The sequence below is a fragment of the Marinobacter santoriniensis NKSG1 genome (assembly GCF_000347775.1).
Classification (GTDB): Bacteria; Pseudomonadota; Gammaproteobacteria; order Pseudomonadales; family Oleiphilaceae; genus Marinobacter; species Marinobacter santoriniensis.
Genome location: NZ_APAT01000022.1, coordinates 230,686 through 286,803, shown reverse-complemented (window position 1 = coordinate 286,803; position 56,118 = coordinate 230,686). Strand labels below are relative to the sequence as shown.

Genomic DNA, 56,118 nt, shown 5'->3' with positions numbered 1-56,118 from the left:
TCGTTTGCCACCGATACGCCACCAGCCGGTCCAGGGACAGAGCCCCACCACCCCAAATGAGGTTGATCAGGAGCATCAGACCCCAGAGCTGGTGATCGTAAAACCCACCTTCCCAGAGTGTGGGATAGGAGATAACCGCCATGGCGTTGTACACGAACATGAACAACGCCGTCGGCCGGGACATCAGCCCCAACGCCAGGATCACCGGAGCCACCAGTTCAACGACGGTACCAACGTAGGCGGCCGTCACGGGCGGCAGCACCGGCACCTGATATTCGTATTCAAACAGGTACAGCGTGCTGGACCAACTGTCGATCTTCACCAGCCCGGCCCGAAAAAACACGTCGGCCACCCATAGCCGGGTGGCCAACAGCAGCAGGGGTATCGCGTACGTCGTCAGACGCTGCCCCCAGCGATCAATCGCAACCATCCACGCCATCATAATACGGACTCCTCCAGAAAAACGTCGCCCGCCTGAATGAGGGCGACCAAAGTAAGGCCAGGATCACTCACACCCCTGGCCTTACGCCCGGTAACGTCTCAGCCTTTGCTGCCGGGTGTCGTGCTGCCTCCGGCCAGCTTCTGACAAACCCCCTCGGGGACAGCCACGAACGCGTTCGGATCGTTATCGACTTTGCTGGTACCGGCGCAGGAACTGACCTTGGTGGCGCAGTCGTTCTTGCCGGCTTTGGCAACGCCGTAGCACTTCTCCATCCCGCCGTCCGCATACGCCGGCGCCGAGAGACCTACCGCCCCCATGGCAACCAATCCGGAAAACGCGCTGGCCAGCATGACTCGTCTTTTCATGATGACTTCTCCTTTCAATTCACTGTGTGGGATTCCTGAAACGGACAGCAGAACTGCACCGTCCTTTCTGAAGACACTGTGGTCCCGGGGTTGTTACAGCGGCAGAAGGTCTTCTTTAAATGGCGGCACGAAAGACTTTCAGATATGGCCATCCAGGTGCAGCCATTGGGACAATCGGGAGTGGGGACGTCGACGGAGGTAGAGTGGCAGGGTACTCATGACTATCAGGATGGTTACTGCGGCAACCACCGTAAGTACAGGGCTGAGTTCGAAACTCTGGCCCAGTCCGGCAAACACAAACGTCATTGGCAGCATGCCCACAGCGGTCGCCAGCGCATAACGCCAGCCCCTTATAGCCGTGACGCCCGCTGCATAACTGATCAGAGCGAAGGAGAACAGAGGAATCAGCCGGGTTAAAAGCACAGCAACAAATAAAAAGCGCTGGGAGCCCCGGGCTGAAAATACCGGGTTGTGGGCCAGCTTGCGCTGCACGGCCTCGCGTCCAAGAATGCGGGCCAGGTAAAAGGCAATAAGGGCCCCGGCGAGGGCGCCGACTACGGCAATAGCAGTACCGGTGAACATCCCATAGACCAGGCCGGCGGCGGCACTGATAGGCAGCGTGGGAATCGGCCCGACGACAACAGCAAGGATCATCATCAACATCAGGAGCAGAGGCCCAAGCATACCTTGACGTATCAGCCACTCTGACAGGGCGGTCGGTGCAAGGCTGGCTGGCATGCCCAGCTGTCGAAGGAGCAACCAGATAGCGACCATCAGTAACGCGACGATCGCCAGGAAGAAAAGACGGAAAAGCCACTGTGAACGGGTCATCAGGGTATTTTACCCGTCACCTGGGTATGGGGAAGGTACAGGCTTGCAGGCAGGCCATCTGGAATGAACCACATGGCCTGTATCTGCATTTTACCGATTCTTACTCCAGGCAAACTTCTTGAACGGCTCATCAACCGGTGTTTCGGCGATATGGTTGATATAGTTACTTATGGTTTTTTGTGACAGTGTCATGATGACTTCCAAAACCTGCCGATGCTCATAGCCCGCCTTGAAGAATGCATCCAGATCCTCCTGGCTCACGTTGCCCCGTTTGCGCATCACCGCCAGGGTAAAGTCGCGCAGCGCTTCAAGCTTTTCGTTTGGCAGTGGTGTTTCGTTGCGCAACGGCTCAATAATGTCGTCGGACACCTTCATCGCCTTGGCGATACCGGTATGTGCCGGCACACAGTAATGACAGGCATTCTCGACATTGATGGTCTGCCAGACCACAGTCTTCTCTTCATTATCGAAACTACTGTCCAGAACCAGCTGGTGCAGCTTCTGATAGGCCTCCAGTACCTGAGGCGATTCGGCCATCACCGCATGCAGACTCGGAATCATGCCAAAATTCTTCTGCGAATTCTCCAGAAAAGGCTTCGCGCCTTCCGGAGCAGAGTCAATATCGTGCAACCTGAAATCGGCCATAATCACTCTCCATTCATGAATGTTTGCTCAACAACGAAACCCTATCTGTTTTTGAATGGTCATTCAAGTTATAATTGAACAAATATTCAAGACAAGATGGATGGTGAAACGATGCCCAGACGCCCAGCCTATGATCGGGAGTCCGCCCTTTCTCGCGCCATCAGCCTGTTTTGGGAAAAGGGCTACCATGGCAGTTCAATGAAGCAGATCGAAGAGGCCCTGGATATGCGGCCTGGCAGTATCTACGCAACCTTTGGCAGCAAAGATGGCCTATACCTGGAGGCACTGACTCGCTACGCCGCAGCCGGCGGATCGGAACTGGCAGAACATATGGCCGATTACGATTCCATCGTCGACGGCCTCCAGGACTATCTTCGCAATATCGCCGTAAGCTGCACCCAAAAGGGCGTCGCCCCTTCTCGTGCCTGTCTCATCGTCAAAACCCTGCTTGAGTCCAGCAACATTCACGCGGGATTATCGGAACAGGCGCAGGCAATTCTCAAAGCAATCGAACAGTCCTTCGAAGAGTTGCTTGAGCAAGCGAAGGAACGGGGGGAACTGAAGGAGCGCACCAAGCCCGACCGCCTAGCCCGACTCCTGCAGAGCCAGATCATGGGGCTGCGCTCAATCGCAGAACGAAATCTTCCTGACGAGGAGCTCGTAGGCCTGGGCGAGGATATGGCGCAAATTCTGGATGCCTATCGCGCCTGAGCAGTATCCCGTTTCGCTATTTCGCTGACCTACTGCGTAGGTTGATCAGATCACCGGACACTAGGGTGCAACCGTGAACTGGACGAGGTCGTTTAAAGCACTGGCCAGCTTCTCCGCCACCGGACAGTCCGGAACGCTGTGCCGTTTTGCCAGCCAGATGGGATTGTTGTAGCCGAGCCATACCTGACCGGCATCGTCTTCCCACGCCAGGGCCTTCAAGGGCAGGTCGATCCCGACCGTCTGGGCACACTGCATGAACGGGGTTCCTCCCTTGGGATTGCCAAAGATCAGCAACTGCGTCGGACGCAGCGATTGATCAATGCTGCGTGCACCGGCGGCATGATCGATCCTGGCGAAGACTTTAAGCCCCCGATCCTTCACAAGGGCCTCCAACCGGTCCATGGTTACAGACACCGTATGCGGGCTCTTTACGGAAACCAGCCCATCTGAGGCACTGGCAGAAAGGCCAATCACCATGAGCAGCACTGTCAGAAAAATTCGCACGATCATGGAGAGCTCCTCGAGTTTTCGTAATGTCCTGAATTCAGACTAGTTGATCCATTCCCGAGATTCCACCGCGTAACCCGATACATCAGCCAGTCAACTGATTCACCTGCTCCACAAAGCGGGAGGGCAAAACATCAACGGCGGGCCGATCCTCACCACAGACATCCGGATGTGGCCCGGCAGGCTCGGCGGCCAGCACGCTCGGGCACTCCGACCAGTGCAGTAACTCCAGCCGGCCGTCCTCCCGCTCAGTGAGGGCGGTGCAATGCTCCACCCAATCGCCATCGTTACAGTAGAGCGCGTCGTCGCTGCGCAGAAAGCCCGCCGAATGGATGTGGCCGCAAATGAAGCCGTCGTAGTGGCCCCGCTCGGCCACGGTCAGGGCCGCCAGTTCGAAGCGCCGGATAAAGGTACGGGCGCGTCCGATCCGGCTTTTCACCCAGGCCGCCAGGGACCAGTAGGGCTTGCCCTGTAACCGACGCAGGGCGTTGAACCACCGGTTAACCCGCAGCAACAGGCCATGGGCCCGATCGCCCACGAGCAGCATCAGCGGACTGCAGCGGACCACCTGGTCAAACTGGTCACCGTGACATACCAGGAACTGGCGACCGTCGGCGGTGGTGTGCACCGCTTTTTCCCGTATCTCGATGCCGGACAGGGTCTGGCCGCAGAAACGGCGGAAGAATTCGTCATGGTTGCCGGGAATGTACACCACCCGGGTACCCGAGGCCGCCAGATCCACCAGCCGATGGATGACCTTGCGGTGGGTTTCGGGGAAATGGGCGCGACGCTGCATGGCGATCAGGTCGACAATGTCGCCCACCAGATACAGGGTGTCGCACCGGACCTTGTGGAGGAAATCCAGCAGGTAGTCGGCCTGGCAATCGGCCGTTCCCAGATGGACATCGGAAATGAATACGCTCCGGTAGTTACGCATGTCGCCTCCCGCCACTCAACCAATCCGGACAAAGCCACCATGGCAAAGACGGGTGACCGGGAGGTGACAGGCGGGCGACAGTTTGATGACCGGTTCAGGCTTCCTGGGGTTCGGCCAGGCGTTTGACGGCAAGCCGGGAGACCGCCGACAACTCGATGCCATCGGACTCAGCGTAATCGATGATCTGCTGTTTCATGCTCCGGGCCCAGAATTTCCGGATGTGGGTGGCGACGACATCCGCGGCCTTGTCCTCATCGCCATGATGGAGGTTATTGATACTGATCTGGTTGATCATCTTGATCAGGTTCTGGAGTTGCTGGTCACTCATCAATGCTCTCCTCGACAGGAAACTCGTCGCCGCGGTTGTAGCGCACGTGCCGACCCGGGCGGGCAAAGCCGATCAGGGTCATCCCCGCCTTGTCGGCTTCCCGGATCGCCAGGGCGGTGGCTGCGGATACCGCCACCAGTGTCCGCACGCCGACACTGGCACTCTTGTGCACCATTTCGAAGCTGGCGCGGCTGGACACCAGGACAAAACCGTTGTCGAACGCCGTGGGGCCGTGGTCCCGGATACGCGCCCCGATCAGCTTATCCAGGGCGTTGTGCCGCCCTACATCTTCCCGGGCCTGGTGTATCCGGCCCTCGTTGTCGCACCAGGCGGCACCATGGGTGGCACCGGTCTGCTCCTGCAGGGGCTGATAACAACGCAGATTTTTCAAAGCCCGCTGGACAGCCGCGTCGTCCGGAGCCGGTCCCGCGGGCACCCTCCCGATGGGACGGATCGCGTGCGCCAGGGATTCGGTACCGCAAAGACCGCAACCGGTGCGACCGGTCATGTTGCGTCGCTGTTCCCGCAGTCGTGCGAAACAGTCACCGGCAATGTGCATCTCAACGGAAATACCATCCTCACGGGCGTACATGTCCAGGCCGAACAGCTGGTCCGGCCGGTCCAGAATGCCCTCGGTCAGGCTGAAACCCAGGGCGAAATCTTCCAGGTCACAGGGCGAGGCCATCATCACCGCGTGGGAAATACCGTTGTAGACCATCGCCACGGGCACTTCCTCGGCCACCCGGTCCAGGCCCGACGCCGGCCGGATACCACCGTACACGTTTACCGGAACCTCACAGCTCGCCGGCGGACGATGATCCGGGCCGGAGGCCAGGGTCACCGTTGCGGCAGCCGCCGGACTACTTGATGGCCGTGGCATCGGATGTCTCCGTTCCGGCCTCTGCCGGCGTCAGCAGTTCCTGCTGACGTTGGTCGAACTGTTGGAAGTGGCGCTGCCACTCCGACGGCTGGGTCACTTTCTCCACCTGTACCGCCGTCACCTTGTATTCCGGGCAGTTGGTGGCCCAGTCGGAGCTGTCGGTGGTAATCACGTTGGCACCGCTGCCGGGATGGTGGAAGGTGGTGTAGACCACGCCCGGCAGCATCCGGTCACTGACTTTCGCCCGCAGTACGGTCCGGCCCACCCGGCTGGAAATCCCCAGCCAGTCGCCGTCGTGGATACCGCGAAGCTCGGCATCGCTGGGGTGGATCTCCAGTACGTCCTCTTCGTGCCAGCGGCTGTTCTCCGTCCGGCGGGTCTGGGCGCCAACGTTGTACTGGCTCAGGATGCGGCCGGTGGTCAGCAGCAGCGGGAACTTCCGGTTGGTCTTCTCCTCACTGGCCACGTACTCGGTGACGGCAAACTTGCCCCGGCCAATGGGGAAATCGAGCACATGCATGGTCGGGGTACCGTCCGGGTGCTCCTCGTTGCAGGGCCACTGGATGCTGCCCAAACGGTCGAGCTTGTCGTAGCTCACGCCGGTGAAGGTGGGCGTGAGACGGGCAATCTCGTCCATGATCTCCGATGGATGCTGGTAGTGCATCGGGTAGCCCAGTGCATTGGACAGTGCCATGGTGACTTCCCAGTCCTCCATGCCGGCCACCGGCGCCATGACCTTGCGAACCCGGTTGATGCGGCGTTCGGCGTTGGTGAAGGTGCCGTTCTTCTCGAGGAAAGTGGAGCCCGGCAACAGCACATGGGCGTATTTGGCGGTCTCGTTCAGGAAGATATCCTGCACGATCAGGCAGTCCAGCGACGTCAGCGCCGCTTCCACATGCTGGGTGTTGGGGTCCGATTGGGCAATGTCCTCACCCTGCACATACATGGCCTTGAAGGTACCGGCAATGGCCGCGTCGAACATATTGGGAATCCGCAGCCCCGGCTCGGGGTCGATGGACACGCCCCAGTCACCCTCGAAGCGCTCGCGCACATTCGGATCGCCAACGTGCTGGTATCCCGGCAGTTCGTGGGGGAAAGAGCCCATGTCGCAGGAGCCTTGGACGTTGTTCTGGCCCCGCAGCGGATTGACGCCCACGCCCTCGCGACCCAGGTTGCCGGTCGCCATGGCGAGGTTGGCGATACCCATTACCATGGTCGAGCCCTGGCTGTGCTCGGTGACTCCCAGGCCGTAATAGATGGCACCGTTGCGCGCTTCACCATAGATCCGTGCGGCCTTGCGTACCAGTTCTGCCGGCACACCGGTGACTGCTTCCATGGCCTCCGGCGAGTTGCGCTCCTCGACGATGAAGTCGCGCCATGCCCGGTACTGGTCCGGCTCGCAACGGCTCTCGATAAACGCCTTGTCCTCCAGCCCCTCGGTCACGATGACGTGCGCCAGGGCATTCACCATGGCGACGTTGGTGCCGGGCCGAAGCGGCAGGTGGATGCCTTCGCTGCCGTGGGGTGTTTTCAGCAGGTCGATCCGACGTGGATCGATGACGATCAGCTTCGCCCCCTGGCGCAGACGCCGACGCATCTGGGAACCGAACACCGGGTGAGCGTCCGTGGGGTTGGCGCCGATCACCACGATGGTGTCCGCCTTCATCACCGAGTCAAAGGTCTGGGTCCCGGCCGATTCGCCAATGGTGGTTTTCAGGCCGAAACCGGTGGGGGAATGGCAGACCCGGGCACAGGTATCGGTGTTGTTGTTGCCGAACGCGGCCCGGATGAGTTTCTGCACCAGATAGGTTTCCTCGTTGGTGCAGCGGGACGAGGTAATGCCGCCAATGCTCTCGCGGCCATACTTCGCCTGGGTGTCCTTGAGCCGCTTAGCGGCAAAACCGATGGCCTCGTCCCAGGACACGGTGCGCCAGGGTTCGTTGATGGAATCCCGGATCATCGGTTCGCGGATGCGATCCTTGTGGGTGGCGTACCCGAAGGCAAAGCGGCCCTTCACGCAGGAGTGGCCATGATTGGCGTCGCCCCCCTTGTAAGGCACCATGCGCACCAGTTGGTCGCCTTTCATTTCCGCCTTGAACGAGCAGCCCACGCCACAGTAGGCGCAGGTAGTCACCACGCTGTGCTCCGGCTGGCCGGCGTCGATCACGCTCTTTTCCATCAGTGTCGAGGTCGGGCAGGCCTGAACGCAGGCGCCGCAGGACACGCACTCGGAATCCATGAACGGCTCGCTCTGGCCAGCCGATACTTTCGATTCGAAGCCACGGCCCTCGATGGTCAGGGCAAAGGTCCCCTGAACTTCCTCGCAGGCACGGACGCACCGGGAACAGACGATGCACTTGCTCGGATCGAAGCTGAAATAGGGATTGGAGTCGTCCACTTCGGCATCCAGGTGATTCTCGCCCTCGAAGCCGTAACGGACTTCCCGCAGCCCAACAGCACCGGCGACGTCCTGCAGTTCGCAGTTGCCGTTGGCCGGGCAGGTCAGGCAGTCCAGCGGATGGTCGGAGATATAGAGCTCCATGATATTCCGCCGGAGCTTTGCCAGCTTGCCATTCTGGGTGGTGACCGCCATGCCCTCCGCCACGGGCGTGGTGCAGGAGGCCGGATACCCCCGCCGGCCCTCGATTTCCACGGCGCACATGCGGCAGGAACCGAAGGCCTCCAGGTTGTCCGAGGCACAGAGTTTGGGAATGGTGATGCCCGCCAATGCGGCCGCCCGCAGCACCGAGGTGCCCTCGGGTACGCTGATGTCGGTGCCGTCGATGGACACGCTGACCAGGGTTTCGGATGAGCTCGGCGGCGTCCCGTAATCGATGTCGGGATTCAGGCCGCTCTTGCCGGGGTCAAAATATTGCAACATATCGTGCCTCCACTCGATTCGGTCAGGCCGTCAGGTCGTCCGGGAAATGTTTCATCACGCTCTGGACCGGGAACGGCGTCATGCCGCCCATGGCGCAGAGCGAGCCATCGACCATGGTCTCGCACAGGTCTTCCAGCAGAACCAGGTTGGCGTCGGTGTTTTCACCGGCCCGGATGCGGTCGATCACCTCCACGCCACGCACGGAACCGATGCGGCAGGGGGTACACTTTCCGCAGGATTCGACGGTACAGAATTCCATGGCAAACCGGGCCTGTTCGCCCATGTCGACGGTGTCATCAAACGCCACCACGCCCCCGTGGCCGATGCCGGCGCCAAGGGCCGCGAAGGCCTCGTAATCCATCGGGGTATCCCACTGACTTTCTGGCATATAGGCCATCAATGGGCCACCCACCTGAACCGCTTTCATCGGGCGACCGCTAAAGGTGCCACCACCAAAATCCTCCAGGATGTCCCGCAGGGTCACGCCAAAGGCGAGTTCAATCAGTCCGCCGCGCCGGATATTGCCGGCCAGCTGGATGGGCAGGGTGCCCCGGGACTTGCCCATGCCGTAATCGGCATACGCCTGTCCGCCCCGGGACAGGATGAAGGGCACCGCGGCAAAGGACAGTACGTTGTTGACCACTGTCGGCTGCCCGAACAGTCCCTTGATCGCCGGCAACGGCGGCTTGGCACGCACCAGCCCCCGCTTGCCTTCCAGGCTTTCGAGCATCGATGTTTCCTCGCCACAGATATAGGCGCCCGCCGCCAGCCGGACTTCCAGATGGAAAGCGCGACCACTGCCCCGGACGTCCTCACCCAGATAGCCATCGGCTTCGGCCCGGCGGATGGCCTCGTCGAGTATCCGATGCGCCACCGGGTACTCGGAGCGCAGGTAGATAAATCCCCGGGTGGCCCCCACAGCCAGGCCGGCAATGGTCATGCCTTCGATCAGCATGAACGGATCGCATTCCATCACCAGCCGGTCGGCAAAGGTGCCGGAGTCGCCTTCGTCGGCGTTACAGACGATGTACTTCTGCTGCTGCCAGGGCTCATCGTGTACGGTCTGCCACTTGATCCCGGTGGGAAACGCAGCACCGCCACGGCCGCGCAGGCCAGAGGCCTTGACCTCCTCGACGATGCCCTGGGGTTCCAGATTCAACGCCTTCTCCAGTCCGTCAAACCCTGCATGGGACCGGTAATCGTCGATGGACAGCGGATCGGTCAGGCCGATGCGGGCGAACGTCAGCCGTTGCTGGCGTTTCAGGTAAGGGTGGTCCTCGATATTGCCCAGGTATTTTTCGTGCTCGGGCCGCGCTTCCAGCATCCCGGCCTCGACCAGGCCCGCCACATCCTCCGGCTCCACCGGACCGTAGGCGACCCGACCGGTTCCGGTGTCCACTTCCACCAGCGGTTCCAGCCAGAACAGGCCCCGGGAGCCGTTCCGGACAAGCGTGATATCGACACCGAGCTCCCTCGCATGGCGTTCAATCAGTGTGGCCACATCATCGGCGCCAAGGGAGAGCGCAGTGGTGTCGCAGGGCACGTAAATTCGGGTTGCCATGGTCATCTCTCCCGCGCTTATTTGAGTTCGAGTGTCGAGGTGGTCAGTTGTTCCGCCAGCCGGTCAAACTTCTCCGGCGTCACCCGCCCATGAATGCGATCGTTCACCCGGATGGACGGCGCACAGGCACAGTTACCCAGGCAATAGACCGGTTCCAGGGTGAACTCGCGATCGGAAGTAGTCTGGTGATAGTCCACCCCCAGGCGATTCCGGATGTGTGCCTCCAGGGCCCGGCTGCCCATGGACTGGCAGGCTTCTGCCCGACACACCTGCAGCACATGGCTGCCGGCCGGCTGGGTGCGGAAATGATGGTAGAAACTGATGACACCGTGGATGTCAGCCCGGGTCTGCTGCAGGCCTTCGGCAATGATCGGCACGGCACCTTCCGGAATGTGGCCGACCCGATCCTGGATGGCATGCAGAATGGGAAGCAGGGCACCGGGCTTGTGTTTGAGATCCGCCACAATCGCCTGGATCATGTCAGGGGTCCATTCCGCGGAACCGGGCAGGCTGTCCTGATTCGAGGCTGGGTTACTCTGCGCTGACATATGCATCACTATTCCTACCTGTTTTTGTTCTGCTACAGTGCTATAGCCAAGCTAGCACTCCCGCAACGCCCACGGAATATGAATCCGCATGCATAAAAAGAAGCTCACTCTGTCGCCCGCCTGGGTCTTTCAGACCGACGACGGCGACTGGTTCGAACCGGTGCTCTTCCGTCTGCTCGACAGCATCCGGGAAACCGGCAAACTGACCGACGCTGCACGGGCCGCAAACGTGTCCTACCGGCACGCCTGGAACCTGCTCAATCGCGGCACCGATGTGTTCGGCATGCCGCTGGTCCATATGCAGAAGGGCCATGGCACCCAGCTCACCCCGCTGGGGGAAAAGCTGCTCTGGGCCGAGCAGCGAGTGAAAGCCCGACTGGGCCCCCAGATCGACAGCATGGCCTCCGAGTTCAACGACCAGATCCAGCAGATCCTCGCCGGCACCCATCGCGTGCTGAGGCTTCATGCCAGCCATGGTTATGCCGTCGCCCTGCTCCCGGAGTTCTCCGACACCGTCGAAATCAATCTCCAGTACCGCAACCCCGAAGAGGCACTGTCGGCCCTCAATCGGGGGGACTGCGACATTGCCAGCTTCCACTTCCCCACCCAGCCGGCGCTGGCTGAGAGAGTGCTTGAGCACTACCGGCACCACCTGAGCCGCCATGAATTCCGGCTGATTCGCTTCGTCACCCGACGGGAAGGCCTGATGATGCGCAGCGGGCTGTCCCCCGAGGTCGCCAGCTTTGAGGACCTGGTTACCACCCAGGCCCGGTTCATCGGCCGTGACCGCTACTCCGGCACCCGTCTCCTGTTCAATCTCCTGCTGGAGCAGGCGGGCTTTTCCGAAGATGCCATCAATCGCATGCCACAGCAGGAACTGACCCATACGGCGGTCGCTGCGTTCGTGGCCTCGGGCATGGCCGACGTCGGCTTCGGTGTCGAGGCGGCTGCCCACCAGTTCAACCTGGATTTTGTCGAGGTTGTCTCCGAGCACTATCTGCTGCTGTGCCGGAAAGACCGCCTGGACGACCCCAATCTGCAACACCTGCTCGGGCTGATGCGCTCGACGGCCTTTGTCGATCGGATCCATCAGGTGCCCGGTTACGATCCGGACCACCCCGGCGAGGTCATCACTTTCGAGCAACTGATCGCCGAGGACGGTTGATGCCCCGCCCGGCCGATGCCGGCCGGGGCAAGTTCGCCGATCAGAACAACGCCGCCGCCTTGGCGATAGCGATGTAGAGTCCGATCAGGAACGGCACACCCACTGCCAGCCAGCAGACAACGCCCAGGGGGCCGAACCGGCCACGGGCCGCCGTCTCGGCGTTGGCCGAGATGTGGGTGTCGTGCTGCAATGCCCGCTCACGGGCCAGCTCCTCTTCATCCATGTGCAGGGATTTGTGCACCGGCTTGACCAGACTGTTGCAGATCAGGCCGACCAGCAGCAGGCCCGCCATGATGTAGAGCGTGCGGTCATACACCAGCGCCCGTTCGACGCCGGCATCCAGCTGGGCTTCACGCAAGAGGGTGATGATCACCGGTCCGACCAGGCCCGCGGCGGACCAGGCGGTCAGCAGACGGCCATGGATTGCGCCCACCATCTGGGTACCGAAAATGTCGGCCAGATAGGCCGGCACCGTGGCGAACCCGCCGCCGTACATGCTCAGAATGATGCAGATGGAGATTACGAACAGTCCCGGTGCACCCATGTGGCCCCAGGTCGGCAGCAGACAGTAGACGATGATCCCGAGCACGAAGAAGGTGTAGTAGGTGTTCTTGCGGCCGATCTTGTCCGACAGGGAGGCCCAGAACAGGCGCCCGACACTGTTGAACAGACTGATCAGCCCCACCAGACCGGCGGCCGCGGCTGCCACGGCCGCCTTCTGGGACGCCGTGAGCGCGGCTGAGGCATCCTCAAGCCCGACCAGGGCACCACCAAATACATCCTGTAGCATCGGGCTGGCCATGGAGATCACCGCAATACCGGCGGTCACATTCAGGAACAGCACACTCCAGATCAGCCAGAACTGTTTGGTGCGCCAGGCCTGTCTCAGGTGGACATGGCCCATGGTGATCATTTCGTTGGAGGTGTCCGCCTCCGTCGGCTGCCAGCCGCTGGGCTTCCAGCCATCGATTGAAATTGGGGCCTGCTATTGTGTTTTCGCGGTCCAGAAGGCCGGGCTTGCGCTGTGCGCCGCCCCCCTCGTAGACGCGATCGCCCGTTACTCCATCCATAAACGTACCTCATCTTGTTGTTGTAAGTGTTGCCGTTGTGGATAATCGCCGGACCAACCAAATATGATCACATGAACATATTTGAGATAAGTCAATTTTTGGCATCGACGTCTTGGGATTTGATTGTAGAGAGGGTATTCGGACAACTAGCGGAAAGTATTATGAAACATTATTCTTATTTTCTGATCGTATTTCGATCAGAAAGCCATAAGGCGCATCAACTCCTTGTCATATCTGGGGTGCGGCGGTGAAGGGGGCAGACTGAGGAACCGGAAACCCTCCAGACGAAAGTCTCCGGCTATAGGCGAAATAGCATTTCGCTATCATTAAACCATCACGATTCCCGAAGTTCCGGATTCAGCGTGTAGGTTCCGGTTACCCGGGCACTGTCCAGAACATGGCCTGCCATGGCTTCGCGCACGGCATTGCCATCAAACTCGCCATCCAGTCCGAGGCTTTCCACATCCAGTGCATGTACCTCGTAGTGGTAGTGATGGATAATTTCATCGTTCCAGGGCGGGCAGGGGCCGTCATAACCGGCATAGGTGCCGACCATGTCAGGGTTGCCGGCAAGGAACTGGGTGTAGTTGTTGACACCCCGGATGCCGATGGGGCCCGGTCCGAACGCTTTGCCTTTCGGGGTTACGCCGTCACTGTCCTCACCCTCGGGAATCCGGTGCACACTGGCCGGAATGTCCACCAGCAACCAGTGGAAAAAGTCGACCCGCGGCAAATCGGCGGACACGGTCTTGCCCTCCTGGTTTACGTCATCCGCGACACTGGGCACGTCCGGATCGAACATCATGACCACAAAACTCTTTGTGCCCTCGGGCGCGTCTTCCCAGGTAATTTCAGGATTCCGGTTGCGTCCGAAACTCATGTGGTCCTGTTCACTGAATACGCCGAATGCGAATTTCTCCGGAATCGGCTGGCCTTCCTCAATACCTCGAACCTGCAGTTTCACGATCGTGTCTCCTGTCGATGGTGGTTGATCGTTGGCTTCTGGCCGGCAGCAGCACACACTCGCCACCGGATCTGTGTTAAAACGGTTTTAACAGTGGTATCGGCCTCCTGTCCAGATCGGCAGCAAGCCGCCGATACCGTTTCCCGGCCCACAGGCCGACACGCACACCAGCACCGAGGTCACGATGAGCAGCAAGACACCGGGCAGCCCGCGCCCACCGGAAACCCAGCAGGATGAGGATGCCATTGCCCTGGCGCAGGGGATGTTCGATCTGGCCCGGAACGGCGGGTCCACAATGCTTCGCCCGCTCCTGCAGGCCGGCTTGCCGGTGGACATACGAACCAGCGACGGAGACAGCCTACTGATGCTGGCGTCTGAACACGGTCAGGCCGACACGGTAGAGCTTCTGCTGGAAATGGGGGCCGCCGTTGACCACCGTAACAATCGGGGACAGACGCCCCTCATGGTGGCCGCACGGGCCAACCGGGTCAGCATCATTGCCCGCCTGCTCAAGGCCGGCGCCGATGCCGATACCCGGGACAGGAACGGCCGGACCGCGCTGGAGTTGGCCAATCAGGAAGGCGCCCTGGAGGCAGCGGCAGCACTGCGGGGTTGAGTCAGGTCCATTTCTCGTGGGGCGGAACGTAATTCCGGAAGGCCTCGATCACCGCTTCCGGAGTGTCCGCCTGCACAATCATGTCAATGTACTCGCGATTGAGGAAGCCAGCCCGGGACATGGTGTCGGCCTGGGCGAGCAACGGGTCGTAGAAGCCGGCAAGGTTATAGATACCGCAGGGTTTGTGGTGAAATCCAAGCTGGCCCCAGGTCCAGGCTTCAAACAGCTCTTCCAGCGTACCGATCCCCCCCGGCAGGGCCAGGAAGCCATCGGCCAGCTCCGCCATCCGGGCCTTTCGCTGGTGCATGTCGCTCACCACGTGCAATTCGGTGAGCCGGTCATGGGCCAGTTCACGATCCCGCAAGGCTTCCGGTATGACGCCATAGACCCGGCCGCCGTGCTCCAGAACCGCATCCGCCACGACGCCCATCAGGCCGACATGCCCACCCCCGAACACCACGTCAATGCCGGCCTCGGCAAATTGCTTACCCAGCGCCCGGGTGCCATCCGCGTAAACCGGATCGTTCCCTATTCTGGAACCACAGTAGACGGCGATTTTCATGAAGTCTCCCCAACGGTTACAACGCCAATTCGGTTATTCCGGACTCTATCATGACCGGCCACTGATCGGCATCGGCGCCCTCCGTTGGCACAGGTCATCCGGGACTTCCGTCCAATTGTTCTTTTTCCCGGCACCGCGTTACTATGCTCCACACAGCGTTAGCCCCCTACCTTTGTCGGTCGCCTTCACAGTGAGGACAGCCAAGTGCTTTCCGGTGCCAGAGCCCTTGGCTCTCTTCATTTCCAAAGGTCCGACAAGTATGAGTAACCTTCATCACATCGTGGTGGTCGGTGGTGGTGCCGGCGGCCTGGAACTGGTCACCAGCCTCGGCAACAGACTGGGTAAGAAGCGCAAGGCGCGAGTTACCCTGGTCGACGCCAGCCTGACCCACGTCTGGAAACCCCTGCTGCACGAGGTAGCCTCGGGTTCACTGGACGCCAACGCCAATGAAATCAATTACCGGGCCCACGCTCGCAAACACCATTACGAGTTCCAGCTGGGACGGATGGGGGGGCTTGATCGGGAGTGCAAAGAGGTCATCATTGACGCGTTCCACGATGACGAAGGCCAGGAGGTGGTGCCCGAGCGCCGCATCAGCTATGACACCCTGGTGATCGCCGTTGGCAGCACCGCCAATGATTTCGGCACGCCCGGCGCCCAGGAACACTGCCTGTTCCTCGACAGCCTCCGGCAGGCCCGGCGTTTCCATAATCTGATGCTGAATGCCTTCCTGCGCAAGAACCACGAGGCCATGCAGGGCAAAGATCACGCCTTGAATATCAGTATCATCGGCGCCGGAGCCACCGGCGTGGAACTGGCGGCTGAGCTGCGACTCGCGTCCCGGGAACTGCCGGTTTACGGAATGAACCACCTGCAGGCGTCCGATGTGTCCATTTCCGTGATCGAGGCGGCGGATCGTATTCTTCCGGCCCTGCCCGGCCGTTTATCCTCCGCTGCGACCCGGGAACTGGAACGCCAGTATGTGAAGGTACTGGCAGGCCAGCCGGTGAGTGAGGTCCGGGAAAACAGCGTGGTCATGAAGGATGGCACAGAGCTGCCCTCCGAGATGACCATCTGGGCCGCCGGCATCAAGGCCCCCGCCTTTCTCAGTGATCTCGATGGCCTGGAAGTGAACCGCGGCAATCAGCTGGTGGTCGAACAGACCCTTCAGACCACACAGGATGCGGACATCTTTGCCTTCGGGGATTGCGCGGCCTGTCCGCAACCGGAGTCGGAGCGCCCCGTGCCTCCCAGGGCGCAGGCCGCGCACCAGCAGGCTGACGCACTCTACAAGACCCTCTGCAATCGTCTGGAAGGTAAAGAGGCGGTGCCGTTCGTCTACAACGACCACGGCTCACTGATCAATTTCAGTCGCTACACCACCGTCGGCAACCTGATGGGCAACCTGTCCGGGCGTAGCATGTACATTGAGGGCAAGGTGGCGAGGCTGTTTTACCTCTCGCTCTACCGGATGCACCAGGTCGCCCTGCACGGCATGATCCGGACCGGTATTATCTGGCTCATGGACCGGATCAGCCGGGCCATGCATCCAAGGCTCAAACTGCACTAACCGACGCTCAGCTGCTGGATCCAGTCGATCATCGGGGTCGGATAGACACCGAGCACGAGAATCGCAAGAGCCACGGCGATCAGCGTCAGCCCCCCGACCCGGCTGCCCCAGTCGTGAGCCGCATCACGGCGCGGCATGCCGGGTTCGGGAAGGTAAAGCGTCACCATCACTCGCAGGTAGTAGTACAGGCCGATGGCACTGCCTGCGACAATCCCGCCAACCAGCCACCAGCGACTCTCGGAAACCCCCAGGGCGATCACGTAGAACTTGCCGATGAACCCGGCCGTCAGCGGGATACCCGCCAGTGACAGGAAGCTGACGGTCATGACCGCTGCCAGATAGGGCCGGCGCCAGAAGAGCCCGCGATAAAGTGGCAGCGCGTCGGCATCCTCGCCTCCGAAGGGGCTGGACACCATCGTCACCACACCGAAGGCCGCCAGCGTTGTGATCAGGTAGGTCACCAGGTAAACCCCCGTGGTCTCGATCGCAAGGGCGTTGCCGGCGACGATTGCCACCAGCAGGTAACCGAAGTGGGCAACGGATGAATACCCCAGGAGACGTTTCAGGTTGGCCTGAAACAGGGCGAGCAGATTGCCGCCCAGCATGGTCAGCAACGCGAGCACCGTGATAACGGTTTGCATCCACTCACTCTGAAACACCGGCGCAGCCAATGCCAGTCGCAATAACACCACAAACACGGCCAGCTTGCTGACAGTGGCCAGGAAAATGGTGGCCGGTGCCGGACCGCCCTGGTAGACATCCGGCGTCCAGAGGTGGAAGGGCACAACGGAAAGTTTGAAGCCCAATCCGACGACTATCAGGGCAGCGCCAGCGAGCATCCAGGCATCCGATGCGCGAACCATCGCTCCGGTTACCCCGCCCAGATCCAGGGTGCCGGTCCGGGCATAAATCAGGGCCATGCCAAACAGGAGAAACGCCGTTGCTGTGGCTGAAAGCAGCAAGTACTTCATGCCGGCTTCCAGCGACCGCTCCGCCCGGAAACTGTAGGCCAGCATGCCATAAAGGGGCATGGACAGCAGTTCCAGGCCGATAAACAGCATGGCCAGATGATCGGCGGCCACCAGGGCCAGAGCACCCGAGGTCGCGCACAGCAGTAGCAGGTAGAACTCCTCTTTGGGACCGATATAACCGACGAGGTACTGATGGCTCAGTATCACCGTCACCAGGGCCGAGAGCAGGATCAGGGCGCCCGCGATAATTGCCAGCCCATCCACCTGCATCAGGGGAGGCGATCCGGCCAACATTGACTCCGCCGGCAGGCACAGCAGACCGACAATCAACCCGGCACTCGAGATAAGGGCCGTGGCCGTGTGGTGCCGCTGCCAGGCAATGACCAGCATGAGCAGTACAGCGGTCGAGCCAACGACGATCAGGGGCAGTATGGAAAAAAGTTCTCTGGCCGCCAGCATTAACGTACCTCCCCGAAAACGTCCACGGGGCTGATGCCGGCAAACAGGTCGGCAATGGTTCCGGACAGGCCTGCGGTCGTGTCCAGAAGAGGCTGGGGATAAAGGCCGACCAGGAGGACCAGGGCCAGCAGGACCAGCATCATGAAATACTCCCGCCAATCCGGGCCCGGCAGCGCGCCCTGCCGGTAAACGGGCCCGAAGTAGACTCGCTGCATCAGTAACAGGGAATAGATGGCCGAGAGTACCAGCCCGCTGCTGGCGATGATCACCACCACCGGCGCAGTCTGAAAGGTCCCGAACATGATCATGAACTCTCCGACAAAATTGGCCGTTGCCGGCATCCCGAGGGAGGCGGCAACAAAGCAGAGGGTAAGGCCGGGCAGGATGGGCAGACGCCCCCATAGCCCGCCCATCAGGCGCATATCGCGGGTATGGAGGCGCTCGTAGATCTGTCCGCTCAGGATAAACAGGCCCGCCGAAGAGAAAGCGTGCGCCACCATCAGCACTATCGCGCCCTGAACCGCGAGTTCCGACCCGGAGTAGATGGCAATCAGCACAAAGCCCATGTGGGAAATACTGGTGTAGGCAATCAACCGCTTCATGTCCTGCTGACCACAGGCGAGCACCGCACCATACACGATACTGAACAGGCCAAGGGCCATGGCCACCGGTGCAAAGGCCTGGGACTCTGCCGGGAACAGGGGCACGCCGAAACGCAGCATCCCGTAGGCCGCGGTTTTAAGCAGTATACCGGCCAGATCCACACTGCCCGCCGTCGGAGCCTGGGTATGTGCGTCGGGCAACCAGCCATGGAGCGGAACCACCGGCAATTTGACGGCAAACGCAACAAAGAATCCCAGCATCAGCCAGGGCGCGATGGCGTCGGGGATCTCGGCCTCCCGGAGCACGAAATAGTTGAACGACCACTCACCGGTGTTACCGAAATGGATGTACGCCAGCGCGAGAATCGCCACCAGCATCAGCAGGCCGCTGGCCTGGGTATAGATAAAAAACCGGGTGGCGGCCCGGATCCGGGTCTGTCCTGCGGAGCCACTGTGCCCCCAGAGTGCGATGAGGAAATACATGGGCACCAGCATCATTTCCCAGAACAGGAAAAACACAAACAGATCCAGCGACAGGAACACCCCCACGACGCCGCCAAGTATCCAGAGCAGGTTCAGGTGAAAAAAGCCGATACGATCACTGATTTCATGCCACGAACACAGCACCGCCAGGGTGCCAAGAAAGCCGGTGAGCGCCACCAGGATCAGTGACAGGCCATCCATGGCAAGGTGTACGTCGATGCCAAAGCGGGGAATCCAGCCCGTCCGCCATTCCAGGACCCAGTGGTCCTGACCACTTCCGGGAAGGGCAAAGTCGCTGGTAACCCACACCCAGAGGCTGATACCGAGCACAAACAGCATGGTCGCCAGGGCAATCCAGCGCGGGGCATGATGGCCCCAACGATCGGCCTGCCAGCACAACAGACCGCCCAGAAAGGGAATCAGAATCAGCCAGACCAGGATCATGCGGCACCCCCCGGAAACAGCACCAGGGCCAACAGAATAATCGTGGCCCCGAGTACCATGACCGTCGCGTAGCTGCGAATCCGGCCATTCTGGGCACGCACAAGCCCGCCGTTCAGGATCCGTGAAAGCAGCGCCGGAAGGTTCATGGCCATGTTGACAACGTCATGTCTGAGCACGCGCACCAGAAACAGCCAAGGTTTCACCAGCAGCCGGTCGTAGAAGACATCCACGCCCCAGGCCTGATGCCAGATACGCCATAACAGGGCCCCCACCCCTCGGGAGGCCTGCTGCTGAAGCCAGCGGCGACGGGCCAGAAACAGCCAGGCCGCGACCGCCAGGCCGGCAATCACGGTGCCGGTGGCCAGGGTCTGAAGCAGGGTATGGCCGGTCTCGGCACTGGCGCCGGGCGGAGCCGGGAACAGGTCATCCAGATGCGGATATAGCCAGGCTCCCAGCGCCGTGGACAACCCTGCCAGAACCACCAGGGGCAGATGGTGTGTCAGCGGATTACTGCCCTGCTCGGCGTGACGGGCGTTATCGCTGCCGTAGTCGCCATGGAAGGTGCCGACAATCAGTCGCACCGTATAAAGACAGGTCAGGAAAGCACCCAGCAGGCCCGCCAGCAGAAAGCCCTGGTGACCCGATGCCATCGCCTGCCAGAGGATTTCATCCTTACTGTAGAAACCGGCGGTTACCAGCGGCAGTGCCACCAGCGCCGACCCGCCCACCAGGAACCCGGCATAGGCCAGCGGCAGACGTTTTCTGAGGCCACCCAGCCTCGCCATGTCCTGCTCGTGGTGGCAACTGGTGATCACGGCGCCGGCGGACAGGAACAACAGCGCCTTGAAGAAAGCATGGGTCACCAGATGGAAGATGGCGGCATCAAACGCACCGGCACCCAGCGCCAGGAACATGTAGCCGATCTGGCTCATGGTGGAAAAAGCCAATACCCGTTTGATATCGGTCTGGGCCAGAGCGGCAAACGCCGCCAGTAATAGCGACACTGCGCCGATCACGCCAACCAGCCAGAGCACTTGCGGTGCCAGCAGGAACAGGCCGTTCAGTCGTGCAATCAGATAGACGCCGGCGGTTACCATGGTAGCCGCATGGATCAGTGCCGACACCGGGGTCGGGCCAGCCATGGCGTCCGGTAGCCAGGTATGCAGCGGTACCTGGGCGGATTTGCCCAGCGCCCCGCCGAGGATCAGCAACGCAGCAACGGTCGCAGTGGGATCCCCCACGGACCAGGCCTCGGCGGCCCGCGCCATCACCTGCTGGATATCCAGGGTACCCAGCTCGTTGAAGAGGAGGAACAGCCCCAGCGCCAGCAGCAGGTCGCCTACCCGCGTCACCAGGAACGCCTTGAACGCGGCTCGGCCATTGGCACTGTCCTGGTAGTAATAGCCAATCAGCAGATAACTGCACAACCCGACACCTTCCCATCCCAGGAACAGCAGCATCAGGTTATCCGCCAGCACCAGGATCAGCATGCTGAAGACAAACAGGTTCATCCAGGCGTAAAAGCGGGTAACACCGTCGTCACCAGCCATGTACCAGGCGGCAAACAGGTGAATAAAAAAGCCGACGCCGGTAATGACCGCCATCATGACCAGGGCCAGCCCATCCACCGACAGCCCGATCGTGGGCTTGAAGGCGCCCGCCTGAATCCAGGTCCAGAGGGTAAATCGCACAGCGCCATCCCCGGCGACATACAGGGAGATGGTCCACGCCGTCGCCAGCGCCGCCAGCCCAATGCTGACCACGCCAATCAGGGAACTGACGCGCGGCCCCAGTCGACCGCTGGAAAGCGCCAGCACCAGGGTACCGATCAGGGGACAGATAAACGACAGGGTGACAGGAAGATCCATCATCCGCGCATCCTGCTGACCAGATCCAGATTCAGGGACCGCGCCCGCTGGAACAGCTGGATCATCAGCGCCAGACCAACCGCTGCTTCCGCGGCAGCCAGCGTGATCACCAGCAGGAACATGGCCTGGCCCTCGGGCTGGCCCCAGGCGGTGGCCCCTACCACAAAGGCCAGCCCGGCCGCATTCAGCATCACCTCAAGGCTGATCAGCACGAACAGCATATTGCGGTGCCGCATCAACCCGACCAGACCCAGCACAAACAGTATGGCCGCCAGAATCAGACCGTGTTCCACCGGAATGCCTGTCATCAGCCTCCACTCCTGTTCCGCAACGGATTTGAACGACGCCCGACATGGGAGGCCGAGATCAGGGCACCCAGCAGTAACAGCGCCGCCAGTTCGACGACCACCAGCCAGGGACCGAACAGTGTCAGCCCCACCGACCTTGCCGCGAGCAGCTCCCCATCAATGGCCCCCGCCATGTCGCCCCGCACCAGCAGGGTGATCATGACCGCCAGCAACACCGCCGCCAGCACCGAGGGCCCGATCCAGAGTCGGGGATGGCGCCAGCCGGTGTGGTCGCTGTCCTGGTCCGGCCCGATGTTGAGCATCATCACCACGAACACGAACAGCACCATGATCGCCCCGGCATAGACGATGATTTCCAGGGCGCCGGCGAACGGTGCGCCGAGCGCGAAAAACACCATCGCCACCGCGATCAGCGAGACAATCAGGTAGACAACGGCGTGCACCGGGTTCCGGCCAGTGATCACACCCAGTGTGGCCAGTACCGCGACCAGGCCACTGAGATAAAATGCCAGCTCCATAGGGCCTCTCCTCCGGATCTACGGCAACAGCGAACGCACGTCCACCGGTTGCTCCTCATTCAGCGCCTGTCCCTTGTCCTTGCCGCCAATGGCCATGCCCGCCACCTTGTAGAAGTGGTAGTCGTGGTCCTTGCCCGGCCCGTTGATCAGCAGGTCCTCTTTCTCATACACCAGCTGCTGGCGATCGTACTCGCCCATCTCGAAATCCGGCGTCAACTGGATCGCCGAGGTGGGGCAGGCCTCCTCGCACATGCCGCAGAAGATGCATCGGGAGAAATTGATGCGGAAGAATTCCGGGTACCAGCGGCCGTCCTCCTGTTCCCCCTTCTGCAGGGAAATACAGTCCACCGGGCAGGCCACCGCACAGAGGTTGCAGGCCACACAGCGTTCCTCGCCATCCGGATCCCGGGTCAACACGATCCGGCCCCGGTAGCGGGGCGGCAGGTAGACCTCTTCGTCCGGGTAGTTCAACGTCTCCCGTTTGCGGAAACTGTGCATGAAGACCATGCCCAGGGTCCGCAACTGGCTCCAGGTCGCGGGCACCAGCCACAACACCGATTTGATGAACGGGACCTTTTCCTTCTCCATACCAGGGTCCTCCTCGGATTCACTCGCCAACCAGCAAAATGACCGCGCCGGTTGCCAACAGGTTGATCAGGGTCAGGGGCAGACACACCTTCCAGCCAAAACTCATCACCCGGTCATAACGGGGCCGCGGCAAGGAGGCCCGCAACAGGATGAACAACATCAGGAAGAAAGCCGTCTTGATCGCAAACCACAGAATCGGCGGCAGCCAGGGGCCATGCCAGCCACCAAAGAACAGGGTCACGATCAGCGCCGACACCAACACCATGCCGACGTACTCGCCAATAAAGAACAGGCCGAACTTCATGCTGGAGTATTCAATGTGATAGCCATCCGCCAGCTCCTGCTCGGCCTCCGGCTGGTCAAACGGGTGCCGGTGGGTGACGGCAATGCCGGCAATCAGGAAGGTACAGAAGCCGAAGAACTGCGGAATCACGAACCAGAGTCCGTTCTGGGCCGCGACAATCTCACGAAGGTTGAACGAGCCGGCCAGCGCCACCACGCCCATCAGCGAGAGCCCCATGAACACCTCGTAGGAAACGGTCTGTGCAGACGAGCGGATGGCGCCCAGCAGCGCGTACTTGTTGCCACTGGCCCAACCCCCTAGCAACACGGAATACACATTGATCCCGGCCATCGCCAGGAAAAACAGCAATCCGATGTGCAGGTCGGCAATCCCCCACCCGGGTGTAATCGGGATGATGATGAACGACAGCAACAAGGAAGCAAACGCAATCACCGGCGCCAGCACAAACAGCGGTCGGTCGGCGAAGGGCGGGATCCAGTCTTCCTTGAAGAAGATTTTGATCATGTCCGCCACCAGCTGCAGGGTGCCGAACGGCCCCACCCGGTTGGGTCCGTAGCGGTCCTGCCACAAACCGAGCAGACGCCGCTCCACGATGGTCAGAACGGCACCCAGCAGCACCGCGCCCAACAGGATCACCAGAGCCTGGAACATGCCCCAGAGAATGGCCTGCAGTTCGGGGCTCAACCAACTCATGGCCGCACCTCCTCTCCGGGGCTGGGCGTGGCCCCCGGACCGGCGCTCAGGGTCACCCGGGAGCCGTTCAACCCGGCCGAGACGCTGCCCGCAGGCAGACCCACCAGGCCGGCGGGCCAGTCAGGCTGGACCCGTGCCGGAAGGGTGACACAGGCGTGGTCGCCGGTGACCGTGACCAGCCCGCCCAGTTCCGCCCCCAGGCCTTTGGCATCGGTTTCAGAAAGCAGTAACACCGGGCGCTCCATTCGCTGCCGGATCGGCTCCGCCAGCGCCGAGGTTTCCTCGCCGCCGAACAGACGGGGCAACACCAGGGCCTGGCAGCCCTCGCCGTCCGCCCGGAACGCGTCAGGGATATTACCGGCATACTCATACCGGCCCGGCTGCGGGTTCAGCAGCCGGATACCCGGGTCGCCACCCCGTAAATGACCGCCCACCTCATCGGTGAACTTGTTCCATGCCTGGGGCGAATTCCAGCCCGGCGCCCAGGCAAACGGCACCTGTTGCCGGGGCTGCTGAAAGCCACTGTAGCCTTCCATCGAGAAGGCGAACGCGGTATCGGGATCCTGGGGCGAGCGCGGTTCACTGACATTCTGGTTGGCCCGCATGGATGTGCGGCCGCTGTACCGGTGAGGTTCCCGCGCCAGCCGAAGCCCTTCGACCCGATACCCCGAGTCCGGGGCCGCCTCCACAATCGGCGCCAGGTCCGCAAACGCCCTGGCGCAGGCACCGGTCACCTGATCGAGCGTAATCTCGCCGGAATCCGCCCGGCTCTGACGGTTCGACAGCGCATGCAACCAGCGCCAGCTTTCATGAATGCGCGCCTCCGGCCGCATGTAGGTTGGCTCGAAGACCTGGAAAAAACGCTGGGCCCGGCCTTCCAGGCTGACCAGGGTGCCGTCTGCCTCGGCAAAGGTGGCGGCCGGCAGCGAGAATGTGGCCCGTTCCAGGGTCCGGGTACGCTGGTGATCGATCACCACCGTCACCTCGGACCGATCCAGTGCCGCGTCGACGCGGGTATCCGGCAGGCGCCGGTACAGATCGTTTTCGAGAATGACCACCGCGTCGGCCTGTCCGGAGGACAGCTCATCCAGGGCCCAGTCCAGCGGCTGGCCGTCCATCAGTGACACGCCGGTGCTGTTGACCTCCCGGCGTATGAACACCAGTCCGCCCCGGCTCGCCCGGCGAGCCAGGGCCCGGGCGATATTCCCGGCGGCGTCCAGCACAGCCGGCGACATCAGTGACCCGCCACTGACCACCAGCGGCCGATCCGCGTTCATTAACGACTGCGCGATGTCCCCGGCCTGTTCGCGGAGCCCATCGGCCAGATCCCGAACGTCGGGCGCGGCCGGATCAATGGCGTGCGCGACGGCAAAGCCCAGTCTCGCGATCTCCTCCGGTGCCAGGGACAGCCTGGGCCGGGCGATTTCGTCCAGCTCGGTGGCCGCCGGATAGGCAATGAACAGCGGTTGCCGGTGATCCTGGGCCAGGGTCTTCATGGCCTCGGCATTCCACGCCGGCACGCCCAGCTTTGCGGCCCGCTCCGCAGGCGGAGCGGTGATCGCCTGGCGAATGGCCAGGCCCAGCCGCGCGGCACTTTCCATCGGATCTTCCCCCAACACCAGGACGGCGTCGTGCTCCTCCACTTCCCGGAGTGTGGGTATTGGCAGACCGCAACTGCGGTTGAGGTCGTTCATGCGCCGGAGGCAATCCTGTTCCAGGGCCCCGATGCCGGTGGAGAAGTTATCGGCGCCGACCAGTTCGCGAAGCTGGTGATTGCTCTCGAGGCTGGCCCGGGGCGATCCGATACCAATCACCCGGCGGGCATGGAGAAGGGCATCGCCAATGCGCGCCAGGGCGGCATCCACCTGCAGTTCGGCCGGCGGGTCATCCGGGGACGCCTGCCACTCGGGCACCCTGGGGCGGTCGGTGCGGTTCACATAGCCATAGCCGAACCGGCCCAGGTCACACAGGAAATAGCCGTTGAGATCGCCGTGGTAGCGGTTTTCGATGCGGCGAATCTCGCCATAGCGCTCGCCCGGACTGATGTTGCAGCCCATAGCGCACTGGTGGCAGATGCCCGGCGCAAACTGCAGATCCCACTTGCGGGTGTAGTGGTCGGAATGGCTCTGGTCGGTAAACACACCGGTGGGGCAGACCTCGGTCAGATTGCCCGCAAACCGGCTCTCGAGCGTACCCTCCTCGTGACGGCCGAAATAGATATTGTCCTTGGACCCGAACGCCCCGAGATCCTTGCCACCGGCGTAGTCGTTGTAAAAGCGCACGCAGCGGTAGCAGGTAATGCAGCGGTTCATCTCATGGGCAATGAACGGCCCCAGGTACTGGTTGCGACGGGTACGCTTGCGGAACCGGTAACGACGCCGGTCGTGGCCGGTCATCACGGTCATGTCCTGCAGGTGGCAATGACCACCCTCCTCGCACACCGGGCAGTCGTGGGGGTGGTTGATCATCAGCCATTCCACCACACTGGCCCGGAACGCCCGGGCCTCTTCATCCTCGATATCGATGCGGGTGCCGTCCGCCGCCGGTGTCATACAGGACATCACCAGCATGCCCCGGTCGTCGTCACTGTCCTTGTACTGGCGCACGATGCACTGGCGACAGGCCCCGACACTGCCCATGGCCGGGTGCCAGCAGAAATAGGGTATGTCCAGCCCAAGGGACAGGCAGGCATGGAGCAGGTTGTCTGCGCCATCGACCTCGTAGCTCTGGCCGTCCACATGAATGGTTGCCATGGTACTGGTTTACTCCCTGCTGCCAGTTGGTTGCTGCGTCATGCTTCCCCCACTGAAATCGGCTCGCCACGAGCCCTGCCCTCCGGAGAGCGCACCCCCTGCTCGAATTCGTGCCGAAAATGCCGGAGGGCCGTCTGCAGGGGCATCGCCGCACCCGGAGCGTGGGCGCAAAAGGTCAATCCCGGCCCGCAGTCCGCTGCCAACTTGTCCAGCAGCTCCACGTCTCCGGTCTCGCCTTCGCCGCGTTCCAGGGCCATCAGCAGCTTCACGGTCCACGGCAGTCCGTCCCGGCAGGGCGTGCACCAGCCGCAGGATTCCCGGGCAAAGAACGCCTCCAGGTTGCGCAGCAGCGAGACCATGCTCTGATCCTCGGCAACCACGGTCATCAGACCGGTTCCAAGGCGACTGCCCTCCTTGCCCACGGTGTCGAAATCCAGCGGCAGATCCAGGTGCTCCGGTAACAGGAACCCGGTGCTGGCGCCGCCGGGCAACCAGGCCTTGAGGTTGCGGCCATCCCGCAGGCCACCGGCACGATCCAGGATTTCCCGGCCGGTGACTCCGATGGGTAACTCCCAGAGTCCGGGCCGGTTCACCAGGCCCGAGGCGCCATACAGTTTGGTGCCACCATCGTCGGTGCGATCTCCGGACAGCCCCTGGTACCAGTCGGCGCCGCGCAGCAGGACGGCCGGCGCATTGCACAGGGTCTCCACGTTGTTCACTACCGTGGGCTTGCCCCAGGCCCCGGACTGCCCCGGGAACGGCGGCTTGGCCCGGGGATTGGCCCGCTTGCCTTCCAGGGAATTGAGCAGGGCGGTCTCCTCGCCGCAGATGTAGCGCCCGGCACCGGTGTGCAGGGCAATATCGAAGTCAAAACCGCTGCCGGCGATGTCGGGCCCGAGCCAGCCGGCGTTGCGTGCTTCCGCGAGCGCCTGCGACAGCACCCGGGCCGACTCCACGTATTCACCGCGCAGGAAGATGTAGCCATAACGGGCGTTATTCGCGAAGGCCGACAGGATCATGCCCTCAATCAGCAAATGGGGCTGCTGCTCCATCAGAAGGCGGTCCTTGAACGTGCCCGGCTCCATCTCATCGGCGTTGCAGACGATGTACCCCCGGGGCATGTCGCCGCCCTGCATGGTCAGGCTCCATTTCAGGCCGGCGGAAAAGCCGGCACCACCGCGGCCCCGGACATTGGCCTCCTTCATGGCGGCAATGACCGATTGGGGATCGTGCTCGTTCAGAACCTGCCTGACCGCCCGGTAGCCCTCTTTTGCCTCGTAGTCTGCGAGGTCGACAACCTTGCCGTCATCCCGCAGCCGCCAGGTCAGCGGATGAGTCTCCGGCGCCCGCTCGGAAGCGGGCTGAAGCAGGCGGCTGCGATAGATGGGCGACTGACGCTGACTGTTCACGAATAGCCCTCCAATACCGTCGGGAGATCATCGGCGCCCACCGGCCCATAGACATCATCGTCGATCATCAGGGCCGGCGCCCCGTCACAGGCCCCCAGGCAACACACGGGCAGGAGGGTGAAACGACCATCGGCAGTGGTTTCCCCCAGCCCTATGCCGAGGCGCTCGGTCAGGGCATTCAGGAGCTGGTCAAAACCGGTCAGGAAACAGGAGCTGGAATCGCACACCAGAATCACATGGCGTCCCACCGGCTGCCGGAAAATCAGACTGTAGAACGTGGCCACGCCCTCCACGCTGGCCGGGCCCACGCCCAGCACCCGTGCAATGGCGGGAATGGCGCCATCGGGCACCCAGCCATGGCGGCGCTGGACGATTTTCAGCGCCTCGATGCAGGCAGCCTGGCGCTGCTCGTAATGGCCCGCCTCTTCGCGCATGGCGGCCTCATCTTCCGGGTGCAGCCGGAAGCCGTCGGTGGTGATGGTCTGTGAGCTCGGTGTCGGTTCCATCATCAGCGGTCCACGTCTGCCATTACAAAATCAATGCTGCCCAGATGGGCGATCAGATCCGGCACAAAGCCGCCCCGCATCACACTGGGTATCTGCTGCAGGTGTGGGAAGCTCGGCGTCCGGATCCGGGTTCGGTAGCTCATGGTGTTGCCATCACTGGTCAGGTAATAGCTGTTGATACCCTTGGTGGCCTCCACCATCTGCATGGATTCCTGGGGTTTGAGCACCGGCCCCCAGGACACCTGCAGGAAGTGGGTAATCAGGGTTTCGATGTGCTCCAGCATCCGCTCCCGGGGCGGCGGTGTAGTGAGGGGGTGATCCGCCTTGAAATCCCCGGCCGGCATGTGATCCACGCATTGCTGGATAATCCGCAGGCTCTGGCGCATTTCCTCGATGCGGAGCTGACCGCGGTCGAAAACGTCGCCCCGGTCGCCCAGGGGCACGTCGAACTCGAAATTGTCATAGCCGGAATAGGGCCGCTGCTTGCGCAGATCAAAATTGCAGCCGGTGGCCCTCAGGTTGGGGCCGGTGACGCCCCAGGCCAGGGCTTCGGCGGTATCAAACGCGGCCACATTGCGGGTGCGCTCCCTCACCAGGGCGTTCTCCATCATGGCCCTCTCGTATTCCCGCAGCCGGGGAGGCATCCAGTCCAGGAACTCCTGAACCAGCTTCTCCCACCCCTGGGGCAGATCCTGCATCACCCCGCCAATGCGATACCAGGCCGGGTGCATCCGGAACCCGGTAATCCCTTCAATCACCTTGTAGCCCCGCTGACGATCACTGAAGGTAAAGAACACTGGTGTCATGGCCCCCAGATCCTGCAGGTAGGTCCCCAGGAACAGCAGATGGCTGGTGATCCGGAACATCTCCGCCATCATGACCCGGATGGTCTTCACCCGGTCCGGCACCTCGATGCCGGCCAGCTTCTCCACCGCCAGCACATAGGGCAGGTTGTTCATCACCCCACCGGTGTAGTCAATGCGGTCGGTGTAGGGAATGAAACTGTGCCAGGACTGGCGCTCGGCCATCTTTTCCGCGCCCCGGTGGTGGTAGCCAATGTCGGGGACGCAGTCGACCACTTCCTCACCATCCAGTTGCAGGACGATGCGAAAGGCGCCGTGGGCGGACGGATGGTTGGGCCCCAGGTTCAGGAACATGAACTCGGCGCCGTCCCGTTCCCGCGCCATGCCCCAGTCTTCGGGGACAAACTGCAGGGCCTCCTGCTCCTTTTCCTCACCGGCCACGGTCAGGGTATACGGATCGAACTCCGTCGCCCGGGCGGGGTAATCCTTGCGCAGCGGATGGCCGCTCCAGGTTGGCGGCATCAGGATTCGCGCGAGATGGGGGTGGCCGGAAAAGGCAATGCCGAACATGTCCCACACTTCCCGCTCATACCAGTTGGCAGCCGGAAACACGCCGGTGGCGGTGGGCAGGTTCAGGTCGTCCTCGGCCAGAGCGACTTTCAGCATGATGTCCCGGTTCCGTGACACCGACATCAGCTGATAGAACACGGTGAAGTCGGAGGGCGGCAAGCCCTGGCGATGGCCACGGAGCCGCTCGTCCATGGCGGAAAGATCGTAGAGCAGATCAAAGGGGGCGTTCAGGTTTTTCAGGTAGGCCAGAACATCCGTCAGCGCCTCCCGTGTAACCCAGAGCACTGGCATACCGGTATGAGTGTGCTGTTCGTGCAGCACACTGGCGCCGAAGTCCCTTTGCAGGGCTTCTACCCATTCATCACCGGTATTGTCCGTAGTCATGCTCGCGGTTCAACTCCTGATGGCCAGTTGTGAAACGACGGCTAACACTGTTACAGCTTGTCGGGTGTCCTCAGTTCCGTGGCCTGGATCCGCTGGTCCCGCCATTTTTCCCGTTGCGAGGGCATTTCAGCCCGATACACGCCCTGGTCCCCCACTACCCACGACAGCGGGCGCCGTTCTTCCTGGATAGAATCCTGCAACAGTTGCAGGCCCTGCAGGAATGCCTCCGGCCGGGGCGGGCAGCCGGGCACATAGACGTCCACCGGCAGAAATTTGTCGACGCCCTGGACCACGGAGTAGATGTCGTACATGCCCCCGGAATTGGCGCAGGAACCCATGGAAATCACCCATTTCGGTTCCAGCATCTGGTCGTACAGTTGCTGGATAACGGGCGCCATCTTGATGAAGCAGGTACCGGCAATGACCATGAAATCCGCCTGTCTGGGGGACGCCCGGATCACCTCGGAACCGAAGCGGGCAATATCGTGGGGCGAGGTGAAGGCCGTGGTCATTTCCACGTAACAGCAGGAAAGCCCGAAGTTGTATGGCCAGAGGGAATTCTTGCGGCCCCAGTTGACCGCCGAATTCAGCACTTCGCTCAGCCTGCCCGTAAACACATTGCGTTCAAGCTGTTGTTTGACCGGATCCTCGACCTTGCTTCGGCGATCCACCGGATAATGCGCATCGCCGCCCGGTGCTCCCTCGGCCCGGGTCAGGGTGTAGGCCATAGAATTCCTCCAGTGTTGTTCGGGCGCCGCGGCGCGCCTTCGCCTCTGGCCGGAACGCCCGGGCGGATGTTGTCAGGCGGTGCTTTTGCCGGACCGTCTGCGTTGCGGGGCCCAGTCGAGGGCTCCGGTACGGCTGTCGTAGATGAGACCGGCCAGAAGGATAAAGATGAACACAGCGGCACCCCAGAAACCGGTCCAGCCAACGTCGGGGATAACGATCGACCAAGCGAAGAGGAAAACCGCCTCGATGTCGAAGATCACGAACAACATGGCCACCAGATAGAATTTGACCGAAAAACGCTGGCGCGCACTTCCGGCACCTCGAATGCCGGATTCAAAGGGAAGTGTCTTGCTGATGCCATGACTGCGCCCGCCCAGCAGACTGGATGCGCCGACCATAAAGGCGCAAAGACCGCCTACCGCGAGGACAAAAAAGCCAGTGGCCCAGTACTCGGCAACGCCATTCGCCACGGTTTCCGACATGGGGTTCCTCTGAACGTTTGACTGAGTAGGCTTCCAACCACCTGTTTCAAAACTAGCAACGGGACTGCGATTGAGCAAATGACCAAGGGCAAGCCGAAGGGTCAGACGCACTGGACAAAGTCCCTCACGCCTCGGGTGTCGGCCTCACGGAAGCAGGAAATACAACTCTGGCTTCCAGGCCGCCAGCGGCGCTGGTGGCGAAACCTGCCTGTCCTCCATACCGTTTGACGATATCCAGAACGATAGCAAGTCCCAGTCCGTGCCCGGTGCTTTGCTGATCCAGCCGCAAGCCACGACGTCCCAGCTGCTCGCGGCCTTCTTCGGCCACTCCCGGGCCATCGTCATTTACGATAATCTGCAGTTGTTCACGGGTTTCCGATAAACACAGCTCGACGCATCGGTCCGACCACTTGCCGGCGTTATCCAGCAGATTGCCGAGTATTTCATTGAGATCGTGCTCCTCGATCGGCCAGCGGCGTTCCTGAGTCAGATCGGTGGAAAGCTCAAAGGACTTGTCCGGATACAGACGCCCCATCATCCACAGGAGATCCCGCGACTGGGATACCGGAAAGGCACTTTTACCCACCTGGGGGCCGGCGAACCGGCTTCGCCGCATTTCCGCCTCAAGCTGACGATCTATATCACTGAGCCGGGCCGCCATATCCCGGCGCAATCGATCACTCAGGGATTTCTCGGTGTCTTCCAGGCTTTGACGTACCGCTGCGATGGGCGTTTTCACGCTATGGGAGAGGTTGGCAAGGGCTTCCCTGGAGCGCTCAAGGCGTTGATCCTGGGAATCAAGCAACTGGTTGAGCTGCTGTACCAGGGGTCGGAACTCCTCGGGACACTCCACGTTGATGCGAGACACTTCGCGGTCCTGGAGCTTTCTCAGGGCAGCACGAAGTGTCACCACCGGCCGCATGGAAAGGGTGATACCCAGCCAGATACTCCCGACCATCAGAATGATCAGGAGAATCGATACCACCGCCGTCCACACATGCAGTTCGGCCTGGCTGTCGTCCAGCGCAGCCATATCCTCGGCCACCACAACGGTCACAGGCGAATCCCCTATCGCAAAAGACTGACGGTAAGCGAGGAGATCCGAAGGGGCATCACCGACATCCATGTCCCGTATTCGGACGGTTCCCGGCTGGCTCGATTTCAGCAAGGGGTTTAGCAACGTCCCCCAGGACCGGGGATAAACGACCGTACTGTCCCCGGAGGCGATGGCGAATCCGTGATGGAAAACTTCCTGGAAATAGCCGCCGGTTTTCAGGGCTTCTGTCTGTCCGCCGGATTCCCGTAACTGGTGCTCCAGAAAGGCCGCTTCGTCCTGCAATCGCCCTTCCACGAACTCCCGGGACATTCTGTCCAGCAGACTGCCATGAACAAACCAGGCAAGGGCCATCAACCCGATGCCTGCCGGGAGCAGGATGGCAAGGAGCATGCCCCGGACAGAATCGGGTTTTCTAAACAGCCTCATCAAACAGGTACCCCTGACCTCGCCGCGTTTTTATGGCGCTGGCACCCACCAGCTTCCTCAACCGACGGATGTAGGCCTCGATCACATTATCCGTGGGACTGTCACTGAGGTTATAGAGCTGCTCCATCAGCTGCTCCTTCGAGAAAACGTGGCCAGGATGGCTCATGAGGCATCGAAGCAGACGAAACTCGGTTCCCGTGAGGCTGTGTTCCGTCCCGTCCTTCACTCTGACCATCTGGCGGTTTTCATCCAATTCGATGGTACCAGCCCTCAGTGTGGACAGAACGCGACCTTCGCTGCGGCGGACAATGGCATGCAGCCGTGCAACCAGCTCCTCGGTCTGGAAAGGTTTGGCCAGGTAATCGTCCGCACCGGCTTTCAACCCGCCCACTTTGTCTTTCCAGTCGCCTCTTGCCGTCAGGATAAGCACTGGAAATGCCACGCGGTTTTCACGCCATTGACGGAGCACGTCCAGGCCATTCCCGTCCGGTAATCCGAGATCCAGCACGCAGGCGCGATACTCCTCCTGCCTGCCCAGCATCATCGCTTCGTGAACGGACGCGGCCCGATCCACGCTGAAGCCGGCCTTCTCCAGCTGTCTGGCAAGGCCTTCCGCCAACAGTTGGTCATCTTCCACCAGCAGTAAACGCATCTGCGAGGTCCTTTTGCCTTGGCCAGGAAATCCGACAGTGTTGCCGCCCTACCTGAATTCTGCCTGAAAAATCCGGGAATTCCTCAGTGTGGGCGCCACTCTGCATGGTATCAGGTAAATCTTTCGATCAGAGGCGGAGCGCTGATTGATGCAGGTCAAACCATGCCAGGAACGCCACCGACCTTTTCAGCCGCAATTCAGTTTGGTGTGCTGAGATAATGGAAAATTCACCAGGCCGGGGGAACAACCATGGCAAAAGCTCACAAACCGACCAGCCAGGAAGCCTTTTTGCTAAAACGTAAACTCAAAGTTGATGGACTCTCTGAGAGCGAGTGGGAGGATTTCATCCAAGAGCTGAACCAGCATCCCTGTATCGATTTTGCGGAACTCCAATGGGGAGATCAGCTGAACGTCACCTATGACGGCACTCACTGGTCCACTGACGAGCTGCTGGGGCTGGTTCAGTCTCATGGAGGGAAACTGAGGGACGGCTGGTGGACTCGCAGAAAGCTTGCCTGGTATCGCTTCACCGATGACAACGTGCGGGCGAACGCCAGCCACGAGCCTTTCTGTTGTTCAAAAATTCCGCCTATGAAGAAATAACAGGAACCTCAGTGAACCATCAGGAAGAGGACAGGACCACCCACTACCAGGCCGGCAGCCTGACGCTGCCGGGAACGGTCATGCTCGGTACCGGCGTCATGATCGGCGCCGGCATCTTTGCTCTCACCGGTCAGATGGCCCAGATGACCGGCCCGCTGTTTCCGCTGGCGTTTCTCGCAGCCGCCATCATTGTCAGCTTCAGTGCCTACTCCTACGTGAAGATTTCCAATGCCTATCCATCGGCGGGCGGCATTGGCATGTACCTTCACAAGGCGTATGGCCACAGCCTGGCGACCGCGTTCAACGCTCTGCTCATGTATTTTTCCATGGTGATCGCCCAGAGCTTCCTGGCGCGAACCTTCGGCTCGTACACCATGCAGTTGTTCGGCGGCGATCGAAGTGGCCACATGATTTCTGTTCTCGGAGTGTCCCTGATACTGGCGGCCTTCATCATCAATCTGCTGGGTAACCAGCTGATCCAGAAAGTGGCGTCGTTTATCGGCATTCTCAAAATCGGCGGCATTCTTCTCTTCGGCCTCGTCGGGGTCTGGATTGCCGACAGCCTGTCTCTCGACATCCCCGCCGGCACTCCACAGGACGCGGGTACCGCTGGCGCGTTCCTGGGCGCAACCGCCCTGGGCATCCTGGCCTTCAAGGGTTTTACGACCATTACCAACAGTGGCTCGGAGGTAAAGGATCCCCACCGGAACGTCGGCCGGGCCATTATCATTTCGATTGCCGCCTGTGTCGTTATCTACACCCTGGTGGGGTTTGCGGTATCAAGCAATCTCTCGCTGGCCGAGATCATCAGAACTCGTAACTATTCGCTGGCCGCAGCCGCGCGGCCGGCCCTGGGCGATTATGGCGTCTGGTTCACCGTGATCATCGCCATGACCGCCACGGCCGGCGGGATCCTCGCCAGCATCTTCGCAGTGTCAAGAATGCTGGCCATGCTGACCGAAATGAAGCTGGTTCCCCACAGTCACTTTGGTATGCCCGGTAGCATCCAGAAACACACCCTGGTCTACACCGTGGTTCTGGGGCTTGTCCTGACTGCGTTTTTTGATCTTTCCCGCATTGCCGCACTGGGTATCATTTTCTATCTGATCATGGACATTGCGATTCACTGGGGCGTTCTCCGTCACCTCCGCGAGGACGTGAAAGCTCGCCCCTGGATTCCCGCAACAGCGATTGTGCTGGACCTGCTGGCACTGGGAGGCTTTGTCTGGGTCAAATTGACGACCGACCCATTCGTCCTGGCCGTTGCCGCGGTAACGATGATGGTACTTGCCATCGCCGAAGCCTGGTTCCTGAGCACCACCCGTGCGGTCGCCACCGACAATCAAAAAGGGTCCCACGCCCACCAACATGGAAATTCCTCAGAGTAAAAGGAGCACAGCTCATGATGGGAGACTCAACGTTCGGCATGACCCTGTTTGCGGGCCATGGCTTCTGGCCCCTGCTCATCGCCGTATTTATCGTGGTGCCGGTCTGGCGGATCTGCCAGCGTGCCGGTTTTTCCGGATGGCTCAGCCTGTTGACGCTTGTTCCACTGGTGAACCTCGGCTTGCTGTATTTTCTCGCATTTGCCGAATGGCCCATCGACAAACGGACCGATCCATCAAACTGAACCGCCCGACGGAAACCCGTTGCGGTTCGCATTCTCAAACTGGGAGGTTTCATGTCCTACACGATGAACCGGACAATCACCGACGCGGACTTTGACACGGTTGATGAACGGGCACGCAAGGCCCTCGCCGATCACGGTTTCGGCGTCCTTACCGAGATTGATGTCAAAGCCACCATGAAGAAGAAGCTGGACAAGGACATGTCCGCCTACCGAATCCTGGGTGCCTGCAACCCCACCATGGCCTGGGAAGCCATCGGGCTGGAGCCCAGGGTCGGTTCCATGCTTCCGTGCAATGTCATCCTGCGGGAAGTCCAGGGCGGCGTTGAAGTGAGCGCCATTGACCCCGTTGCTTCCATGTCAGCCATCGACAATGACGCCCTCAAAGAGGTTGCCGGCCAGGTGCGGGACATGCTCTCGAAAGTGGTCGAAGCGGTATAGACGGAGCCCTGGATAAATGACTCCATCGACGGAGCTGATCTCCGTACGATGGAGTCAGCGACTACCCGAGCGTCCCCAATATGGGGAAGGCCGATAGCATCCAGCTCGCGAACCGGGTCATCTGTCCGGTAATCACCAATACGCCCATCAATACCAGCACCGCACCCGCAAACATCCGCAGATACCGGCTCCAGTGGCCGAACCGACGCAACTTCACCCGGAAATGTTCGATAAATAGCGACGTTCCCAGAAACGGGATCGCCAGTCCAACCGAGTACATGGTCAGGTAAACGATACCGGTTTCGGCGTTCGCCTGGGTTGAGCTCAGTGCCAGTATGGCTCCGAGAATCGGACCGATGCAGGGCGTCCAGCCAATAGCAAACGCAAGACCCAGAAGGAAGGCCGCCGTTGGCCGCCCGCCCTCCAGGGTGTGTCCGAAGCGCCAGTCCCGTTGCAGTGCCGGCATACTCCACCAGCCGAGCATGAACAGGCCCATCAGGACGATCAGCAACCCTGCGACAAGGTTAGCCTCCTCGCGGTACACCCTCAGCCACTGGCCCAGTAGGCTGGCGCTCGCACCCAGGGCAATAAAGATAACGCTGAATCCGAGGACGAAACAGAAGCTCAGCCAGAAGGCCTTCAGGCGGTTTTCGCTCTCATTGACGGCGCCGCCGGTCACCACGGACAGATAGCCGGGCACCAGCGACAATGTGCAGGGTGAGAGGAATGACACCAGGCCGCCCAGAAAGGCGGCCATGACACCCCAGGTGGCAAGATCCGGCATATCAGAACTCGTACCGTTTCAGGACTTTGGTGTGTCCACGGGGGGCAAACGCGACAACCTCAAAGTTATCCTGTCGACCGGTCTCCATCCCCGGCGAGCCTTGTGGCATACCCGGAACGGCAATACCGATGGTACGGTCTCCCAGCGGGTAGGTACCATTGGTCAGGTAGGCCCGGATATCCTCCATCGGTACATGGCCCTCGATCACAACGCCATCCACCACAGCCGTATGGCAGGACATCATGGTCTGGGGCACTCCGTACTCGGCCTTGATGCGGTTCATGTCGTTGGTGTTTTTCACCGTCAGGTCAAAGCCAGCGTTTTTCGCATCATCCACCCAGCGCGCGCAGCAGGAGCAGGTCGGGCTTTTGAAGACGGTCATGGCCGGCCCTTCCGCCACAGACGCAGGCGTAGAAGCTTCGTCACCAAAGCCCACGGCCTGGAGCCGATATCCGATGGCGAATACGCCAATGACAAGGGCAGTCAGGCCCAGAGTCGTCTGAAGTTTCATACATCACCTCGAAAATTGAAAGGATGGGCGCCCGACCCTCGACGGGCGCCCTTTATAACGACTAACCAATGACTATTTGGCAGCATTGCCATGATGATCGGATTCCATACTGGCGCCCGAATGGGATTTCATCATTTTGAGGCAGGCATCCTGCATGGCTTCACGATCGTCTTCAGACAGGGAGGACATGACTTTCATCATTTCAGCCATACCCTCCATGTTCATCATCTGCATCATGTTCCCTGAGCCGCCTCCACTCATGCCCATGCCTGAGTTGTCTCCCTGATGGGCAGAGACAACGGCACTTGTAAATAGTGAAGCAGCAAGGAAGAGACCGGTCGTCAGTCTGGCGGTCGATTTTTTCATAGGTAACTCCTTTCCGGTACGCCGGATGGGCGCACCCGTTACAAAACGGTCAATGGCGTCGTGAGCGGAATCGCTCAGTCTTGGAACACATTGGAGTTCAGGAAAGGAGATCAGGAGGAGGCGTCAGAACCTCCAGCAAAGGGCTTTGATAAATGATTGTCGTATGCGGGAGACGCTCGCCGTCCGAAGAGGCCCCCGACGGTAGTTGCAGGGGGGACAGCAAGCCGGCGACGGACAGGCTCATACATTGCTGGACACTGATCATGCAATGGGATTGTTCCAGACTCTCGCAGCCGCCCCACATCCACTGGTTGCGACTGTCGAGCCGGGTAGCCTGAGCTCCACAACCCTGGCCTTGCGACGCAGTGGAAGAGGCATGCTGCAGACTGCCGTGACCAGGAATTGCGCCCACAGAGGGCCCGCTCACCAACATGAGGATAATCAGAAGCCCTGTGACAATCCGGCTAAGCGTCATATAGTGAACGTTTCCGAAACCAGAATCCCGAACAGATTGGGACATAATCCACGGCAAAAGCCCGAAAACCTGGGCCGGGAAAGTGCGATGAGTACAAGATACAGGTTGTAGCGACTCACAGGTCAATAGTACCGGGAAGATCAGGCAACACCTTGACTCCCGTCAACACCGGTTTCCACCAATAAAACCAAAGCATTGAACTGGTTCCGGCCAACCCTAATCCGGTCAGGCGTGTATTAAGGCTCGAGGGGTAGACCGTAGCGGGCTCGGCCAGATGCAACTCAGCATCAGGCCGAGCCCAGCAAACAGGAAGTGGCGACCTTGAAAGTCGCCTCTGCGTTTAGTCGTGGCTGATCATGATATGTCTCACGACGGTGTAGTCTTCAAGGCTGTACATGGACATGTCTTTGCCATAGCCCGACATCTTCACGCCCCCATGGGGCATTTCCGAGGCCAGCAGCATGTGAGTGTTGATCCAGGTGCAACCATAACGGAGTTTTGCCGCCAGACGGGTGGCTCGAGCGGTGTCTCGTGTCCAGACTGAAGATGCCAGGCCATAAATCGAGTCATTGGCGAAGTCGAGTACCTGGGATTCCGTCTCGAACGACGTGACGGAAACGACAGGGCCGAAAACTTCCTTCTGGACGATTTCGTCAGTTTGCCTGGCGTCGGCGATCACGGTTGGTGCAAAGAAGTTACCGGACTGGTCCAGCCTGCCGCCACCGGTGGTAATCCTGATATGGTCCAGGGCTTCGGCGCGTTTTACAAAGCCCTCGATTCGCTCAAGGTGTGCCTTGCTGACGACCGGCCCAATGTCACTGTCTTCCTCGAAGGGCATTCCCACACGGATGGTCCGCACGGCCTCAGTCAGTGCGTCGACAAACTGATCATAAATGGATTCGTGGACATAGACCCGTGATGCCGCAGTGCAGTCCTGTCCTGAGTTGGTGAACGCAAAATTCTTCACGCCATCAACCGCTTTCTCAAGATCCGCGTCGTCAAAGACGATAACCGGGGCTTTGCCGCCCAGTTCCATATGCGTCCGTTTCATCGTGGCGGCGCCGCTACTCACGATAGCCTGACCCGTAGGAATCGATCCCGTAAGTGACACCATATCAACGTCCGGATGGGACGTCAGTGGCGCGCCGACGGTCTGGCCACGGCCAAAAACGACATTGAAAACGCCGGCCGGCAGCTTGTCCTTGAGCATGGCGGCGAGCTGCAGGGTTGTCAGCGGTGTGAGTTCAGAGGGCTTGAGAACCACGGTGTTTCCGGCTGCAAGTGCAGGCCCCAGCTTCCAGGCAGCCATCATCAACGGGTAATTCCACGGAGCAATTGAGGCAACAACGCCAATCGCATCGCGGCGAATCATGGAGGTAAAACCGGGAAGGTATTCGCCGCCGGCAGAGCCGTTCATGCAGCGGGCAGCACCGGCAAAGAATCGGAAGATATCAACAACGGCGGGAATTTCTTCCTCAAGCATCAGGTGATACGGCTTTCCCGTATCCAGACATTCCAGCTTTGCGAACAACTCGGCATTGCCTTCGATCAGATCGGCAATGCCCAGCAGATGGAGTGAGCGATCCTTGGGAGTCAGCTCCGACCAGCCGGCAAACGCAGCCCGTGCGGCCTTGACCGCCTCATCCACCTGAGATTCGGTCGCTTCGTTGATAGCCAGAACGTGTTCGCCGTTATGGGGGGACACAATATCAACGGACTCACCCTGGCCCGCCACAAGCATCCCATTGATAAGCATCTGTTGTTCAATATTTTTGTTCATTTGATTCATGGCTTGGTCCTTATCGGTCTTTGGTGAGCCAGTAGGAGAGCAGTACGGGAAGCATGGTCAATAGCATGACCAGCAGTGCCACCACGTTGGTGATGGGCACATCACGCGGTCGGGATAGCTGGTTGAGCAACCACAGTGGAAGGGTTGGCTCATGACCGGCAGTGAAGATCGTCACAATCAACTCATCGAAGGATAATGCGAATGCCAATAGACCACCGGCAAACAGCGACGCTCCCAGGTTGGGCAAAATGACATGCCAGAAAGTCTGCAAGGCGGTTGCCCCGAGATCATAGGATGCCTCGACGATGTTGAATGAAATACGGCGTAGCCGGGCGACAACATTGTTGTAGACAATCACGACACAGAAGGTTGCATGCCCGATGGTGATAGTGGCCATGCCCGGGGTAATGCCGGCTGATTTGAAGGTACTCAACAGCGAGAGGCCGGTGACAATGCCCGGCAGCGCGATTGGCAGGATCAGGATCAGCGTGAAAACATTCTTCCCCGGGAAATTGTTGCGGTAGAGCGCGAGCGCTGCCAGCGATCCCAGCAACAGGGCGATCAGCGTGGATATCGCCGCAATCTGCAGGGAAAAGCCGATCGCCTGAAAAATGTCATCACGCTCAGCAGCCTTGAAGAACCACTCGACCGTGAACCCTTTGGGCGGGAAGGAGAACGCCGATTCCTCCGTGTTGAAGGCGTAGATCAGGATGATCAGGATCGGAAAGTACAGAAAGCAGATACCCGCCAGGGCAAGCCCTTTGATCAGCCAGCTCGATTTATCAGAGTGCATCGAACGCCCCCGCCCTTTTGGCAAAGTAGAGATAGACCGCGATGATCAGGATCGGTACCAGAGTGAAAGCTGCCGCCATCGGCATATTGCCGATCGAGCCTTGCTGGACGTACACCATGTTGCCAATAAACAGTCCAGGCGGACCCACCAACTGCGGAATAATGTAGTCGCCGAGCGTCAGTGAGAAAGTGAAGATGGAGCCAGCAATAACGCCCGGAATGCAGAGTGGCAGAATGACATGGCGAAATGTCTGGAAAGGGCGCGCGCCAAGGTCGCTTGACGCATCAAGCAAACTCTCTGACAACCGCTGCAGGGCTGCCTGTATCGGCAGTATCATGAACGGCAACCAGATATAGGTGAAGACCAGGAAGCGCCCCAGATTGGAGGTAGACAGCGTGTTGCCACCAATGGACGGTATATCCAGGAAGGCATTCAGCACACCGGTCAGGCCGAGGGCATCAATGATCCAGTAGGCGACACCTTCCTGCGAAAGAATAAGGGTCCAGGAATACGCCTTGACGATATAGCTCGTCCACATAGGCAGGATGACGGAGATATACAGGAACGCCTGCATCTTTCCCGAGGCGTGGCGTGTCATGTAGTAGGCCACGGGAAAAGCGATAATCGCACTGAATACCGAAACAGCCAGTGCCATGGCGGCCGTTCTGATGATGATATCCGCGTTGGCGGGCGAGAACAGGTTCCTGATGTTATCGAGGCTGAATTCCCTCACCACAGTCATGGTGAAATCATCAAAGGTATAGAAGGACTGGCTCAGCAAGTGCAGCAGTGGATAGATATAAATCACCAGAAACCAGACGGCGGGCAGGCCGAGTAGCAGTAACAGCTTCAGGCGCGGCCGGTTGAAGAGGGCTCCCGATTTGCTGGCGATAGCACGGTTTTTGGCGGTAGCGGGCATCATGTAGCCGGTTCCTCCAGCCTCACCATATCCGCACGATCCCAGCTGATGCTGACCGGCTGCCCGCCCAGCGAGCTGCGATCAAAGGCATAGGGAGGCTGGACAAGTACCGTCCGGTGGTTGGGGAGCCGGATTTCAATTTTGGTTACGGCTCCCTGGTAAAAGATTTCTGACACCTGGCCCTGCAGTGTCATATCACCCTGGTCGCTGTTGAGACGGATTTTTTCCGGACGCAGTGCGAAAACCTGAGGACCGTCGATCAAGTCGGGAAGCAGGGTGTTATCAATGATGTTTGCCGTTCCCATAAAGTCAGCAACAAAGCGGGTTTTCGGTGACTCGTAAAGTGTTTCGGGGGTGCTGACCTGTTCTATACGACCCTGGTTGAATACCGCGATCCGGTCCGACATGGACAGGGCTTCTCCCTGATCATGTGTAACGAAGACGAAAGTGATACCCAGCTGTTTCTGCAGGGCTTTGAGTTCTCCCTGCATTTGTTCGCGGAGTTTTAAATCCAGGGCACCCAGCGGTTCATCCAGCAACAACACCTTAGGTTGGTTCACCAATGCCCGTGCCAGTGCCACACGTTGCTGTTGCCCACCTGACAACTGGTTGGGTCTGCGATTGGCGACGTGAGCCAGATCCACCAGTTTCAGCGCATCCTTGACCCGTATTGCACGGTCTTTGCGTCGAACCCCTTTGACCATCAACCCGTAACCGACGTTGTCTTCAATGGTCATATGAGGAAACAGGGCATAGTCCTGGAAGACCGTATTCACGTTGCGCTTGAACGGAGGAAGCCACGTGGCATCTTCCCCGTTGATGTAGATGGTGCCCGATGTCGGCTGCTCAAATCCCGCCATCAGGCGAAGGCAGGTCGTCTTTCCTGAGCCGGAGGGCCCGAGCATGGAAAAGAACTCACCTTCCTTCACGGTAATAGACACATCATCAACGGCCTTAACATCGCCAAAGTGACGTTTCACATTCTCAAAGATCACTGACATAGATGACCCGGATTTCTGGAGTTGACGTCAATGAGCCTGTCCCCGTTGCACACAGGAACAGGCTCCCGGGAGGAAGCGCTAGCGGCCGCCCATGATGGCGATATAATCCTGGGTCCAGCGACTGTAGGACACACAGTCATTGCTACCGTTGCACTGGGATCTCGGGGTCTTCCAGAACGAGACCTGTTCGAAATGATCCGCGCCGTTGGCCTTGCAACCGTCCTTACCCAGCAGGTCGTTGTTCTCACAAGCAGCGGGCACAGCGGGTACGGACCCGAACCAGGACGCCAGGTCACCCTGCAACTTGGGCGTGATTGACCAGTTCAGCCAGGCATAGGCGCACTCAGGATGCTCAGCATCCGTGGCCATCATTGTGGTATCCGCCCATCCGGTAACGCCTTCCTTGGGGAAGCTTGTCGCAATGGGCTGGCCTTCCGCTTTCAGGGCATTGGCCTGGAAGGGCCAGGCGCTGGAGGCAACAACACCTTCATTCTTGAAATCACTCATTTGCACGTTGTAGTCGTGCCAGTAACGATGCAGGAGATCGTGCTGTTTTCGCAGTACCGCCAGTACTGCCTGATACTGCTCGTCATTCAGTTCGTACGGGTCGGTGATGCCGAGCTCAGGCCGCTTGGCTTTGAGGTAAAGTGCAGCGTCAGCGATGTAGATCGGTCCATCGTAGGCCTGAACCCTGCCCTCGTTGGATTTGCCGTCCGGGAGGGTCATGGGTTCAAAGACCACATTCCAGCTATCCGGCGGCGTAGGAAATACATTGGTGTTGTACATCAACAGGTTGGGGCCCCACTGGAACGGCACGCCGTAATGTTCGCCGTTGATGGTGAACCAGGCACCGTCTTGCAAGCGGGGATCGATCGAGTTCCAGGCATCTATTCTGCTGATATCGATAGGCTGGACGCGTTTGCCATAGATCAGACGAAGCGAGGCATCCCCCGATGCGGTGACCAGATCATAGCCGCCTTTGGCCATCAGACTGACCATTTCGTCAGAAGTCGCTGCTGTCTTTACGTTAACCGAGCAGCCGGTGTTTTGTTCAAACTGGGTCACCCAGTCGTAATTGGGGTCTGTATCCCCGCGTTCGATGTACCCGGGCCAGGCCACAATATTGACCTGACCTTCCAGGCCCTCCGCAGCATGGGTGCTGGCACAAATAAGGGTGAGGGAAAGCGCCGCTAGTTTCAGATTCGTTATTTTCATTTCCGATACCTGTCGTCTTGGTGAACCGCGTTGTTGGCACAACGTAATTGACTTGTTATTAAAGGTTCTTTTTTCTCTATTCCCTTCTAAAGCTTATTCAGCAATCACGAGGCATAGCCAATACAAAATAGAGAAGCCTGCCATTGAAAAAATCGATATCTCACTGAATAATGACTAATCTGTAACCAGTTATCAGGGTGCGGGGCCGGCCATAACCGAGACCGTGCAGGAGCATGGCGCCATGTTTTCGTTCAGGCAGATTCATTATTTCATTGCAGTGGCAGAGACCGGCTCAGTGTCATCGGCAGCCAATGCCGTGCATATTTCCCAATCGACACTCACAACCGCCATCAAACAGCTTGAGGACGATGTCGGCGTAAGCCTGTTCGTTCGACATTCCAAGGGCATGGAGCTCACCCATTCCGGCCATCAGTTTCTGCGCCAGGCCTACCAGATCATGTCGGCGGTGGAGAATGCGAAGCGAAGCCTTACCGAAGCGACCGACGAAGTCACCGGAACCCTCAATATTGGGGTGACAAGTCTGGTATCAGGTTACTACCTCGCTGATCTTCTCTCCGATTTCAAGAAGGTCTATGGCAACGTTGATCTGCGCGTTTTCGAGGATGATCGTTCCTATATTGAACATTTGCTGGTCAATGGAGAGCTGGACGTAGGAGTACTGATTCTCTCCAAGATCGAGAACCATAAGGCGCTCAACACTGAAGTCCTGACCTATTCCCGTTACCGGGCGTGGTTACCCCCAAACCATCCTCTGTTGCTGGAAGAATCCATCAGCATGGAGCAATTGTTGCGGGAACCTCAGATCCTGCTCAGGGTTGATGACCTCAGCGATCAGATCCGGAGCCTGTGGCGCGGCTTTTCGCTGCCGCCGGAGATCGCTATTCAGAGTGGATCTGTAGAAGCTGTGCGAAGCCTGGTTTACGCAGGGATGGGGGTTGCTCTGATGCCGGATATGACCTATCGCCCATGGTCACTGGAGGGCGATCGTGTTGAAGCGCGGCAGATCATTGATCTATCCGATACGCTGGACATTGGACTGGCCTGGCGCCGAGGCGGCCATCGCAATACATTGGTTGAATATTTTGTGTCGGTGGCGCGGGAGCAACTACCGCCCGCTTCAGGATCGGCCTTGTCAATATAGAGAGTGGCTCTTAATGATGGATGCTTTACCCACAGAATTGCTGATCGGCGGCCAGCTTCGTATTGGCCAGGGTGCAGCAGAAACCATCTATGACCCCCGGACAGCTCAATCGCTTGGCGCAGTATCTGAGGCCTCGGCCGACCAGGTCGATGACGCCATCGCACAGGCGAGCGATGCTTTTCACGCCTGGTCACGAATGGCCATCAATGAACGCGCCAGATTATTGCTGTCCATTGCGGAAGCCATAGAGCAGTCAAAACCATGGCTTGCAGAACTGGAGTCAATCAATTGTGGCAAGAATTCCCACCAGGCGCTGGGTGAGGAAATCCCGGCCGCTGCGGACACTTTTCGTTACTATGCGGGCCTGATTCGCAATCAGGCGGCACCCGTGGCCCAGGAGTATTGCAAGGGACAAACCAGTTTCGTGCGCCGGGCACCTGTTGGCGTCGTTGTCGCCATCGCACCATGGAATTACCCCCTCATGATGGCGTCCTGGAAAATTGCTCCGGCTCTGGCCGCAGGCAACACCGTTGTTTTCAAACCATCCGAACTCACGCCCTATACGGCGCTTGCTCTGGGCCGGTTGATTGCGTCGGTTTTGCCAGCGGGCGTACTCAATATTGTCACTGGACGGGGTGAGAGCGTAGGCCGCCAGCTAATTGCCGATTCCCGGGTCCGCATGGTTTCTCTTACCGGCGGCACACCAACGGGTCAGAAGATCCTCCAGGCTGCCTATAAAAGCGTCAAGCGAACCCACCTGGAACTCGGCGGCAAGGCGCCGGTGGTTGTCCTCGACGATGCCGATATTGAGCAGACTGTAGCCGGCGTTGCTCGCTACGGCTATTACAATGCGGGACAGGATTGCACTGCTGCCTGTCGCGTTTATGTTGAAAAAGGTATTTATGACCAGTTTGTTGAAATGCTGTCGGAGCGAGTTCGCGGACTCCAATTCGGGGTTTCGCGGGAGCAGGATGATGTGGGTCCGTTGATCAGTGATCGTCAACGCAACAGTATTGCCAGTTTCGTGGAACGGGCCAGGGAACAATCCCATATCGATGTCGTAGTGGGAGGATATGTTCCCGATCGTGACGGCTATTTTTATGCGCCAACCCTGATTGTCGGCGCTAGACAATCTGATGAAATCGTTCAGTCCGAGGTCTTCGGGCCAGTGGTGTCTGTCACCTGCTGTGATGATGAACAACAAGCCATATACTGGGCAAATAACTCAGAATATGGTCTCGCATCTTCGGTCTGGTCGGGCGATATTGGCCGCGCGATGCGTGTGGCTTCGGAGCTGGAATATGGTGCAACCTGGATCAACAACCACTTCCTGCTTGCCAGCGAAATGCCGCACGGTGGATTAAGGGCATCCGGATACGGGAACGATCTCTCGGCATTTGCTCTGGATGATTACTCTGTCCTGCGGCATATTATGATTTCGCACTGACAGATGGCTGTTTTAAGGGAAAGATAATCAAATCCTGACGAACAGCAATTGACCACTCAGCAGGGGGTGTGAGACAGGTCTGGAGCGGGTGAAGGGAATCGAACCCTCGTCGTAGGCTTGGGAAGCCTCTGCTCTACCATTGAGCTACACCCGCATTTACTGTCGCTGCGAGAGAAATATAAGCGCTCGGGCCCAGTATGGGCAAGCGTTGTCTGGAGATTGAATGGATCCAACCCTCACCCTTGTCGGCGCCCTGATGCTGGTGATCAGCATTGTGCTCAGCCCCCTGTCCAGTCGCGTCGGCATGCCGGTGCTGCTGATTTTCCTGATCGTGGGCATGGTCATGGGCGAGGACGGCCCCGGCGGCATCAAGTTCGACAATTTTGAACTGGCCTTCGTGATCGCCAACCTTGCCCTCGGCGTCATCCTGCTCGACGGGGGTATGCGCACCCGGGCCGAAACCTTCCGGGTCGGGCTGAGGCCGGCCCTGGTCCTGGCCAGTGTCGGGGTTTTCATGACCGCCGCGGGCGCCGCGGTGGTCGCTCACTGGGCCTTCGACCTGGACTGGCTGACCGCCCTGCTGATCGGCGCGATTATTTCCTCTACCGATGCCGCGGCCGTTTTCTCGCTGCTGCAGGGTCGGGGCCTGCATCTCAACGAACGGGTCAGCGCCACTCTGGAAATCGAATCCGGCAGCAACGATCCGATGGCCATCTTCCTGACCCTGATGCTGGTTGCGCTGATTGGCAATCACGGTGACGGTGCCACCTGGTCTGCGTTGATGATGCTGGTCAAACAGTTCGGCATTGGCGGGGTGGCCGGGATTGTAGGCGGCTATGCGGTGGTGGAACTGGCCAACCGGATTCGTCTGACGCCGTCCCTGTATCCCCTGCTGGTGGCCGCCGCCGGCATTTCGGTGTTTTCGGCGACCAACGCCCTGGGCGGAAGCGGTTTTCTCGCGATTTATCTGACCGGGGTGGTCATCGGTAACCGCCCGGTCCGGATGATGCCCATGATCCTGCAGGTTCACGATGGCCTCGCCTGGCTGGCGCAGCTCTGCCTGTTCCTGATGCTCGGCCTGCTGGTGACACCCTCGGAATTGCTGCCGCTCGCCGGTAGCGGCCTGGTGCTGGCACTGGCCCTGATCTTCGTCATCCGTCCGGTGACCGTTCTGGCCACGCTCTGGCCATTCGGATTCAAACCCCGCGAACTGGGCTTTATCAGCTGGGTGGGGCTCAGGGGCGCGGTGCCGATCGTGCTCGCGCTGTTTCCGATCATCGCCGGTCTCCCCGACTCCCAACTGATCTTCCACGCTGCGTTCTTCATCGTACTGGTGTCCCTGATTGTCCAGGGCACGACCATGGCTCCGCTTGCCCGCAAGATGCGACTGGAGGTGCCCGCGGGCGATGATCCGTTCCGGCGCCTGCCCCTGGATGCACCGGCAGCCGGGGACCATGAACTGATGCTGTTCCCCCTGCGCGGCAAGAACTGGGAGACCCCGAGAAAGCTCAGCCAGATGCGCTTTCCGGAGCACACGGCGGTGGCCGGCGTGTTCCGTAACCGGGTATGCCTGCAACCGAAAGCGGACCTCGAAGTGTCCAGTGGCGACATGGTGGCCATGTTCGCCACCCCTGCCGTCCTGCCGGATCTTGGCAAGGCTCTCAGTGGCCGTCATGCACCGGAATATTTGGCCGAACGGGCCTTTTTCGGGGATTTCGTACTCAACGGCGACGCTCTGCTGGGGGATGTGGAACAGGTTTACGGCATCGAGTTTGACGAACTGGCTCCGGAGATCACCCTGGCGGAATGCTTTTCCCGGCGCACCAAAGGGCATCCCGTCGTTGGTGATACGGTCACGCTCGGCCCGGTCACCCTGGTGGCCCGCGCGACCGAGGCTGACCGGGTTACAAAAGTGGGCCTGAAGATGGACAGTTCACAAAATGTTTGATGGAAGAACGACATGGCCAAAAAACGTAACAGAACCCCTTAACAGGCCGGCGTGAGCCTGTGATATAAAGGGCCTGAAAAGATGAATCTTTGGTAAGTCAGAGTTATGGGCCTCCGCAAACACATTTTCCTCTCCCTGATCATCAGCCTCACGTTCTGGTCGTTGCCGGCGGCTTCCGCAGATCTGATCGCCAGGGCCGATTCCCGTATGCCGGCCAAAGCCGGCACCGTTGACATTACCCAGGTGGTGGTAAAAAAGGGCGAACGCCGCCTGTACCTGATGGCCAATGACAAGATCATCCACAGTTACCGCATTTCCCTGGGAGACAATCCGCAAGGCCATAAACTGTACGAGGGTGACGAGAGAACACCGGAAGGCGAGTACACCCTGGACTGGCGAAACGTCCACAGTGACTTCTACAAATCCATCCACATCTCCTATCCAAGTGCCCACGACCGGGAGCTGGCGCGGGCCTGGGGGCTGGATCCGGGTGGCAGCATCATGATTCATGGCCTGCCGAATAATGCCGGCGACATGGCCTTTGCCTTCGAGGGGCTTGACTGGACGGATGGCTGCATCGCGGTCAACAACAAGGCCATGGATGAGATCTGGCAACTGGTTTCCAATGGAACCCCGATCCGCATTTTGCCGTGAAGAGAAATGACGCAACGATTAAGTTGCTGTCATAGGGAATAAAAATTTACCTATACTGAGTTAACATTTCGCCGGTGTGTGATTTACACTGTTTTACGATTCGGTGGAAAACATCCATCGGAGCCGGTTAATCAGGAAGTGGTCTATACTGACTTCCGGAACTCAGGAAATAACTCGACCAATAAGGGGATTTACCATGCGTAAACTGACGATCGCCGGGTTTGCACTGGCCACTGCCATGACTGCAGGTTGTGCCACCACCGACCAGGGCGCCATCGACGAAGCAAACGCAACTGCCAGCTCCGCCGAGCAGACCGCTGAAAACGCAATGAACACTGCGAACAGCGCTGCAAGCTCTGCACGCACTGCCCAGCAGACTGCTGAAGAAGCTCTGGCCGCTGCCCGTGCAGCCCAGAAGGCCGCTGACGAGGCCAACGAGCGCGCCAAGCGCATGCTGCAGACTTCCAGCCAGAAGTAAGGCCTGGAAGACCAGTAGAAAAGGCCGGTCAGTCCGGCCTTTTTTTGTGCCCGAATTCCCGGTCAGGCGTCTTTTTCGGTGGCAGTGCCCTTGCCACTCGCCGGTTTTTGCATGAACGGCCGGAGCAGATCCATCGGCATCGGGAACATGATGGTCGAGGCATTGGTGCCGCTCATGTCCGCCATGGTTTGCAGATAGCGCAGTTGCATGGCCCCTGAATCGGCGGACATCACCTGAGCGGCTTCCACCAGTTTCTTCGACGCCTGCAGCTCACCCTCGGCATGTATGACCTTGGCCCGCCGCTCCCGCTCAGCTTCGGCCTGACGGGCAATGGCGCGGATCATGGATTCGTTCAGGTCGACGTGTTTGATTTCCACATTGGCAACCTTGATACCCCACTCCTCGGTCTGGGAATCGATGATTTCCTGAATATCCGCATTGAGCTTGTCCCGCTCCGACAGCATCTCGTCCAGATCGTGCTTGCCGAGGACTGAACGAAGGGTGGTCTGAGCCAGCTGACTGGTGGCCGAGTTGTAGTCCTCAACCCGAATGATGGCCCTTTCAGGATCGACCACCCGGAAATACAGCACCGCGTTCACGCGAACCGTCACGTTATCCTTGGAAATGACGTCCTGGCTGGGCACATCCAGCACAATCACCCGGAGATCCACGCGCACAATCTGCTGGATGCCGGGGATCACTATAATCAGCCCGGGGCCCTTAACCCCCTGAAAGCGGCCGAGGAAAAACACCACACCACGTTCATACTCGGGCAGGATCTTGATGGCTGACACCAGAATCAGCAGCAGAATCACCGCCGGTGCCAGATAGGGAATCAGATTGCCGATCATAGGGTCTCTCCTTGTTCACACAGAACACATGAACGCCGGGTCAGTCAGCCTCCTGAATAACCTCGACGGTTACCGTCAATCCATCGATGCCGGTCACCCGGATCGGGTCCCCGGCCGCCACCGGCGTGGAACTCCGCGCCTTCCAGCGCTCACCGCTGATTCGCACATGGCCTGCGTAATGACCATGAGCGGCGGAAAACTCATCCAGGGCGGTACCTTGCTCGTGAACGATCTGCTCGGCGCCAATCACCGGATGCTTCTTGCGGAGCCCCATGAAGCGGGTCACCGTCCACAATATGAAGCCCGCGGCCACCAGCGCCGTTCCTCCCACGGTTGGCAGGGAGATGTCCCGGTGGGTGCCATCCATCAGGATGACCGAGCCGGCAACAAACGCCACGATGCCACCAATCCCCAGGATTCCGAAGCTGGGCACGAATGCCTCTCCGACGATAAAGGCCAGACCGAGTAACACCAACGCCAGACCGGCGTAATTCACCGACAGCACCTGGAAGGCAAACAGGGCAAGCACCAGGCAGATCGCTCCGATCACACCGGGAAAGATGGCGCCGGGACTGGCCAGCTCGAAAATGATGCCGTAGAAACCGATGATCATCAGGAAATAGGCAACATTGGGATCGGTAATCACCGACAGCAGACGGGTCCGCCAGTCCGGCTCCGCCCTCACCAGCTCCAAGCCCGCGGTATGGAGCACCCGGTCACCGGTTGCCAGAGTCACGGTGCGGCCGTCGATACTGGCAAGCAAGGCCGTCATGTCAGGGGCCACGACATCAATCACATTCTGTTCCAGTGCCTCTTTGGCACCCAGGTTGACGGCATCCCGCACCGCCGCTTCGGCCCAGTCTGCATTGCGCCCGTGGCGATCCGCCAGGCCCCGGATGTAGCTCACCGCATCTTCCAGGATTTTGCGCTCCATGGCGGTCTTTCCGTCGCTGCCTCCCTGTTCCTGATCGGCCGGGGTACCCGGGTCGGTTCCGGGCAACCCGCCCATCTGGACCGGTGTCGCCGAACCCAGGTGAGTTGCCGGGGCCATCGCGGCAATGTGGCTGGCGTAGAGGATATAGGTGCCGGCGCTGGCGGCTCTGGCTCCCTGGGGCGACACGTAGGTGGCCACCGGAACCTCGGAAGACAGGATGGTCTTGTTGATGCCCCGCATGGATTCCATGAGGCCGCCCGGGGTATCCATCCGGAGCACCACCAGCGCCATGTTGGCCGATTCGGCGCGCCGTATACCCCGGGTCACATAATCCATGGTCGCCGGACCGATGGCACCCTCAACATTCAGGACCAACGCCTGACGGGGACCGGATTGGGCGGACAGATCCTGGAACAGCGACCAACCAGCCAGGAGCACTCCGAGGAGGGCAACCAGCGCAAAGGCGAGACGCCTCCCGGGGGATCTGGATCTGGCCAACGGCATTCCTTGCATGGCACGTCTCCGCGGTCGTCAGAAAATTTTTGCCAGCATCGACTCCGGCAAACGCCTCAGAATGAAACCGATCGGCGTCCAGGGCCAGCCTGGCACGAAACACTCACTGCGCCCCGATTCGATGGCTTTCACCATGGCCCGGCAGCCGGTTTCGGCGTCCACGATGAACGGGGTATTCTTCACTTTTTCGTTGATCTCGGTACGAATATAGCCCGGATACAGCGTAGTTACCCGGATCGGTGAGCCGGATTTCTTCAGTTCGACCCGCAAACCTTCGGAAAGTGCCGCCAGACCGGATTTGGTCGCGGCATAGGTGGTGACGTTCCCGGGAAGCCCTCGAACGGCCGTCACCGAAGACACCGTCACCAGATGACCCCGGTTCTGTTCCCGGAAAATCTCCATCGCCGCTTCCATCTGGGCCAGCGCCGCCACGAAATTGGTTTCGGCGGTCTGCAGGTTGGCCCGGAATTTTCCGGTGCCGAGGGGCTGCCCCTTGCCGATCCCGGCGTTGACGATGATCCGGTCGAGGGTGCCGAACTCATCGCGGAACGCGCGGAACACATCGAAGACCTGATCGTGATTGTTCACGTCCAGCGCACGGACACTGACCGTCAGCCCCGGGTAACGCCCCTGCAACTCCTCTTTCAGGGCATCCAGACGCTCGGTCCGTCGGGCGCACAGCGCGAGGTTATCACCACGGGCTGCAAATTCCCGGGCCATACCTTCGCCGAGGCCGGAACTGGCTCCGGTGATCATAATGGTGCGACTCATGGATTCTCCTCATTATCGTTATTGTGTCCGTCACCCGCACCGGGCCTCAGAAATACAGTTCAGACCCGCCATCGGATTTTTCCGCCTTTTTCGGCGTTTTTTTCTCGGCCGTGTCATCCGCCGCCATACGCGCGACCTGCTCGCCGATCATGGTGGGAATACCGGCTCCCTGGTCGACCGCCAGCTCGATCGCTCGCCGCTTCATCTCCACACCGGGATGTTTTTTCCGGAATGCTTCGACTTCCTCGGTGACCTTCTGCCAGAGCAGATCCCGTTCTTCCTGTGGGTATTTCTCGTGCGGGCGGTGAACCTCCAGCCAGACCTCACCTTCCGACATCCCGATCTTGACGGGATCGCGCACGATCTGGACCGGCGTGCCCTTGTCCACCTGGTAGACGAAGCGGGAAATGTCCTCGTTGTACATCCGGAAACAACCATGGCTGACCGGCGTACCGACGCCGAACTTCTTGTTGGTGCCATGAATCAGGTAACCCTTCTCGCTGAGCAGCAGCGCGTGCGTACCCAGCGGGTTGTCCGGTCCCGGCGGAATCATTTTGGGCAGATACCCGCCGGAGGCCTCGGCCGCCGCACGGATACTTTTGGGCGGGTACCAGGCGGGCGATTCCAGGGGCATGGTCACTTTGGCATCGGTCAGCGGTGAGGGATTCTCGTCGGTGCCCACGCCTACCGGATACACCTGAACGTCACCATCGTCCGTGAAATAGTAGAGCCGGTATTCCGCCAGATTGATCACAATGCCTTTTCGCCGGAAGTCGTCCGGAATCACATACTGCCGCGGCAGGGTAATGGTGGTTCCTTCACCGGGCAGCCAGGGATCCACGCCGGGATTGGCCTTGACCAGCTCCAGGTACCCCAGCGCCAGTCGGCTGCCGATCGACGCGAACGTATCCTCATAATGTGTCTTGAACGACTGCAGGTGGCCGGCCAGATCGCCGTCAATGCGGAAGGTCGGTACCCGCGGCGTGCGATCCGGTTCGGACTGGGCCGACGCAGCATCCTGCTCCTGTTTTTGCTCCTTGGGAGGCGTGGCCTGGGCCAGCGGCGATACCAGCGCCAGAAAAACCAGGCATTTCCAGAAATGTCCAAACTGCATAATGTCGTTCCGAAATCTCTCGTTCTCGCAACCCATGACAGTGGGTGTGCTCAGGAGTTCACCACGGTGGTCCAGACGGTGACCACGGCGAGGATCGCAAACAGGATGCTGGCACTGATCCGGGCCGTTGCCATCGGCATCCGCTCCATCAACCAGCGACCCGCCATGATAACCGGTATGTTGGCCAGCAACATCCCCACGGTGGTTCCCATGATAACCCATAACGTCGCATCGAATTTGGCCGCCAGGACCACGGTCGCGACCTGGGTCTTGTCGCCAATCTCCGCCAGGAAGAACATGATGGTCGTGGCCATGAAGGCGCCCATGCCCAGGAACTTGGAGTCTTCACTGTCGTCCTTGTCCGGCACCAGCAACCACAGCGCGATGGCAACGAAACTCACCGCCAGTATCCAGGGCAGCCACGCATCGGGAATCCACCTGGCCACCCAGGCACCGAACCATGCGGAAAGGGCGTGATTAAGAATGGTGGAGATCAGAATGCCCAGGATGATCGGCAGCCGGGTGGCGTAACGGGCAACCAGAAACAGGGACAGCAGTTGCGTCTTGTCACCGATTTCGGCAATGGCAACGGCGGCCGTCGAGGCGAGGAATGCGTCCATGAAGATTACAGCTCCAGGGCGGAAAGTCAGACATGAGACAGCGCACCTTCCGCCCTTTGGAGGTGATCTGCCTCAGGTCTTGCCAGACCCGCAACGATACAATGCGGGACACGATGACCATGGAGATTGAGCTCCAAGTATGTTGACCATCGTCCGGCCGACGATATTCGACGGCACGGAGGCTACTCCCCTGAAGGAGGGGCTATGCTAGCCAATTACCCTGAAGCGCGCAACCGACCTCAGGCGCGCATTCGCCAGACCGGAACCACCGCGAGCGCAACGAAGGCCGCGACCAGCCACCAGGCATTGTGGAAGGCATCAATGGTGGGCAGTCCATCGCTGTGCTCGCCGAACTCGACCGTCAACGCAACGATGTTCACCCCGAACGCGCCACCCAGTTGCCGGGTGAAATTGATGGTACTGGACGCTGCGCCCAGCTGTTCCGGCGCCAGGGGATTCAGGGCACCGGTCGACAGCGCCGGCAACATGAATCCGATACCGATGCGGCCGAGGATGGTCCAGAACGCCAGCCAGCCAAACGCCAGACTCTTGTCGGAGATGGCGAACAGCGTCGCCGAGATGGCAAACATCACGATCCCGAAAACCACAAGACTGCGGGCACTCTGCCGGTCCGCCAGCCGACCGGCCAGCGGAAAGGTCATCCCCAGAACGATGCCTGCGGGCAGCATCAGCAGTCCGGCTTCCGTGGCGGAGAAGGCCAGCGAGGTCTGGACAAACAGGGGCACCAGATAGGTCGACCCGAACAGGGCAAGCCCGAGAGCCATGGCACCCAGATTGGCATTACGGAAAGAGGGCATGCGCAACAGCGCGAGATTGACCAGCGGGTGCCGGGTCGATCGCTCCCGAATCACGAAGAGCGTCAGCAGCACCAGCACGACAATGGCCTGAACACCGATCCGCCACTCCTGCCCCGCCAGCTCCTGCAGGCGATTCAGGGTATCCAGAGCCAGCCCGATGGTGGCACCCAGGAGCAGCAGCCCCGGCGTATCAAATCGGTAGGGTTCCGGGCGGGAAGGCGGGAGCGGCAGGAAGCGCCACGCCATCAGCACGCCGATGAGCGTCACCGGGGCAGGTGCGAACATGACATAACGCCAGTTCATCTCATCCACCAGGAACCCACCCAACACCGGCCCCAGGGCCGGCGCCAGAATCACGCCCATGCCGTAGATGCCCATCGCCTGGCCCCGGCGCTCCCGGGGAAAAATCCGAAACACCAGGTACATGCCCATGGGCTGCATCAACCCGGCCATCGCTCCCTGGCCCACCCGGGCCGCGATCAGCTGCGCCGGCGAATCGGCAAAACCACCGACAATGGATATGACGGTGAATACCGTCATGGCACAGGCGAGAGTCTTGCGAACGCCAAAATGGTCCAGCAGCCAGGACGACGCCAGCATGGTAGTGGTCATGGCCGCGATAAACCCGGTGGCCAGCCAGTGCACCTGTCCCTGGCGGATGCCGAATTCGACCATGATGTCGTGCAGCGCAA

Annotated in this window: 57 protein-coding genes and 1 tRNA gene (3 of these 58 running past the window's edge); 14 read left to right on the top strand and 44 right to left on the bottom strand. The window is 60.1% G+C overall.

Features of this window, described 5'->3' with window-relative positions; genetic code table 11:
• Window positions 1-60: the final stretch of an HvfC/BufC N-terminal domain-containing protein gene (locus MSNKSG1_RS18755; protein WP_051067797.1), read on the top strand. Its footprint begins 723 nt before the window's first position; 60 of the gene's 783 nt are visible here — the last part of the coding sequence; its start codon lies beyond the left edge, outside the window; it ends in the stop codon at window positions 58-60.
• On the opposite strand, the gene MSNKSG1_RS15445 is transcribed toward MSNKSG1_RS18755, so the two are convergent.
• The 4 genes from MSNKSG1_RS15445 to MSNKSG1_RS15430 form a co-directional block, all read right to left on the bottom strand.
• Window positions 1-442: the 5' portion of a DoxX family protein gene (locus MSNKSG1_RS15445; protein WP_008940226.1), read on the bottom strand. It extends 20 nt beyond the left edge of the window; the window shows 442 of its 462 coding nt (coding positions 1-442); it begins with the start codon at window positions 440-442; its stop codon lies beyond the left edge, outside the window. The two genes, MSNKSG1_RS18755 and MSNKSG1_RS15445, sit on opposite strands and share 80 nt — an antisense overlap.
• Window positions 443-540: 98 nt before the next feature.
• Window positions 541-807, bottom strand: coding sequence for a BufA1 family periplasmic bufferin-type metallophore (locus MSNKSG1_RS15440; RefSeq protein WP_008940225.1), 267 nt, complete (start codon window positions 805-807; stop codon window positions 541-543).
• A 138-nt stretch (window positions 808-945) separates the two neighbouring features.
• Complete coding sequence (locus tag MSNKSG1_RS15435) at window positions 946-1,638, bottom strand: TVP38/TMEM64 family protein (protein WP_008940224.1); 693 nt, start codon at window positions 1,636-1,638, stop codon at window positions 946-948.
• Window positions 1,639-1,728: 90 nt separating this feature from the next.
• A complete protein-coding gene (locus MSNKSG1_RS15430) occupies window positions 1,729-2,283 on the bottom strand; it encodes a carboxymuconolactone decarboxylase family protein (RefSeq protein ID WP_008940223.1) in 555 nt (184 codons plus the stop codon).
• Window positions 2,284-2,394: 111 nt separating this feature from the next.
• Between MSNKSG1_RS15430 and MSNKSG1_RS15425 the strand changes: the two genes are divergently transcribed.
• Complete coding sequence (locus MSNKSG1_RS15425) at window positions 2,395-2,994, top strand: TetR/AcrR family transcriptional regulator (RefSeq protein WP_040886971.1); 600 nt, start codon at window positions 2,395-2,397, stop codon at window positions 2,992-2,994.
• 60 nt (window positions 2,995-3,054) lie between these two features.
• On the opposite strand, the gene MSNKSG1_RS15420 is transcribed toward MSNKSG1_RS15425, so the two are convergent.
• From MSNKSG1_RS15420 to MSNKSG1_RS15390, 7 genes are all read right to left on the bottom strand, one after another.
• On the bottom strand, window positions 3,055-3,504 hold the full coding sequence (locus tag MSNKSG1_RS15420) for a DUF302 domain-containing protein (protein ID WP_008940221.1): 450 nt from the start codon (window positions 3,502-3,504) through the stop codon (window positions 3,055-3,057).
• Window positions 3,505-3,586: 82 nt separating this feature from the next.
• Complete coding sequence (locus tag MSNKSG1_RS15415) at window positions 3,587-4,438, bottom strand: UDP-2,3-diacylglucosamine diphosphatase (protein WP_008940220.1); 852 nt, start codon at window positions 4,436-4,438, stop codon at window positions 3,587-3,589.
• 94 nt (window positions 4,439-4,532) lie between these two features.
• Complete coding sequence (locus MSNKSG1_RS15410) at window positions 4,533-4,766, bottom strand: formate dehydrogenase subunit delta (RefSeq protein WP_008940219.1); 234 nt, start codon at window positions 4,764-4,766, stop codon at window positions 4,533-4,535.
• Window positions 4,759-5,646: a formate dehydrogenase accessory sulfurtransferase FdhD gene (gene fdhD / locus MSNKSG1_RS15405; RefSeq protein WP_008940218.1), complete on the bottom strand. Its 888-nt coding sequence runs from the start codon at window positions 5,644-5,646 to the stop codon at window positions 4,759-4,761. The genes MSNKSG1_RS15410 and fdhD overlap by 8 nt, the downstream gene beginning before the upstream one ends.
• Window positions 5,627-8,527: a formate dehydrogenase subunit alpha gene (gene fdhF / locus MSNKSG1_RS15400; RefSeq protein ID WP_008940217.1), complete on the bottom strand. Its 2,901-nt coding sequence runs from the start codon at window positions 8,525-8,527 to the stop codon at window positions 5,627-5,629. The genes fdhD and fdhF overlap by 20 nt, the downstream gene beginning before the upstream one ends.
• A 22-nt stretch (window positions 8,528-8,549) precedes the next feature.
• Window positions 8,550-10,094, bottom strand: a complete 1,545-nt coding sequence (locus tag MSNKSG1_RS15395; protein WP_008940216.1) for a formate dehydrogenase beta subunit — start codon at window positions 10,092-10,094, stop codon at window positions 8,550-8,552.
• Window positions 10,095-10,105: 11 nt separating this feature from the next.
• Window positions 10,106-10,642 carry a formate dehydrogenase subunit gamma gene (locus MSNKSG1_RS15390; RefSeq protein ID WP_008940215.1) on the bottom strand — a complete coding sequence of 179 codons (537 nt, stop codon included), beginning with the start codon at window positions 10,640-10,642 and terminating at the stop codon, window positions 10,106-10,108.
• A gap of 82 nt (window positions 10,643-10,724) precedes the next feature.
• Between MSNKSG1_RS15390 and MSNKSG1_RS15385 the strand changes: the two genes are divergently transcribed.
• The gene (locus MSNKSG1_RS15385; RefSeq protein ID WP_008940214.1) at window positions 10,725-11,801 is read left to right on the top strand and encodes a substrate-binding domain-containing protein; all 1,077 of its coding nucleotides are present in this window, start codon (window positions 10,725-10,727) and stop codon (window positions 11,799-11,801) included.
• 40 nt (window positions 11,802-11,841) lie between these two features.
• Here MSNKSG1_RS15385 and MSNKSG1_RS15380 read toward each other — a convergent pair whose 3' ends face one another.
• Window positions 11,842-12,714 (bottom strand): MFS transporter, encoded by an 873-nt coding sequence (locus tag MSNKSG1_RS15380; RefSeq protein WP_008940213.1) that lies wholly within the window; start codon window positions 12,712-12,714, stop codon window positions 11,842-11,844.
• 491 nt (window positions 12,715-13,205) lie between these two features.
• Entirely contained in the window at window positions 13,206-13,835 is a 630-nt protein-coding gene (locus MSNKSG1_RS15375; protein ID WP_008940212.1) for a YbhB/YbcL family Raf kinase inhibitor-like protein, read from the bottom strand.
• Between the two features lie 184 nt (window positions 13,836-14,019).
• On the opposite strand from MSNKSG1_RS15375, the gene MSNKSG1_RS15370 reads away from it, so the two are divergent.
• Window positions 14,020-14,451 carry an ankyrin repeat domain-containing protein gene (locus MSNKSG1_RS15370; protein ID WP_008940211.1) on the top strand — a complete coding sequence of 144 codons (432 nt, stop codon included), beginning with the start codon at window positions 14,020-14,022 and terminating at the stop codon, window positions 14,449-14,451.
• Window position 14,452: 1 nt separating this feature from the next.
• Here the strand turns inward: MSNKSG1_RS15370 and MSNKSG1_RS15365 are convergent, their stop codons facing one another.
• On the bottom strand, window positions 14,453-15,013 hold the full coding sequence (locus tag MSNKSG1_RS15365; protein ID WP_008940210.1) for an LOG family protein: 561 nt from the start codon (window positions 15,011-15,013) through the stop codon (window positions 14,453-14,455).
• Between the two features lie 259 nt (window positions 15,014-15,272).
• Between MSNKSG1_RS15365 and MSNKSG1_RS15360 the strand changes: the two genes are divergently transcribed.
• A complete protein-coding gene (locus tag MSNKSG1_RS15360) occupies window positions 15,273-16,583 on the top strand; it encodes an NAD(P)/FAD-dependent oxidoreductase (RefSeq protein WP_008940209.1) in 1,311 nt (436 codons plus the stop codon).
• Here the strand turns inward: MSNKSG1_RS15360 and nuoN are convergent.
• From nuoN to MSNKSG1_RS15285, 15 genes are all read right to left on the bottom strand, one after another.
• Window positions 16,580-18,013 carry an NADH-quinone oxidoreductase subunit NuoN gene (gene nuoN / locus MSNKSG1_RS15355; protein WP_008940208.1) on the bottom strand — a complete coding sequence of 478 codons (1,434 nt, stop codon included), beginning with the start codon at window positions 18,011-18,013 and terminating at the stop codon, window positions 16,580-16,582. The genes MSNKSG1_RS15360 and nuoN overlap by 4 nt on opposite strands.
• A complete protein-coding gene (gene nuoM / locus MSNKSG1_RS15350; protein ID WP_008940207.1) occupies window positions 18,013-19,542 on the bottom strand; it encodes an NADH-quinone oxidoreductase subunit M in 1,530 nt (509 codons plus the stop codon). Before nuoM ends, nuoN begins: the two co-directional genes overlap by 1 nt.
• Window positions 19,539-21,413, bottom strand: a complete 1,875-nt coding sequence (nuoL, locus tag MSNKSG1_RS15345; protein WP_008940206.1) for an NADH-quinone oxidoreductase subunit L — start codon at window positions 21,411-21,413, stop codon at window positions 19,539-19,541. The genes nuoM and nuoL overlap by 4 nt, the downstream gene beginning before the upstream one ends.
• The gene (gene nuoK, locus MSNKSG1_RS15340; RefSeq protein ID WP_008940205.1) at window positions 21,410-21,718 is read right to left on the bottom strand and encodes an NADH-quinone oxidoreductase subunit NuoK; all 309 of its coding nucleotides are present in this window, start codon (window positions 21,716-21,718) and stop codon (window positions 21,410-21,412) included. Before nuoK ends, nuoL begins: the two co-directional genes overlap by 4 nt.
• Entirely contained in the window at window positions 21,718-22,236 is a 519-nt protein-coding gene (nuoJ, locus tag MSNKSG1_RS15335; protein ID WP_008940204.1) for an NADH-quinone oxidoreductase subunit J, read from the bottom strand. The genes nuoK and nuoJ overlap by 1 nt, the downstream gene beginning before the upstream one ends.
• Before the next feature lie 18 nt (window positions 22,237-22,254).
• On the bottom strand, window positions 22,255-22,824 hold the full coding sequence (nuoI, locus tag MSNKSG1_RS15330) for an NADH-quinone oxidoreductase subunit NuoI (RefSeq protein ID WP_008940203.1): 570 nt from the start codon (window positions 22,822-22,824) through the stop codon (window positions 22,255-22,257).
• A 19-nt stretch (window positions 22,825-22,843) separates the two neighbouring features.
• On the bottom strand, window positions 22,844-23,821 hold the full coding sequence (gene nuoH / locus MSNKSG1_RS15325; protein ID WP_008940202.1) for an NADH-quinone oxidoreductase subunit NuoH: 978 nt from the start codon (window positions 23,819-23,821) through the stop codon (window positions 22,844-22,846).
• Window positions 23,818-26,574: an NADH-quinone oxidoreductase subunit NuoG gene (gene nuoG / locus MSNKSG1_RS15320; protein WP_008940201.1), complete on the bottom strand. Its 2,757-nt coding sequence runs from the start codon at window positions 26,572-26,574 to the stop codon at window positions 23,818-23,820. Before nuoG ends, nuoH begins: the two co-directional genes overlap by 4 nt.
• 38 nt (window positions 26,575-26,612) lie before the next feature.
• Window positions 26,613-27,983: an NADH-quinone oxidoreductase subunit NuoF gene (gene nuoF, locus MSNKSG1_RS15315; RefSeq protein ID WP_008940200.1), complete on the bottom strand. Its 1,371-nt coding sequence runs from the start codon at window positions 27,981-27,983 to the stop codon at window positions 26,613-26,615.
• Window positions 27,980-28,492 (bottom strand): NADH-quinone oxidoreductase subunit NuoE, encoded by a 513-nt coding sequence (nuoE, locus tag MSNKSG1_RS15310; RefSeq protein WP_008940199.1) that lies wholly within the window; start codon window positions 28,490-28,492, stop codon window positions 27,980-27,982. Before nuoE ends, nuoF begins: the two co-directional genes overlap by 4 nt.
• Window positions 28,492-30,246, bottom strand: coding sequence for an NADH-quinone oxidoreductase subunit C/D (nuoC, locus tag MSNKSG1_RS15305; RefSeq protein WP_008940198.1), 1,755 nt, complete (start codon window positions 30,244-30,246; stop codon window positions 28,492-28,494). Before nuoC ends, nuoE begins: the two co-directional genes overlap by 1 nt.
• Window positions 30,247-30,296: 50 nt before the next feature.
• The gene (locus MSNKSG1_RS15300) at window positions 30,297-30,974 is read right to left on the bottom strand and encodes a NuoB/complex I 20 kDa subunit family protein (RefSeq protein ID WP_008940197.1); all 678 of its coding nucleotides are present in this window, start codon (window positions 30,972-30,974) and stop codon (window positions 30,297-30,299) included.
• Between the two features lie 72 nt (window positions 30,975-31,046).
• The gene (ndhC, locus tag MSNKSG1_RS15295) at window positions 31,047-31,457 is read right to left on the bottom strand and encodes an NADH-quinone oxidoreductase subunit A (RefSeq protein ID WP_008940196.1); all 411 of its coding nucleotides are present in this window, start codon (window positions 31,455-31,457) and stop codon (window positions 31,047-31,049) included.
• Window positions 31,458-31,581: 124 nt separating this feature from the next.
• Window positions 31,582-32,940, bottom strand: a complete 1,359-nt coding sequence (locus MSNKSG1_RS15290) for an ATP-binding protein (RefSeq protein ID WP_008940195.1) — start codon at window positions 32,938-32,940, stop codon at window positions 31,582-31,584.
• Window positions 32,927-33,592, bottom strand: a complete 666-nt coding sequence (locus tag MSNKSG1_RS15285) for a response regulator transcription factor (RefSeq protein ID WP_008940194.1) — start codon at window positions 33,590-33,592, stop codon at window positions 32,927-32,929. The genes MSNKSG1_RS15290 and MSNKSG1_RS15285 overlap by 14 nt, the downstream gene beginning before the upstream one ends.
• 249 nt (window positions 33,593-33,841) lie before the next feature.
• Between MSNKSG1_RS15285 and MSNKSG1_RS15280 the strand changes: the two genes are divergently transcribed.
• Genes MSNKSG1_RS15280 through MSNKSG1_RS15265 form a run of 4 tightly spaced genes read left to right on the top strand, consistent with a single transcriptional unit; the run spans window position 33,842 to window position 36,263 of the window.
• A complete protein-coding gene (locus MSNKSG1_RS15280; RefSeq protein WP_008940193.1) occupies window positions 33,842-34,195 on the top strand; it encodes a hypothetical protein in 354 nt (117 codons plus the stop codon).
• Window positions 34,196-34,206: 11 nt separating this feature from the next.
• The gene (locus tag MSNKSG1_RS15275; RefSeq protein ID WP_008940192.1) at window positions 34,207-35,583 is read left to right on the top strand and encodes an APC family permease; all 1,377 of its coding nucleotides are present in this window, start codon (window positions 34,207-34,209) and stop codon (window positions 35,581-35,583) included.
• A 14-nt stretch (window positions 35,584-35,597) separates the two neighbouring features.
• Window positions 35,598-35,825: a hypothetical protein gene (locus MSNKSG1_RS15270; RefSeq protein ID WP_008940191.1), complete on the top strand. Its 228-nt coding sequence runs from the start codon at window positions 35,598-35,600 to the stop codon at window positions 35,823-35,825.
• Between the two features lie 51 nt (window positions 35,826-35,876).
• Window positions 35,877-36,263 carry a DUF302 domain-containing protein gene (locus MSNKSG1_RS15265; RefSeq protein WP_008940190.1) on the top strand — a complete coding sequence of 129 codons (387 nt, stop codon included), beginning with the start codon at window positions 35,877-35,879 and terminating at the stop codon, window positions 36,261-36,263.
• Between the two features lie 61 nt (window positions 36,264-36,324).
• Here MSNKSG1_RS15265 and MSNKSG1_RS15260 read toward each other — a convergent pair whose 3' ends face one another.
• From MSNKSG1_RS15260 to MSNKSG1_RS15220, 8 genes are all read right to left on the bottom strand, one after another.
• Window positions 36,325-37,047 carry a cytochrome c biogenesis CcdA family protein gene (locus tag MSNKSG1_RS15260; protein WP_008940189.1) on the bottom strand — a complete coding sequence of 241 codons (723 nt, stop codon included), beginning with the start codon at window positions 37,045-37,047 and terminating at the stop codon, window positions 36,325-36,327.
• 1 nt (window position 37,048) lies between these two features.
• The gene (locus tag MSNKSG1_RS15255; RefSeq protein ID WP_008940188.1) at window positions 37,049-37,558 is read right to left on the bottom strand and encodes a DUF411 domain-containing protein; all 510 of its coding nucleotides are present in this window, start codon (window positions 37,556-37,558) and stop codon (window positions 37,049-37,051) included.
• Window positions 37,559-37,630: 72 nt separating this feature from the next.
• Window positions 37,631-37,924, bottom strand: a complete 294-nt coding sequence (locus MSNKSG1_RS15250) for a hypothetical protein (protein WP_008940187.1) — start codon at window positions 37,922-37,924, stop codon at window positions 37,631-37,633.
• Window positions 37,925-38,739: 815 nt separating this feature from the next.
• Entirely contained in the window at window positions 38,740-40,167 is a 1,428-nt protein-coding gene (locus MSNKSG1_RS15240) for a gamma-aminobutyraldehyde dehydrogenase (RefSeq protein ID WP_040886989.1), read from the bottom strand.
• Window positions 40,168-40,198: 31 nt separating this feature from the next.
• The gene (locus tag MSNKSG1_RS15235; protein ID WP_008940184.1) at window positions 40,199-40,981 is read right to left on the bottom strand and encodes an ABC transporter permease; all 783 of its coding nucleotides are present in this window, start codon (window positions 40,979-40,981) and stop codon (window positions 40,199-40,201) included.
• Entirely contained in the window at window positions 40,971-41,900 is a 930-nt protein-coding gene (locus MSNKSG1_RS15230) for an ABC transporter permease (protein ID WP_406564602.1), read from the bottom strand. Before MSNKSG1_RS15230 ends, MSNKSG1_RS15235 begins: the two co-directional genes overlap by 11 nt.
• Window positions 41,900-42,901, bottom strand: coding sequence for an ABC transporter ATP-binding protein (locus MSNKSG1_RS15225; RefSeq protein WP_008940182.1), 1,002 nt, complete (start codon window positions 42,899-42,901; stop codon window positions 41,900-41,902). The genes MSNKSG1_RS15230 and MSNKSG1_RS15225 overlap by 1 nt, the downstream gene beginning before the upstream one ends.
• A 78-nt stretch (window positions 42,902-42,979) precedes the next feature.
• A complete protein-coding gene (locus MSNKSG1_RS15220) occupies window positions 42,980-44,116 on the bottom strand; it encodes an ABC transporter substrate-binding protein (RefSeq protein WP_008940181.1) in 1,137 nt (378 codons plus the stop codon).
• A gap of 241 nt (window positions 44,117-44,357) precedes the next feature.
• Here MSNKSG1_RS15220 and MSNKSG1_RS15215 point away from each other — a divergent pair, with 241 nt between their 5' ends.
• Window positions 44,358-45,278 (top strand): LysR family transcriptional regulator, encoded by a 921-nt coding sequence (locus tag MSNKSG1_RS15215; RefSeq protein WP_008940180.1) that lies wholly within the window; start codon window positions 44,358-44,360, stop codon window positions 45,276-45,278.
• Between the two features lie 13 nt (window positions 45,279-45,291).
• Entirely contained in the window at window positions 45,292-46,725 is a 1,434-nt protein-coding gene (locus tag MSNKSG1_RS15210; RefSeq protein ID WP_008940179.1) for a gamma-aminobutyraldehyde dehydrogenase, read from the top strand.
• A gap of 80 nt (window positions 46,726-46,805) precedes the next feature.
• On the opposite strand, the gene MSNKSG1_RS15205 is transcribed toward MSNKSG1_RS15210, so the two are convergent.
• Window positions 46,806-46,879 (bottom strand) — tRNA-Gly (locus MSNKSG1_RS15205).
• 69 nt (window positions 46,880-46,948) lie between these two features.
• Between MSNKSG1_RS15205 and MSNKSG1_RS15200 the strand changes: the two genes are divergently transcribed.
• The 3 genes from MSNKSG1_RS15200 (at window position 46,949) to MSNKSG1_RS15190 (ending at window position 49,805) form a co-directional block, all read left to right on the top strand.
• On the top strand, window positions 46,949-48,673 hold the full coding sequence (locus tag MSNKSG1_RS15200; protein WP_008940178.1) for a potassium/proton antiporter: 1,725 nt from the start codon (window positions 46,949-46,951) through the stop codon (window positions 48,671-48,673).
• Between the two features lie 105 nt (window positions 48,674-48,778).
• Complete coding sequence (locus tag MSNKSG1_RS15195) at window positions 48,779-49,327, top strand: L,D-transpeptidase family protein (protein ID WP_008940177.1); 549 nt, start codon at window positions 48,779-48,781, stop codon at window positions 49,325-49,327.
• Window positions 49,328-49,523: 196 nt separating this feature from the next.
• On the top strand, window positions 49,524-49,805 hold the full coding sequence (locus tag MSNKSG1_RS15190) for an Lpp/OprI family alanine-zipper lipoprotein (protein ID WP_008940176.1): 282 nt from the start codon (window positions 49,524-49,526) through the stop codon (window positions 49,803-49,805).
• 62 nt (window positions 49,806-49,867) lie between these two features.
• Here MSNKSG1_RS15190 and MSNKSG1_RS15185 read toward each other — a convergent pair whose 3' ends face one another.
• The 6 genes from MSNKSG1_RS15185 to MSNKSG1_RS15160 all read right to left on the bottom strand — a co-directional run.
• Entirely contained in the window at window positions 49,868-50,656 is a 789-nt protein-coding gene (locus MSNKSG1_RS15185) for a slipin family protein (RefSeq protein ID WP_008940175.1), read from the bottom strand.
• 40 nt (window positions 50,657-50,696) lie between these two features.
• Window positions 50,697-52,094 (bottom strand): NfeD family protein, encoded by a 1,398-nt coding sequence (locus tag MSNKSG1_RS15180; RefSeq protein ID WP_406564601.1) that lies wholly within the window; start codon window positions 52,092-52,094, stop codon window positions 50,697-50,699.
• A gap of 27 nt (window positions 52,095-52,121) precedes the next feature.
• Window positions 52,122-52,874, bottom strand: coding sequence for an SDR family oxidoreductase (locus tag MSNKSG1_RS15175; protein ID WP_008940173.1), 753 nt, complete (start codon window positions 52,872-52,874; stop codon window positions 52,122-52,124).
• A gap of 46 nt (window positions 52,875-52,920) precedes the next feature.
• A complete protein-coding gene (locus MSNKSG1_RS15170; RefSeq protein WP_008940172.1) occupies window positions 52,921-53,988 on the bottom strand; it encodes a L,D-transpeptidase family protein in 1,068 nt (355 codons plus the stop codon).
• A 50-nt stretch (window positions 53,989-54,038) separates the two neighbouring features.
• Window positions 54,039-54,608, bottom strand: a complete 570-nt coding sequence (locus MSNKSG1_RS15165) for a TMEM165/GDT1 family protein (RefSeq protein ID WP_008940171.1) — start codon at window positions 54,606-54,608, stop codon at window positions 54,039-54,041.
• Window positions 54,609-54,847: 239 nt separating this feature from the next.
• Window positions 54,848-56,118, bottom strand: the 3' portion of a protein-coding gene (locus MSNKSG1_RS15160; protein WP_040886969.1) for a DHA2 family efflux MFS transporter permease subunit. 121 nt of this gene lie beyond the right edge of the window; the window shows 1,271 of its 1,392 coding nt (coding positions 122-1,392); its start codon lies off the right edge, out of view; it ends in the stop codon at window positions 54,848-54,850.

Coding starts and splice junctions, on each gene's coding strand:
- nuoE (WP_008940199.1), bottom strand. CDS start 28,492: ATGATGGAACCGACACCGAGCTCACAGACCATCACCACCGACGGCTTC.
- fdhD (WP_008940218.1), bottom strand. CDS start 5,646: ATGCCACGGCCATCAAGTAGTCCGGCGGCTGCCGCAACGGTGACCCTG.
- MSNKSG1_RS15210 (WP_008940179.1), top strand. CDS start 45,292: ATGATGGATGCTTTACCCACAGAATTGCTGATCGGCGGCCAGCTTCGT.
- MSNKSG1_RS15200 (WP_008940178.1), top strand. CDS start 46,949: ATGGATCCAACCCTCACCCTTGTCGGCGCCCTGATGCTGGTGATCAGC.
- MSNKSG1_RS15270 (WP_008940191.1), top strand. CDS start 35,598: ATGATGGGAGACTCAACGTTCGGCATGACCCTGTTTGCGGGCCATGGC.
- MSNKSG1_RS15280 (WP_008940193.1), top strand. CDS start 33,842: ATGGCAAAAGCTCACAAACCGACCAGCCAGGAAGCCTTTTTGCTAAAA.
- nuoM (WP_008940207.1), bottom strand. CDS start 19,542: ATGATCCTGGTCTGGCTGATTCTGATTCCCTTTCTGGGCGGTCTGTTG.
- MSNKSG1_RS15215 (WP_008940180.1), top strand. CDS start 44,358: ATGTTTTCGTTCAGGCAGATTCATTATTTCATTGCAGTGGCAGAGACC.
- MSNKSG1_RS15430 (WP_008940223.1), bottom strand. CDS start 2,283: ATGGCCGATTTCAGGTTGCACGATATTGACTCTGCTCCGGAAGGCGCG.
- MSNKSG1_RS15395 (WP_008940216.1), bottom strand. CDS start 10,094: ATGACCATGGCAACCCGAATTTACGTGCCCTGCGACACCACTGCGCTC.
- MSNKSG1_RS15225 (WP_008940182.1), bottom strand. CDS start 42,901: ATGTCAGTGATCTTTGAGAATGTGAAACGTCACTTTGGCGATGTTAAG.
- fdhF (WP_008940217.1), bottom strand. CDS start 8,527: ATGTTGCAATATTTTGACCCCGGCAAGAGCGGCCTGAATCCCGACATC.
- MSNKSG1_RS15190 (WP_008940176.1), top strand. CDS start 49,524: ATGCGTAAACTGACGATCGCCGGGTTTGCACTGGCCACTGCCATGACT.
- MSNKSG1_RS15180 (WP_406564601.1), bottom strand. CDS start 52,094: ATGCCGTTGGCCAGATCCAGATCCCCCGGGAGGCGTCTCGCCTTTGCG.
- MSNKSG1_RS15390 (WP_008940215.1), bottom strand. CDS start 10,642: ATGCATATGTCAGCGCAGAGTAACCCAGCCTCGAATCAGGACAGCCTG.
- MSNKSG1_RS15420 (WP_008940221.1), bottom strand. CDS start 3,504: ATGATCGTGCGAATTTTTCTGACAGTGCTGCTCATGGTGATTGGCCTT.
- MSNKSG1_RS15170 (WP_008940172.1), bottom strand. CDS start 53,988: ATGCAGTTTGGACATTTCTGGAAATGCCTGGTTTTTCTGGCGCTGGTA.
- MSNKSG1_RS15440 (WP_008940225.1), bottom strand. CDS start 807: ATGAAAAGACGAGTCATGCTGGCCAGCGCGTTTTCCGGATTGGTTGCC.
- nuoC (WP_008940198.1), bottom strand. CDS start 30,246: ATGACTACGGACAATACCGGTGATGAATGGGTAGAAGCCCTGCAAAGG.
- nuoN (WP_008940208.1), bottom strand. CDS start 18,013: ATGCTGGCGGCCAGAGAACTTTTTTCCATACTGCCCCTGATCGTCGTT.
- nuoG (WP_008940201.1), bottom strand. CDS start 26,574: ATGGCAACCATTCATGTGGACGGCCAGAGCTACGAGGTCGATGGCGCA.
- MSNKSG1_RS15195 (WP_008940177.1), top strand. CDS start 48,779: ATGGGCCTCCGCAAACACATTTTCCTCTCCCTGATCATCAGCCTCACG.
- ndhC (WP_008940196.1), bottom strand. CDS start 31,457: ATGTCGGAAACCGTGGCGAATGGCGTTGCCGAGTACTGGGCCACTGGC.
- MSNKSG1_RS15360 (WP_008940209.1), top strand. CDS start 15,273: ATGAGTAACCTTCATCACATCGTGGTGGTCGGTGGTGGTGCCGGCGGC.
- MSNKSG1_RS15230 (WP_406564602.1), bottom strand. CDS start 41,900: ATGCCCGCTACCGCCAAAAACCGTGCTATCGCCAGCAAATCGGGAGCC.
- MSNKSG1_RS15285 (WP_008940194.1), bottom strand. CDS start 33,592: ATGCGTTTACTGCTGGTGGAAGATGACCAACTGTTGGCGGAAGGCCTT.
- MSNKSG1_RS15220 (WP_008940181.1), bottom strand. CDS start 44,116: ATGAAAATAACGAATCTGAAACTAGCGGCGCTTTCCCTCACCCTTATT.
- MSNKSG1_RS15365 (WP_008940210.1), bottom strand. CDS start 15,013: ATGAAAATCGCCGTCTACTGTGGTTCCAGAATAGGGAACGATCCGGTT.
- MSNKSG1_RS15185 (WP_008940175.1), bottom strand. CDS start 50,656: ATGATCGGCAATCTGATTCCCTATCTGGCACCGGCGGTGATTCTGCTG.
- MSNKSG1_RS15415 (WP_008940220.1), bottom strand. CDS start 4,438: ATGCGTAACTACCGGAGCGTATTCATTTCCGATGTCCATCTGGGAACG.
- MSNKSG1_RS15265 (WP_008940190.1), top strand. CDS start 35,877: ATGTCCTACACGATGAACCGGACAATCACCGACGCGGACTTTGACACG.
- MSNKSG1_RS15425 (WP_040886971.1), top strand. CDS start 2,395: ATGCCCAGACGCCCAGCCTATGATCGGGAGTCCGCCCTTTCTCGCGCC.
- MSNKSG1_RS15165 (WP_008940171.1), bottom strand. CDS start 54,608: ATGGACGCATTCCTCGCCTCGACGGCCGCCGTTGCCATTGCCGAAATC.
- nuoJ (WP_008940204.1), bottom strand. CDS start 22,236: ATGGAGCTGGCATTTTATCTCAGTGGCCTGGTCGCGGTACTGGCCACA.
- MSNKSG1_RS15380 (WP_008940213.1), bottom strand. CDS start 12,714: ATGATCACCATGGGCCATGTCCACCTGAGACAGGCCTGGCGCACCAAA.
- MSNKSG1_RS15410 (WP_008940219.1), bottom strand. CDS start 4,766: ATGAGTGACCAGCAACTCCAGAACCTGATCAAGATGATCAACCAGATC.
- MSNKSG1_RS15255 (WP_008940188.1), bottom strand. CDS start 37,558: ATGAAACTTCAGACGACTCTGGGCCTGACTGCCCTTGTCATTGGCGTA.
- MSNKSG1_RS15250 (WP_008940187.1), bottom strand. CDS start 37,924: ATGAAAAAATCGACCGCCAGACTGACGACCGGTCTCTTCCTTGCTGCT.
- nuoI (WP_008940203.1), bottom strand. CDS start 22,824: ATGGAGAAGGAAAAGGTCCCGTTCATCAAATCGGTGTTGTGGCTGGTG.
- MSNKSG1_RS15235 (WP_008940184.1), bottom strand. CDS start 40,981: ATGCACTCTGATAAATCGAGCTGGCTGATCAAAGGGCTTGCCCTGGCG.
- MSNKSG1_RS15260 (WP_008940189.1), bottom strand. CDS start 37,047: ATGCCGGATCTTGCCACCTGGGGTGTCATGGCCGCCTTTCTGGGCGGC.
- nuoK (WP_008940205.1), bottom strand. CDS start 21,718: ATGACAGGCATTCCGGTGGAACACGGTCTGATTCTGGCGGCCATACTG.
- MSNKSG1_RS15300 (WP_008940197.1), bottom strand. CDS start 30,974: ATGGCCTACACCCTGACCCGGGCCGAGGGAGCACCGGGCGGCGATGCG.
- MSNKSG1_RS15435 (WP_008940224.1), bottom strand. CDS start 1,638: ATGACCCGTTCACAGTGGCTTTTCCGTCTTTTCTTCCTGGCGATCGTC.
- MSNKSG1_RS15175 (WP_008940173.1), bottom strand. CDS start 52,874: ATGAGTCGCACCATTATGATCACCGGAGCCAGTTCCGGCCTCGGCGAA.
- nuoL (WP_008940206.1), bottom strand. CDS start 21,413: ATGATGGATCTTCCTGTCACCCTGTCGTTTATCTGTCCCCTGATCGGT.
- MSNKSG1_RS15290 (WP_008940195.1), bottom strand. CDS start 32,940: ATGAGGCTGTTTAGAAAACCCGATTCTGTCCGGGGCATGCTCCTTGCC.
- MSNKSG1_RS15370 (WP_008940211.1), top strand. CDS start 14,020: ATGAGCAGCAAGACACCGGGCAGCCCGCGCCCACCGGAAACCCAGCAG.
- MSNKSG1_RS15385 (WP_008940214.1), top strand. CDS start 10,725: ATGCATAAAAAGAAGCTCACTCTGTCGCCCGCCTGGGTCTTTCAGACC.
- nuoH (WP_008940202.1), bottom strand. CDS start 23,821: ATGAGTTGGTTGAGCCCCGAACTGCAGGCCATTCTCTGGGGCATGTTC.